At 35.5% G+C, this 57,671-nt stretch carries 52 protein-coding genes and 5 pseudogenes (1 of these 57 cut by a window edge); 16 read left to right on the plus strand and 41 right to left on the minus strand.

Annotation, left to right across the window (positions count from 1 at the left end; translation table 11 throughout):
* The 4 genes from RCG24_RS14550 to RCG24_RS14565 all read right to left on the minus strand — a co-directional run.
* Nucleotides 1–110 carry the 5' end (the start) of a DUF6398 domain-containing protein gene (locus RCG24_RS14550; protein ID WP_308077345.1) on the minus strand. The gene continues 733 nt to the left of window position 1, outside the view, so the window shows 110 of its 843 coding nt (coding positions 1–110); the start codon lies at nucleotides 108–110; its stop codon lies off the left edge, out of view.
* A 50-nt stretch (nucleotides 111–160) separates the two neighbouring features.
* Nucleotides 161–922 (minus strand): RQC-minor-1 family DNA-binding protein, encoded by a 762-nt coding sequence (locus RCG24_RS14555; RefSeq protein WP_308079193.1) that lies wholly within the window; start codon nucleotides 920–922, stop codon nucleotides 161–163.
* On the minus strand, nucleotides 916–1,224 hold the full coding sequence (locus RCG24_RS14560; RefSeq protein ID WP_308077346.1) for a hypothetical protein: 309 nt from the start codon (nucleotides 1,222–1,224) through the stop codon (nucleotides 916–918). The genes RCG24_RS14555 and RCG24_RS14560 overlap by 7 nt, the downstream gene beginning before the upstream one ends.
* Before the next feature lie 194 nt (nucleotides 1,225–1,418).
* Nucleotides 1,419–2,555 (minus strand): SEC-C metal-binding domain-containing protein, encoded by a 1,137-nt coding sequence (locus RCG24_RS14565; protein WP_308077347.1) that lies wholly within the window; start codon nucleotides 2,553–2,555, stop codon nucleotides 1,419–1,421.
* Between the two features lie 316 nt (nucleotides 2,556–2,871).
* Between RCG24_RS14565 and RCG24_RS21330 the strand changes: the two genes are divergently transcribed.
* A complete protein-coding gene (locus tag RCG24_RS21330; protein WP_374049163.1) occupies nucleotides 2,872–3,099 on the plus strand; it encodes a DUF3888 domain-containing protein in 228 nt (75 codons plus the stop codon).
* 76 nt (nucleotides 3,100–3,175) lie between these two features.
* Nucleotides 3,176–3,562 carry a tyrosine-type recombinase/integrase gene (locus RCG24_RS14570; RefSeq protein WP_308077348.1) on the plus strand — a complete coding sequence of 129 codons (387 nt, stop codon included), beginning with the start codon at nucleotides 3,176–3,178 and terminating at the stop codon, nucleotides 3,560–3,562.
* Nucleotides 3,563–3,678: 116 nt separating this feature from the next.
* Here RCG24_RS14570 and RCG24_RS14575 read toward each other — a convergent pair whose 3' ends face one another.
* The 5 genes from RCG24_RS14575 to RCG24_RS14595 all read right to left on the minus strand — a co-directional run bounded on the left by RCG24_RS14575 (nucleotide 3,679) and on the right by RCG24_RS14595 (nucleotide 8,529).
* On the minus strand, nucleotides 3,679–4,065 hold the full coding sequence (locus tag RCG24_RS14575; RefSeq protein WP_308077349.1) for a retropepsin-like aspartic protease: 387 nt from the start codon (nucleotides 4,063–4,065) through the stop codon (nucleotides 3,679–3,681).
* The gene (locus RCG24_RS14580) at nucleotides 4,062–4,319 is read right to left on the minus strand and encodes a hypothetical protein (protein WP_308077350.1); all 258 of its coding nucleotides are present in this window, start codon (nucleotides 4,317–4,319) and stop codon (nucleotides 4,062–4,064) included. The genes RCG24_RS14575 and RCG24_RS14580 overlap by 4 nt, the downstream gene beginning before the upstream one ends.
* Nucleotides 4,320–5,836: 1,517 nt before the next feature.
* Nucleotides 5,837–6,361: a tubby C-terminal domain-like protein gene (locus RCG24_RS14585; protein WP_308077351.1), complete on the minus strand. Its 525-nt coding sequence runs from the start codon at nucleotides 6,359–6,361 to the stop codon at nucleotides 5,837–5,839.
* A 513-nt stretch (nucleotides 6,362–6,874) separates the two neighbouring features.
* A complete protein-coding gene (locus RCG24_RS14590) occupies nucleotides 6,875–7,090 on the minus strand; it encodes a hypothetical protein (protein ID WP_308077352.1) in 216 nt (71 codons plus the stop codon).
* A 285-nt stretch (nucleotides 7,091–7,375) separates the two neighbouring features.
* Nucleotides 7,376–8,529 (minus strand): IS3 family transposase gene (locus tag RCG24_RS14595; RefSeq protein ID WP_308077353.1). Its coding sequence is split into 2 segments (ribosomal slippage): nucleotides 7,376–8,274 and nucleotides 8,274–8,529, totalling 1,155 coding nucleotides; the frame shifts between segments, so codons are not numbered across the junction.
* 74 nt (nucleotides 8,530–8,603) lie between these two features.
* Between RCG24_RS14595 and RCG24_RS14600 the strand changes: the two are divergent.
* Nucleotides 8,604–8,939: pseudogene (locus tag RCG24_RS14600) on the plus strand (transposase); the annotation flags it as partial.
* Here the strand turns inward: RCG24_RS14600 and RCG24_RS14605 are convergent.
* The 4 genes and pseudogenes from RCG24_RS14605 to RCG24_RS14620 all read right to left on the minus strand — a co-directional run.
* A pseudogene (locus RCG24_RS14605) lies at nucleotides 8,877–9,302 on the minus strand (FMN-binding negative transcriptional regulator); the annotation flags it as partial. The pseudogenes RCG24_RS14600 and RCG24_RS14605 overlap by 63 nt on opposite strands.
* A 146-nt stretch (nucleotides 9,303–9,448) precedes the next feature.
* Nucleotides 9,449–9,904, minus strand: coding sequence for a hypothetical protein (locus RCG24_RS14610; RefSeq protein ID WP_308077354.1), 456 nt, complete (start codon nucleotides 9,902–9,904; stop codon nucleotides 9,449–9,451).
* A 25-nt stretch (nucleotides 9,905–9,929) separates the two neighbouring features.
* The gene (locus RCG24_RS14615; RefSeq protein ID WP_308077355.1) at nucleotides 9,930–10,562 is read right to left on the minus strand and encodes a hypothetical protein; all 633 of its coding nucleotides are present in this window, start codon (nucleotides 10,560–10,562) and stop codon (nucleotides 9,930–9,932) included.
* Nucleotides 10,563–11,074: 512 nt separating this feature from the next.
* A complete protein-coding gene (locus tag RCG24_RS14620; RefSeq protein WP_308077039.1) occupies nucleotides 11,075–12,391 on the minus strand; it encodes an IS1380 family transposase in 1,317 nt (438 codons plus the stop codon).
* Nucleotides 12,392–12,682: 291 nt separating this feature from the next.
* Here RCG24_RS14620 and tnpA point away from each other — a divergent pair, with 291 nt between their 5' ends.
* Nucleotides 12,683–13,081 carry an IS200/IS605 family transposase gene (gene tnpA, locus RCG24_RS14625; protein WP_308077356.1) on the plus strand — a complete coding sequence of 133 codons (399 nt, stop codon included), beginning with the start codon at nucleotides 12,683–12,685 and terminating at the stop codon, nucleotides 13,079–13,081.
* Nucleotides 13,082–13,939: 858 nt separating this feature from the next.
* On the opposite strand, the pseudogene RCG24_RS21335 reads toward tnpA, so the two are convergent.
* The 7 genes and pseudogenes from RCG24_RS21335 to RCG24_RS14655 all read right to left on the minus strand — a co-directional run.
* Nucleotides 13,940–14,233, minus strand: a pseudogene (locus tag RCG24_RS21335) (DUF3658 domain-containing protein); the annotation flags it as partial.
* A 15-nt stretch (nucleotides 14,234–14,248) separates the two neighbouring features.
* Nucleotides 14,249–14,449: a hypothetical protein gene (locus tag RCG24_RS14630; RefSeq protein WP_308077357.1), complete on the minus strand. Its 201-nt coding sequence runs from the start codon at nucleotides 14,447–14,449 to the stop codon at nucleotides 14,249–14,251.
* Nucleotides 14,450–14,736: 287 nt separating this feature from the next.
* Nucleotides 14,737–16,092 (minus strand): transposase, encoded by a 1,356-nt coding sequence (locus RCG24_RS14635; RefSeq protein WP_308077358.1) that lies wholly within the window; start codon nucleotides 16,090–16,092, stop codon nucleotides 14,737–14,739.
* Nucleotides 16,093–16,374: 282 nt separating this feature from the next.
* Complete coding sequence (locus RCG24_RS14640; protein ID WP_308077359.1) at nucleotides 16,375–18,567, minus strand: YhgE/Pip family protein; 2,193 nt, start codon at nucleotides 18,565–18,567, stop codon at nucleotides 16,375–16,377.
* Nucleotides 18,568–19,071: an RrF2 family transcriptional regulator gene (locus RCG24_RS14645; RefSeq protein WP_308077360.1), complete on the minus strand. Its 504-nt coding sequence runs from the start codon at nucleotides 19,069–19,071 to the stop codon at nucleotides 18,568–18,570.
* A gap of 327 nt (nucleotides 19,072–19,398) precedes the next feature.
* A pseudogene (locus tag RCG24_RS14650) lies at nucleotides 19,399–20,514 on the minus strand (IS4 family transposase).
* 309 nt (nucleotides 20,515–20,823) lie between these two features.
* Nucleotides 20,824–21,225 (minus strand): annotated as a pseudogene (locus RCG24_RS14655) (amidohydrolase family protein); the annotation flags it as partial.
* A gap of 503 nt (nucleotides 21,226–21,728) precedes the next feature.
* On the opposite strand from RCG24_RS14655, the gene RCG24_RS14660 reads away from it, so the two are divergent.
* Nucleotides 21,729–21,962 carry a helix-turn-helix domain-containing protein gene (locus RCG24_RS14660; protein WP_308077361.1) on the plus strand — a complete coding sequence of 78 codons (234 nt, stop codon included), beginning with the start codon at nucleotides 21,729–21,731 and terminating at the stop codon, nucleotides 21,960–21,962.
* Between the two features lie 2 nt (nucleotides 21,963–21,964).
* Nucleotides 21,965–23,176 carry a site-specific integrase gene (locus tag RCG24_RS14665; RefSeq protein WP_308077362.1) on the plus strand — a complete coding sequence of 404 codons (1,212 nt, stop codon included), beginning with the start codon at nucleotides 21,965–21,967 and terminating at the stop codon, nucleotides 23,174–23,176.
* A 346-nt stretch (nucleotides 23,177–23,522) separates the two neighbouring features.
* On the opposite strand, the gene RCG24_RS14670 is transcribed toward RCG24_RS14665, so the two are convergent.
* Both RCG24_RS14670 and RCG24_RS14675 read right to left on the minus strand, forming a co-directional pair.
* A complete protein-coding gene (locus RCG24_RS14670) occupies nucleotides 23,523–25,364 on the minus strand; it encodes a DUF7017 domain-containing protein (protein ID WP_308077363.1) in 1,842 nt (613 codons plus the stop codon).
* 15 nt (nucleotides 25,365–25,379) lie between these two features.
* Nucleotides 25,380–27,899 carry a hypothetical protein gene (locus tag RCG24_RS14675; protein ID WP_308077364.1) on the minus strand — a complete coding sequence of 840 codons (2,520 nt, stop codon included), beginning with the start codon at nucleotides 27,897–27,899 and terminating at the stop codon, nucleotides 25,380–25,382.
* A 195-nt stretch (nucleotides 27,900–28,094) separates the two neighbouring features.
* Here RCG24_RS14675 and RCG24_RS14680 point away from each other — a divergent pair, with 195 nt between their 5' ends.
* Nucleotides 28,095–29,438 carry an ISLre2 family transposase gene (locus RCG24_RS14680; RefSeq protein ID WP_308077365.1) on the plus strand — a complete coding sequence of 448 codons (1,344 nt, stop codon included), beginning with the start codon at nucleotides 28,095–28,097 and terminating at the stop codon, nucleotides 29,436–29,438.
* Between the two features lie 30 nt (nucleotides 29,439–29,468).
* Here the strand turns inward: RCG24_RS14680 and RCG24_RS14685 are convergent, their stop codons facing one another.
* The 13 genes from RCG24_RS14685 to RCG24_RS14745 form a co-directional block, all read right to left on the minus strand.
* Nucleotides 29,469–29,870 carry a nuclease-related domain-containing protein gene (locus RCG24_RS14685; protein ID WP_308077366.1) on the minus strand — a complete coding sequence of 134 codons (402 nt, stop codon included), beginning with the start codon at nucleotides 29,868–29,870 and terminating at the stop codon, nucleotides 29,469–29,471.
* Between the two features lie 340 nt (nucleotides 29,871–30,210).
* Nucleotides 30,211–30,390 carry a hypothetical protein gene (locus RCG24_RS14690; RefSeq protein WP_308077367.1) on the minus strand — a complete coding sequence of 60 codons (180 nt, stop codon included), beginning with the start codon at nucleotides 30,388–30,390 and terminating at the stop codon, nucleotides 30,211–30,213.
* 57 nt (nucleotides 30,391–30,447) lie between these two features.
* Nucleotides 30,448–31,059, minus strand: a complete 612-nt coding sequence (locus RCG24_RS14695; RefSeq protein ID WP_308077368.1) for a hypothetical protein — start codon at nucleotides 31,057–31,059, stop codon at nucleotides 30,448–30,450.
* A gap of 177 nt (nucleotides 31,060–31,236) precedes the next feature.
* A complete protein-coding gene (locus RCG24_RS14700; protein WP_308077369.1) occupies nucleotides 31,237–33,207 on the minus strand; it encodes a RecQ family ATP-dependent DNA helicase in 1,971 nt (656 codons plus the stop codon).
* The gene (locus RCG24_RS14705) at nucleotides 33,207–34,193 is read right to left on the minus strand and encodes a hypothetical protein (protein WP_308077370.1); all 987 of its coding nucleotides are present in this window, start codon (nucleotides 34,191–34,193) and stop codon (nucleotides 33,207–33,209) included. Before RCG24_RS14705 ends, RCG24_RS14700 begins: the two co-directional genes overlap by 1 nt.
* Before the next feature lie 377 nt (nucleotides 34,194–34,570).
* Nucleotides 34,571–34,699 (minus strand): hypothetical protein, encoded by a 129-nt coding sequence (locus tag RCG24_RS14710; protein WP_308077371.1) that lies wholly within the window; start codon nucleotides 34,697–34,699, stop codon nucleotides 34,571–34,573.
* Between the two features lie 146 nt (nucleotides 34,700–34,845).
* Nucleotides 34,846–35,415, minus strand: coding sequence for a TIR domain-containing protein (locus tag RCG24_RS14715; RefSeq protein ID WP_308077372.1), 570 nt, complete (start codon nucleotides 35,413–35,415; stop codon nucleotides 34,846–34,848).
* Entirely contained in the window at nucleotides 35,405–35,755 is a 351-nt protein-coding gene (locus tag RCG24_RS14720) for a macro domain-containing protein (RefSeq protein WP_308077373.1), read from the minus strand. The genes RCG24_RS14715 and RCG24_RS14720 overlap by 11 nt, the downstream gene beginning before the upstream one ends.
* A 5-nt stretch (nucleotides 35,756–35,760) precedes the next feature.
* Nucleotides 35,761–36,294 (minus strand): macro domain-containing protein, encoded by a 534-nt coding sequence (locus tag RCG24_RS14725; protein ID WP_308077374.1) that lies wholly within the window; start codon nucleotides 36,292–36,294, stop codon nucleotides 35,761–35,763.
* Between the two features lie 103 nt (nucleotides 36,295–36,397).
* Nucleotides 36,398–39,544 (minus strand): type I restriction endonuclease subunit R, encoded by a 3,147-nt coding sequence (locus tag RCG24_RS14730; RefSeq protein ID WP_308077375.1) that lies wholly within the window; start codon nucleotides 39,542–39,544, stop codon nucleotides 36,398–36,400.
* A 2-nt stretch (nucleotides 39,545–39,546) separates the two neighbouring features.
* Nucleotides 39,547–40,056: a restriction endonuclease subunit S gene (locus RCG24_RS14735; protein ID WP_308077376.1), complete on the minus strand. Its 510-nt coding sequence runs from the start codon at nucleotides 40,054–40,056 to the stop codon at nucleotides 39,547–39,549.
* Between the two features lies 1 nt (nucleotide 40,057).
* Nucleotides 40,058–40,792, minus strand: coding sequence for a restriction endonuclease subunit S (locus tag RCG24_RS14740; protein WP_308077377.1), 735 nt, complete (start codon nucleotides 40,790–40,792; stop codon nucleotides 40,058–40,060).
* On the minus strand, nucleotides 40,776–42,347 hold the full coding sequence (locus RCG24_RS14745) for a type I restriction-modification system subunit M (protein ID WP_308077378.1): 1,572 nt from the start codon (nucleotides 42,345–42,347) through the stop codon (nucleotides 40,776–40,778). Before RCG24_RS14745 ends, RCG24_RS14740 begins: the two co-directional genes overlap by 17 nt.
* Nucleotides 42,348–42,799: 452 nt before the next feature.
* Between RCG24_RS14745 and RCG24_RS14750 the strand changes: the two genes are divergently transcribed.
* The 6 genes from RCG24_RS14750 (at nucleotide 42,800) to RCG24_RS14775 (ending at nucleotide 49,394) form a co-directional block, all read left to right on the plus strand.
* A complete protein-coding gene (locus RCG24_RS14750) occupies nucleotides 42,800–42,952 on the plus strand; it encodes a hypothetical protein (protein WP_308077379.1) in 153 nt (50 codons plus the stop codon).
* 236 nt (nucleotides 42,953–43,188) lie between these two features.
* Nucleotides 43,189–44,568 (plus strand): recombinase family protein, encoded by a 1,380-nt coding sequence (locus RCG24_RS14755; protein WP_308077380.1) that lies wholly within the window; start codon nucleotides 43,189–43,191, stop codon nucleotides 44,566–44,568.
* Complete coding sequence (locus tag RCG24_RS14760; protein ID WP_308077381.1) at nucleotides 44,565–46,085, plus strand: recombinase family protein; 1,521 nt, start codon at nucleotides 44,565–44,567, stop codon at nucleotides 46,083–46,085. Before RCG24_RS14755 ends, RCG24_RS14760 begins: the two co-directional genes overlap by 4 nt.
* Nucleotides 46,086–46,460: 375 nt before the next feature.
* Nucleotides 46,461–46,694, plus strand: a complete 234-nt coding sequence (locus tag RCG24_RS14765) for a helix-turn-helix domain-containing protein (protein WP_308077382.1) — start codon at nucleotides 46,461–46,463, stop codon at nucleotides 46,692–46,694.
* A gap of 2 nt (nucleotides 46,695–46,696) precedes the next feature.
* Nucleotides 46,697–47,908, plus strand: a complete 1,212-nt coding sequence (locus RCG24_RS14770) for a site-specific integrase (protein ID WP_308077383.1) — start codon at nucleotides 46,697–46,699, stop codon at nucleotides 47,906–47,908.
* 274 nt (nucleotides 47,909–48,182) lie between these two features.
* A complete protein-coding gene (locus tag RCG24_RS14775) occupies nucleotides 48,183–49,394 on the plus strand; it encodes a tyrosine-type recombinase/integrase (RefSeq protein ID WP_308077384.1) in 1,212 nt (403 codons plus the stop codon).
* An 82-nt stretch (nucleotides 49,395–49,476) separates the two neighbouring features.
* Here RCG24_RS14775 and groL read toward each other — a convergent pair whose 3' ends face one another.
* On the minus strand, nucleotides 49,477–51,102 hold the full coding sequence (gene groL / locus RCG24_RS14780; RefSeq protein ID WP_202654725.1) for a chaperonin GroEL: 1,626 nt from the start codon (nucleotides 51,100–51,102) through the stop codon (nucleotides 49,477–49,479).
* Between the two features lie 49 nt (nucleotides 51,103–51,151).
* Nucleotides 51,152–51,436 carry a co-chaperone GroES gene (groES, locus tag RCG24_RS14785; RefSeq protein ID WP_202654724.1) on the minus strand — a complete coding sequence of 95 codons (285 nt, stop codon included), beginning with the start codon at nucleotides 51,434–51,436 and terminating at the stop codon, nucleotides 51,152–51,154.
* A 361-nt stretch (nucleotides 51,437–51,797) separates the two neighbouring features.
* Here groES and RCG24_RS14790 point away from each other — a divergent pair, with 361 nt between their 5' ends.
* Both RCG24_RS14790 and RCG24_RS14795 read left to right on the plus strand, forming a co-directional pair.
* On the plus strand, nucleotides 51,798–52,517 hold the full coding sequence (locus RCG24_RS14790) for a CPBP family intramembrane glutamic endopeptidase (RefSeq protein WP_308077385.1): 720 nt from the start codon (nucleotides 51,798–51,800) through the stop codon (nucleotides 52,515–52,517).
* Nucleotides 52,514–52,714 carry a YdiK family protein gene (locus tag RCG24_RS14795; RefSeq protein WP_202654722.1) on the plus strand — a complete coding sequence of 67 codons (201 nt, stop codon included), beginning with the start codon at nucleotides 52,514–52,516 and terminating at the stop codon, nucleotides 52,712–52,714. Before RCG24_RS14790 ends, RCG24_RS14795 begins: the two co-directional genes overlap by 4 nt.
* A 129-nt stretch (nucleotides 52,715–52,843) precedes the next feature.
* Here RCG24_RS14795 and RCG24_RS14800 read toward each other — a convergent pair whose 3' ends face one another.
* The 4 genes from RCG24_RS14800 to moaC form a co-directional block, all read right to left on the minus strand.
* A complete protein-coding gene (locus RCG24_RS14800; protein ID WP_308077386.1) occupies nucleotides 52,844–53,422 on the minus strand; it encodes a cytoplasmic protein in 579 nt (192 codons plus the stop codon).
* 5 nt (nucleotides 53,423–53,427) lie between these two features.
* Complete coding sequence (locus RCG24_RS14805) at nucleotides 53,428–54,051, minus strand: YhbD family protein (RefSeq protein ID WP_202654720.1); 624 nt, start codon at nucleotides 54,049–54,051, stop codon at nucleotides 53,428–53,430.
* 293 nt (nucleotides 54,052–54,344) lie between these two features.
* Nucleotides 54,345–55,001 (minus strand): redox-sensing transcriptional repressor Rex, encoded by a 657-nt coding sequence (locus RCG24_RS14810; RefSeq protein WP_202654719.1) that lies wholly within the window; start codon nucleotides 54,999–55,001, stop codon nucleotides 54,345–54,347.
* 45 nt (nucleotides 55,002–55,046) lie between these two features.
* Entirely contained in the window at nucleotides 55,047–55,541 is a 495-nt protein-coding gene (gene moaC, locus RCG24_RS14815; protein WP_202654718.1) for a cyclic pyranopterin monophosphate synthase MoaC, read from the minus strand.
* 159 nt (nucleotides 55,542–55,700) lie between these two features.
* Here moaC and RCG24_RS14820 point away from each other — a divergent pair, with 159 nt between their 5' ends.
* Nucleotides 55,701–57,620, plus strand: coding sequence for an ABC-F family ATP-binding cassette domain-containing protein (locus RCG24_RS14820; protein ID WP_308077387.1), 1,920 nt, complete (start codon nucleotides 55,701–55,703; stop codon nucleotides 57,618–57,620).
* Nucleotides 57,621–57,671 lie beyond the last annotated feature (51 nt).

A 57,671-nucleotide genomic window follows, 5' to 3' on the forward strand; every position in this document is an offset into this window, starting at 1 on the left:
TTTTCAATTACTTCCTCATATTCTTCATTTAAAAATTGCTTGCTAAACTCAATTGTTAATTTCAGTAATTCTGCCTTCTTTTCCTCTACCTTTTCTTTTGGTTTAGTCATACTCCACAACCTCTAATCTATTAGTTTGCTCTTAAAGTAGATTTTCTTCATTAATAGAAGAATGCGTTATCCTTTTCGTTACGACATTTTTTGCATCTTTTCGGATAGGAAAAGCCTTTTTTCTTATAAAACTGCTGCTCCCCCGTTGTAAAAGTAAATCGTTCTCCACATACCCAGCATTTTAAAAGGAGGTCTTGCGGCTCTATACCTTTTAATGCTTCATCGATAGATTCTGTTCTTTCCTTTACAGCTGAATGATCAATTGGCTCTTTTCTATTTAATACATTTATAGTTGTTCGAATTGCATCTCTTACCTTTTTGTAATCAATTTTCTCCCATAATTCTAGATAAGGGATAAATGATTGATCTCCGGATTCTTTAATCTTCTCAAGCAGCAAAAGAATCATTTTCCTATTCCGATCCTTTAAATAGCTCATCTCAGGATTTTGCTTTCCCTGCTTAATCCATTCCTTCCATTCATTTAAAAGTTCATCTGCATATTGATCAGATTCTATTTGCCAACCTCGCTTTGTATAAATAATCATTGGCAGTTTTCCGTAATATTCAATATCTAGAAAATCATAATCAATCATCCAATCAATTTTTTGCATAATTTCATTTAGTTTCTCTGACTTAAAATAACCATAGACAGGACACTTGTCCAGCTCCAGTTGCAATACTTTCTTATCCCGTGATCCCTTTAAGATTTTGGCAAGAAGTGTCCTTCCTCCCTGGGCAATAATTTCATCAGCCGCTCTCAATATGACCTTTATTTCTTCCTCAGATAATCGATCCGTCTTTGCTTTTAAAATGGCAAGTCCTCCTCATCATCCCAGCGTTCGGAAACAATTGGTTTTTCTAGTACTTTGGGGTTTCTTTTTAATTCTTCACTGACAGTAGGCCTAACTGTTAGCACCCTATTGAATTTCTCCTCATATAAATCACGAATCCATACTTTTACAGGTGCTTTCCATTGCTGATTAGGCGTAGGGATATTTTTAATTAAACTCTTGGGTGTCATCCCCAACTCCTTGGCCATTTGTATATCAGCCTCATTCAAACGACATCGTTTTTTAGCCTCTGCCCAAGCTTGTGAATTTCTTTTTGATGCCATCTCCTTATCCTCCTTTTTAGACGATAATTGTGAAAGATATTCTGCGATATGAACTTTATATATACTATCCTTTCGTCCGCCCCACTAAGAAAATTTTCGAACAAAACATCTTTGATTTTGCATACATATTTTTGCTCTGCCACTTCTCAGCTTTCCAAAAGCAAAAACTTTTAGCATTTTTTACGTCTAGATTTTCAATTCCCACAACATTTCTTAAATTTTTTCCCGCTCCCACATGGACAAGGATCATTTCTGCCAACCTTTTGACCAGTTTGGAAACTAATGACTTCCCCTTGTTTATTGGGCAAAGGCAGTAATGCCTTTTTCTCCTGCTTGAATAGCTCTTCTGAAGTATATCCCTTTAAATACCATTCCCTCGTATTATTCATAAGAAGAACAAGAGCATCCATTAGTCTCTGCACAGCTTCTAAACTTTCGAATGTCAGTTGCGTCTGCAAATATTGAAGAAGCTGACTAGGCTGATGACCTAATTTCACGTGGATAACAAAGTCCCGGGCAAGCTCCGTCGCCTCTTGTTTTGGCATCCGATACTCCTGCGTAAACAGTGATACAAGTTGAGAATACCCCTTTGGATGCTCCACATAGTCCGTTTCACCCGCTTCAAGAAGCTGTTTCTTCGTGAATGGATAGTAGTCCAGGTTCTTTCTAGATGCCTGCTCCTCTAAAACAACTAAAGGGTCTAGCACTTCCCAGTAAGAATAGCCGTACCTGTCAATGTACATTTCCTGGTAGTATTCCATCGCATCAAAAATAACATGATTGAAGGCGAGGTAATCTGGGTGAATAGGCGTATATTTCTCAACCAAATCCACTAGCTTGTCATGCGGCACTGTTCCATAATAATAGAGTAATCCGCGGGTGATCTTAATCCATTCCGTATTCCTCAAAACATTCGCAAGTATCGTTTCGTCTTGAACGATCTCTCCTAGAGAAGGCAATAATTCCAAAGGAATCATGACAACTGGATTGCCGTTCCGAAAACCAGTAAACATAAAACCAGTTTTATGGAAATACTCCATCTCCTCGATTTCTACATTATTTGCACTAATCACTCCATTATTCGCTATGAGATTTTTTATTAAAAACAATCGTCGCTCATCAAATCCGCTGATAATAATTCTTAGAAGAAAAGGGATTGCCTCCGCCAAATATTCAATTAACTCCGCCTTTTTCAAGGAACTTATATTTTTGATTTGCTGTTTTTTTCGGATGTCTTGAAGATCTGCCATTTTTAATGTGGATAGTCCTTCCTTTAATGAAGCTATTCCTATGATTTTATTCGATTGATTTTTGTTTTTATTTACTACCATTTTATACTCCCTTCACACAGAGTCCACTACGACAACATCAAAAGCCACAGTAACTCCTTACTGGCCATCTTTTTCATTTCATATTTATTTTTTCCATTGTATCACGCAGACGCTTAAAATAAACACATGAAACTGGGTCAACTACTTTTTTCTAATTAGTCCAAATAAGGGGTCAGTCCCCCACTGCGGTAAATAAAAATGATATACAGTTGCGTGATGACTTGATTTTCGTTATGCTTTATCCCTTAATTCAACAGGAATTGGAGAAGCAATATGGGGCGAAATAAAACAAAATGAGTGTGGTTAAATTATTAAAATTGAAAAGCTGCCCATAGGCGCTTACTTATTTATTGTTACCGTGCAGGTAAGAACATTTGAAGGCGATCACGATCCTCCTAATGATTTAGTGACAATCACTTTTAGTAATGAAAAATCCCTAGAGTGGCATGCTATTGATTTCAACCTAAAAAGATTAAAGCCAAATGAAATAACTAAATGCAGCCAAATACAGGCATCCTTTTGTAAAAGGGTGCTTTTTCTTTGAGAATAATCTTCAATTAAATGGCCCGATTGCGGAAAACTGATTTTTATTACAACCGATCGAATTTTTTAAAACTATTATGATTTTATTAACCCCAATTATGTCACCGTTGGTAAATATTTATCCCCTCTATAAATATGGAATCTACTTAAAACCAAAGATAACCCCTAGTATACATGGGGCACTCCAAACTTTAAAATTAAAGACACTAATGAAATTTGTGCGAAATAGAATGGCTAGGTTATTAAAGCTTAGTGAGTTAAATCCAACACTTACTCCACACTCCTTTCGCCATACTCACACTTTTCTTCTTGCACAGGCAGGAATAGCTATAAATGAGATTATGGATCGGTTAGGCCATCAGGACGATTTAACAACTAGAAGAATTTATCTTCATGGAATAGAGTATAGAAGAAAAAATGCCTCTGACCAATTTAGCGCTTTAATTCGCAGCTACAGAAAGTAATAAACTTGAAAGCAATAATTGCTTTCAAGCACATAGACCCACAAAACGTCACTGTTGTGTAAACGAAATCCTTAAATGGAATAAGGACAAAATAAAATGTCCCCTAACAAGAGGACCTACTCTATAGATATGGTAAGTCTTTGCAAGTCAATAATAAGGCCGACTTCCTTCATGAAATCGTATCCGATAATACCATCGATCTCAAGACCGTAATCCATTGAACCCAATTCAACATTGAAGTTTTGGATTGCTATTTCATCATGAATAGAGATTTGATCTATATTTTTTATATAAACAAACTCAAGTCCACCGACTCCTTGAATGGTTTGTGTTACATCATTCGCTTCTGGTTTTACCCCTATTTCTTCAAGTTTATTCACATTAAAGATGGTTCCAGCAGAGCCAGTATCAAGTAAAACATTTTCTAATTTCAAGCTTTGCCCACGAAATGTTACAGTAGCCTCTATAAATGGTAACTCTGATAGTTCTTTTATCTTAATCATATTTTTCTAAGTCCTGTCCATTTCTTTTCGCGTATATCGAGGTCTTCTCTAGAAGTATGGAAAAAATAAAGTTCACGGTTTGGCTTTTGCTTGTGCAATTCATGATGCCGGCGAAATGCGTCCATTGAGTCATCAAAAGAATCTATTACAGCTATATCATCTACTATGCGAAAATTACTCTCCGAGTGCGCTGCAATTGCTTCAATGACAACCCATTTATCCGGGTAAGCTTTTCGAACTTGTTCCCATAACATTTCATACTCCCCCTTTACGAAGTAGTAACTTCTTATTTTCATTTTATCAAAAATTCTACTCATATACCTCAGGCAGGTGTCTCTCTCGAACAAATCATGGATCGTTTAGGTCATACTGACGATCAAATAACAAAAAATGTGTACCTCCATGTAACCCAAGAAATGAAAAAAGAAGCCTCTTAAAAGTTCGGTGAACTCATGAGAAGCCTCCGTTAATTTCCTCTATATTAGCAAACCACTCTTATCTTACCAACAAATCCTTATTTTTCAAGGGTTCGAGGGGCAGATTACATCATGCCGCCCATGTCAGGCATTGCAGGGCCTGCAGCTGGTGGTTCTGGCTTGTCAGCAACTACTGCTTCAGTGGTTAAGAACGAGAAGTAGTAGACTTGGCTAAATCATAGATATATCAAGGTTTTATCTCAATGGACTACTTCTTAATTTTAAACCTACAAATACATTCTAAAGCAGTGACAGAATTATGTAAAGATGTATACCGAAAGGTTCAAAAATATACCGGTTCCCGCATTAATATTCACATTTTCCCTATGATTTCTAAAAAACAGAATTTCATGATTTGGTTTGTATACTTGACCTGAACACACTTCTTCCTTTTTCAATTCTTTGTTTTTACAAACCTTCGGATTTTAATCTCCCTCAATCCTAAATCAGTCGACAATACAAAAACTTTTCGACAAAAACATGAATAGCGTTACACTGCACAAAACCCCTTATTCCAATCCTTTTTCTTCTTATTTATAATAGTGATTAGTTGGTATTCTTTTTCCTCGGTATTCGGTATGAGGTGAAACAATCGTATTCAATTGAGACGTTGCCAAATGGCTAGGCATATCAATTGACGAAATTACCTAGCTAGTTGATGTGGGCAAATTTGAATATACCCTAAAAACTTATGAAATCCCCATGTTCAATGAGGATACAGCCTTCACCACCTATTCCGATGAGAGACTTACACTAAAGGAACTCAAAACTTGTTATGAACAAGATCTTCTGGACAAGAAATGATTCCACAGGCACCGGCAATTAGAGGATTACAAGCAATCAACTCCCAATTTCGCGCAAAGTATGGCAGTGATGATGTGACGGTTTTTTGGAGCAAGAAATTCCTTCAATGCAGAAGAAACCAAAGATGCACATGAATGGAAACTGGCCTTATCAAAGCTGAAAGAAAAAACGGAATTCATGCAGATCTTGAAAGAAAATCTTGAAATGTATCACCAAACAATAATAGGCTTAAAGCAAAGATAAATTCTTCCACGATGAAGGAAGGAGGTAATCAAATGGAAAAGAAAAAGGAGTTCGTTCAACTTCTATTCTCGACCCCTTGGCCAACTGGTTGAAAACAGGACACTGTTCCGCAAAAAGGCGTATGCAGGTTGCATACGCTTTTTCACTATCTTTTAATAACTCAAATGATCATAATAAAGTTACATATGGGAATGTCACTGCTTTTCATATGAGGAGTGTACTGGATAACTTAAAATGATTTAAGTTTCTTAATCCCCAACATAAAAAATACATTGAAAAAGACAAATGAAGAATTCAGGTTCTTTTATGGGTGAATGTTCCTCTATTTCTAAATAAGTTTTAAAGAATTCAGTTGCTTTCATTTTCCACCTTGCTACTTCCTTACCCTCATAATAAAATTTTGCCCAATCCATTAAATCTTTCTTTACCGTAAATTCAAGGCCAGATGTGCATTTAATCAGAAATTCAGGAGATATTGTTTGCCAACTAATATATGACACCCAATACTCCTCTTGGTTATCAATATTCATTATTTTGTATTGTGTTTTTCCCCATCGTGGTTTCTTATTCCCCTGAAATTTCAGTTTTCCATTTTCCCCAAATACGTCAAATTGGACAAAAAAGTTATGACTGAAAAAGAAATCTGCAAGTCTCACTAACATATTTTTATAAGTTCGTTTAAAGGTACATACAGTTTTACCATTACTATCTGTAACATTAACCAACTTTGTTGAATTTTTAATATTTGGCGGATTATAAGTAAAACTTTGCATTTTTCCTCCTCAAATCTATTAATTGTATGTCTGGACTATTTTATATCAACTTTATTTTTGGCTCTGTTAAACTTTAATGTTGATTTTTATAAAAAAATTTAGGGAAAGCCCACATTTTAGCAGGTTTCCCCTGACATTTCGTGATTTATCGTAAAAAGTAATTGACAATGAGAGGTAAAATTAATAATAGTACAGAGATTGATTTTAGAAAGTTATTAAATTTTCGAGGTAGCTTTTCTTTTTCATTGTACCAACCTTTAAATTGCCATTTGTTCCTGTAAGTGAGAAATAATAATAACAAAATTACCAAAAAACCAAACCATTCATATTGGGTTACGCCCATTGATTTATAAAAAGCATTTAGAACGGCATAGAATAGCCCTCCTAAAAATCCAAATATCAAAATGATTCGTATTAATCCTAATGGCTACGTTAAACTTTAATGTTGATTTTTTTGATAAAATACTGGGAAACCCATCTTTAAGTTTTCCCGATTTTTATTGAAATTTCCCTTTAACCATTTAATACCTTTTTTAATTGTTCTAATTCCATTAATGCACCTGATGCAGAATAATATTTCATTTTATTTTCCAGTAATTCTCTTTCCTCTTCTTCACTTAACTTATCAAAGGTTATTTCCATATCCTTTAATAACCCAAATGTTTCAGATTTAAAAGATTTTAGTTCTTCAATTCTCTTATTAACGTACTCGGTCAAATTAACAGTCATTTCCCGTTCCCTCCTTTTTGAAAATTATACCATTAGAAGTTCCAAGAAGACTTGTCTTTTTGTTGAATCATTAGTTTTTTGAGTTGAATTATGAACTACACCTTAAATTTTGACAGACGTAAACTGTCATATGTGTCCGTCATTTCAAATACAAATGATGTTAGCAGAAGTTCTTTGATACTATGTCAAGAAAATAGACACAGATTTTTCTACCGCGCTTCGCTTGGTGGCCTTGATAAAAAAGTTTAAATAAAGAGCGATTTAAACTTTTTTATCAAGGTGAAATTAAGCCACTGATTTTCCATACATCTGCTCAAATTCGTTGGGTGTAAAGTAGCCCAAAGTTGAATGGATCCTCTTAGAATTGTAGAAGAATTCAATATACTCAAACAGCGCCTTCTTCGCGTCTTCCCTAGTTTTAAACTTCGTTTGATAAACAAGTTCACGCTTAAGAATACCGTGAAAGGATTCAATACAAGTATTGTCGTAACAGTTTCCTTTTCGGCTCATGCTGCCTACCATACTGTACTTGTTTAATAGTTTCTGATACTCCAGTGAGGCATACTGAACACCTCGGTCTGAGTGATGAATAACGCCTTTCCCTGGCCGCTGGCGCTTGTAAGCCATCTTTAATGCGGAGATGACCAATTCCTTTGTCATGGTCTTGTCCATGGCCCAACCTACTATTTTACGAGAATATAAGTCCATAACGCTCGCCAAATACAACCAGCCCTCATTGGTCGGAATATATGTGATGTCCGTTACCCAAAATTGGTTTGGTTTACTCGCTTTAAACTGCCGATCCAGGATGTTTTCACTTACCGGGTGTTGATGCTTGGAATTGGTCGTAGCCTTATATTTCTTGACAGTACAAGACTTCCACTGGTTCTTAGTCATAATGCGGGAAACCGTACGCCCGCTCACTTTCACGCCCCGTTTATTCAGAGTTTTAGTGATTTTCACACTGCCGTATCGTTGCTTAAATTCTATATGGGTTTGAAGAATCTTTTGTGTTAATTCCTCATGTTGTTTTTGCCGATCACTTTTTGGCCGGTTTAACCATTTGAAATAACCGCTTTTGGAAACTCCCAGTACTTTGCACATCTTCTCCACTCGGTATTGGGAGCAGTGTTCTTGGATGAACTCATATTTTACCGAGGGCTTTTCGCGAAGTAGTGCATCGCCTTTTTTAATATTTCATTTTCCTCCTTTAGATCACGGATTTCCTTCTGAAGGGCCCTTAGTTCGGCTGCCTCTGAAGAATAAGATTTTACAGCCTTTACCTCCGGCTGTTGACTATACTTCTTCACCCAGCCATGCAAAGTATTTACGTTAACGCCTACTTCTCTGGCCACTTGGGCTACAGACTTGTTGTTTGCGCTAAGGTACTTTACAGTTTCAATTTTAAACTCCTCTTCGAATTGTCTAGCTCTAGCCATACAGACACACCCCGTTATAGTTGATATATTTATTATAACAATCTGTGTCTACTATTTAGTCTAGCATCAAAAACTATGAAACGCTTAAATATACACGTCCAAAGGAATGTAAAGATTGTCCTTTGGCCAATGAAGGTATTTGCTAAAAGATTTATAAAGTGAAAATCACGACAGATCTTCGGAAATATACTGCACCAGCCCGAGGTTCAAAAGCTTGGAAAACCATCTTTAAACGTCGTACCGCAGTGGAACGTGTGAATACTTATCTCAAGTTATACTTTCAATTAGACAATGTCCGCTATCGTACCGGAAAACGTGCCAAGGTTCATTTTGACCTCGTAACCTTAAATTTTGAATGCTGTAATGCCTTTGCTCATTCCCTCAATAAAATTTGGGTCTACCTGATTTAAATCGTATAGACTATCAGATCCTTCATACTTTACCGTTAAATCATATAAAGAATCAAATATTTCTTTTTTATTCTTGAGGATTTCAATCCTTCCATATAAATGGATCGCCATGTAGTTCCAAGTAGGAACGGCCTTAGTAGTTTCATACCAAGAAGGTGAAATATAACAGTGAGGTCCATGAAAAACAACCAGAACCTCTTGGTATTCTATATCCTTCCATTGACCGTTTGGACGTGCAAAATGACCATATAAAGCAGTCTTATCCTTATTTAACATAAGCGGAAGATGAGTAGCGTACGGTTTTCCATTGTGTTGGGAAAATAAAATGACAAATCCGTGTTTTTCAATAAAGTCATGGATCATCGTTTCATCAGTGAATTCAAAATGTTTCGGTATATAAGGAAATTCAATGGACCTACAGGCAAAGCTTTTTAAAAAAGATAAGTGACTCTAATTAAAAAAGGTTGTCCAAGAAATTTATTGGAGCAACCTTCTTCTTCAGATTAATCTTAATCTAACCCTATAACATTAACATTATATTTAGTTGACTTTGCGTAATAAAGTGGAGCCTTGTCATATCCTGTAGGTTCCCCTTCATCATATACTACCAATCTATAATCACCCTTTCCAGCATTAACACTAAAAGTGAGTGGGGTTGTACTAGTTACACTTTTTGTAGCTTTTGTTGACCACCATAATCCGGTATCTTTTTCTAAAATAACATTAACTTTTTTTATATTTTTTGTTTTAATCCACTGATCTACTTTAAAAGTTACTTTTACCGTATCTTTTGATGAATAGAAATGATGATAATTTTTAGGAACGGTTGTAGTACTTTCTTTTGTAGTGTCAGTAAAAGTGGTAATTTGAACGCTAGCTGCTGAGGCTGAACTTGAGAAGATAGTAAATCCTGTAATTAGAATAAGTAGTAATGGAGCTAACTTAACAGATAAAAATCGGGCCACTTTTTTTATCACCTTTCATTTTAAATTAAGTATTAATTCTGGCATCTATAATTCGATACGATTCTGTTGGAGCATATATATCAATCACTATAGTTGTATGATATGTTACAAAGAATTTTAACGCTTTAAATGTCCCTTTACTAGTTACCCTTGCAACCTTTGCGTTTTTGCCTATTGTACCATCTAATCCCTCTTTAGTTGTAGTGGATGACTTATCATACATAAGCCCAGTTAAATCCGCAGAGGCAGAAACTGCAGTTAATAGATCACCGTTCCATGAAAAGACTCCACTTACAGCATGAGTAAAATTAAATCCAGCAGTATTTGTTACATAAGCTTGGTAGCTTTTAGAACCTATCTTGCTTGCAGCAGCTGCATTTAAAGAATTTAATTGAGATTTGTTTAGAGTAGATGGAACTTCTAAATCTTCCTCATTAAAAACCAATTTTAAATTTTCTGATGTTACTTCGATGTTTTTTTCACCATGAGCTAATCTCTCATTTGCTTCAATTACTAATTCTTGTAATTCTTGGTTTAAGGCTTCGATCTCTGATTTAGTAGGGAATTGGCTTGCTCTATTTTCAGCAGCACTTACTCCTCCGTTACTAGACAGAAAGAATAGTATGGCGAAAGTTAGTAAGAATAATCCTTTTTTCATAATCCCTTCCCTCTCTTCTTTTATAATCCACAGCTAAATCATGTTAATATATGTCTAAAAAGGTAAATATTGTAGGCCGGCCTTTGTTAATTATCCACTAATTTTTTTGATATTTCAATATATTTCCTGAATTATTCATACCTGCACATTAGTCAATAAAAAGAAATCTAGAAATTCAATTTGGTGCACAATTGCCATTAATTTATTTGTAAGTTACCTATTCATGAAAATCGCTAAGTGGCATGTCTTAAAGTGTTAGGTTTTTGAGCATACTACTCCCTTGGTCTTGAAAGTTGTTTTTAAATATTGGCTGCATTACATTTGTCTGTTGATTTCCGTTCCGGGCGCTTGCTTTCCGCAGGGAGGAAGTCGAGCCTCCTCGGCGTTCCGCCTGTGGGGTCTCGACTTTTCCTCTACATCCCGCAGGAGTCAAGCGCCCTCCACTTCAATCAACAGTGTGTAAAAATCAAAATCGCACATTAACACAGCCCAAATTAGATAGCAGATAAGTTTTATTCCAGCTTTAGCAGTTGAATTCTCTGTAATACTTTCCAAAAGAATTCTTGGTACACAAAACTGGAAGACAACTTAAAGTAAAGCGATCGTCCTGATTTCACTAATTTACTTGCGACCTTTATCAGTCTTGTTCGAATGGTTTCGATTTGTATGCTTTTTTGTCCCTCCGGAAAACAAAGCGTACGAAGCCAATTTGTTAGGTTATATGCCAACAAGCTCAACATCATCTTGGATTCATTTACTTGAAAAGAATGGCTGTTCATTTTATCCAAACCAAATCCATTCTTAGCTTCCTTGATATAGTTTTCCATTGTGCCTCTTTTTTTGTACGCATTCACGATATCCTTCGGGGAAAATGCGTCTATCAAGTTCGTTACAAAAAATGAATTCGTGAAAAACAATTCGCCCGCAGGGCGAACAGATTGGATGATCACTTTTCTAGGCTTAGACCATGATTTTGCTTGATATTCGGTTTCCTCATAATAAATCTCTGGTTTTGTTGTATCGGCTGGAATGGAGGCAGGATGTAGTTCATCAGCGAGACGTTGCAAATTGGCATTTGATTTTAAACGAATCACATAATAAACCGACTCTTCCTCACACAAATCATACAAAGCTGGAACAGCAAAGCCACTATCCCCTCGTAGGAATGGGACAATCGCTGGGAATTTCTCATTATAATGTTCGATAAGAGGCTTGACAAATTCCACGACACCGTTGGAAGTATAGACATTTCCCGGTCTTAGTTGGGCCTTTAAAAAATCACCAGTTATTCCATCAAAAGCAACCAATGGATGGAAACCAACTGTTCCGTAATGAGAATTGTAAGATGTGGATTCCTGTTTTCCATACGTATCGGCATGTGTAGAATCCAAGTCGATAATAAGTGCCTTAGACTCTCTAATTTGATTCACTTTGTCTAAAAGTTCTTGATTAGCTTGATTTAATTGCACAATAGATTCCTTATCAAACCGTGCAAAAAAGCGGGATAAGCTAGGTTGGGAAGCTAATGCTTCTGTTCCAATGATTTGCGTAAACACGGGATCCTTCGTTAATTGATCAGCTGCATCATCTTCGGAATATCCAGCAACGATTTGATAAATCTTTTGACGAAGCAAGTTTTCATTCGAATGAAAAAAGTAGAGTCTTTCGTCTTTTAGTTGTAGGTATTTAGTTAATGTCTCTGAAAACCCTATTTTCTCATCGAATTCTCTAAAAATGAATTCACCGGTATCAGAAGAAAGGGAACCTCCATCATTTGACAATTTAATTTGACGATTGAAATTTAGGGTTAATTGCGGTAAAGTAGCCATTATAAGAATCCTTTCTGTGGTTATTTCGTAGTTGTTTTAACCTTATCAGAAATGGATTCTTTTTTCATTTATTAAGTGCATTAAAAATCGACTGAAAAGCTGATTAAATAGGAGAAAGCAGCCTATTTCAAAAAAACTGTGAATAATTCAGGTATTTTTAAAAAAATTTCGAAATTTGATGTTAATTTTCTTGATTTAATTTACAAATGCGTGGTCTAACTCCACCGTCTTTAGACGGTATCAGCTTTTAGCATTATCCCAGCGTGTCCATACTAAGGATGAGGTGAAAGTATGGACGGATATAGAAAAAACAGCCATGCAGTATTTGATATAAAATATCACGTAATATGGGTAATAAAATACAGGTACCAGGTGTTTCATGGGCCGATAGCGATAAGAACGAGAGAACTTATAAGACAGGGCTGTGAAGCAAGAGGCATAACAATCTTGCAAGGTAGTGTAGGAAAAGATCACATTCACTTATTATTATCATATCCGCCAAGTCTAGCTCCAAGTAAAATATTGCAATATCTAAAAGGAAGATCATCAAGGCTATTACAAGATGAGTTTCCAGAGCTAAAGAAGAGATACTGGGGGCAGCATTTATGGGCTAGAGGCTATTTTTGTGCAACAGTTGGTACGGTGACAGAAGAAATAATAAGAAACTATATAGTAAACCAGTTCAAGTGATTGCCTAAAATTTGCACAATTTGGAATGTTACGGTAATATTAGGGTTATAACTACTCTAGTGAGGGTATTTTCATTTCGAGGAAAATATTCTATTTTTCTTAAGGGGAATTTTCATGCAATAAAGGTTAAAAAAGAGGGTGGAAATTTTGGGACTCGTTATGATTTTATTTGTTTTCATAATATTAATGGTAATTAGTTCAGTTTTAAATATACTTTTTAAATTGACGGGAAAAAAATATTGGGTTATATCTTTACTTTTAAGTATATTATTAACGATAATAATAGTTGCATTATTAGGAGTTGGCCCTTAAGGGAAACCCCCAAGTGGCTCAGACGCTTGAGCAGTTCGTGAAAGAACAGGTGAGCACGTTCAGCGGGGACATTATTAAATAAAGGGGGAGCGGGCGCTTACCCTTTTCCTTCGTAAGCGCAAAGCACCAGAAGAATATATAAGATTCACTCTCTTGTTTGTGAGTGACCCCAAAAAGAACGAATTCTTGCCGTACCCCCTATACGATTTTCGGGAGGATTCCCCAATTTTTAACAACGTTAAGAAAGTTTTTTAGTGGTCTTGAAGGGGTTCAGCCGAGATACGTGTAAAAATAGGTTATAGCATTACATTATTCACCAACAGCTGATTTAATCGCATAGTTCCATAACCTCCGTTTACAGTATTAGGATAGGCATCCCATAAAAACAATTAAAACTTATTGTTTTCCGGTTCCAAAACTCAGTACCAAAAACAATGAACTGTTACAAACTGTGCTATACGTTTATAGGGGTACTTAAATACGGCATTTGGAAATAAAAGTTAGCTTAGGACCTAAAATTACACGTATCTCGGTCGTACCCCAAAATTATTTTAATTTTACGCTGTAGAATCTCATTCCCTTTGGAATACCTTTAAACTCAAGAGTACCCTTATTCAACAATTGTCTTATTCTGTATTCTAAAAACCTGTCTACAATTTGATATTCTAAGATTCTTAAGACTTCACCAATTACTTTTAAAGCACTCACGAAGTCCTTACTTTTTTGGTCATTATGAATGTTTTGAATTACCTTTAAAATATGGTTATCATAAATATTCTCATTTACACTATAAAGTTTTCCCTTTCTCCAAATTCTCAAAACTTCTTGACTATCCGATAAGGTCTCCCATTCTCTTTAGAGTATATTTCGTTCCTCTATTGATAGAGTATTCTCCCTATTTTTATCATAGATTATTTTCAACGTCTTAGGTCCAATTTCACCTAAATCGCGTGGATTTCCAATTTTTGCATTTCCTGATATTTCTTGATTAGCTGTATTCTTATTAATTAGAATAATGTCATTCGGTTTATTTTTTAATAAATGAATCAATTTCATAAATCCCTATTTTAAAGAAACACAGACCTACAGAATATTGGTTGTAAAAAAATTTTTTTGTTTTACTTCATCAACATTGTGTTGATTTCCGTTCCAGGCGGACGCTTTCCGCGGGCGGGCCGTGAGCCTCCTCGTCACTTCGCTCCTGCGGGGTCGCAGGACACTGAATTACTTCTTGAACAGCCCACGCACGAAGGAAATGCCTTAGCATTTTCGAGGAGTCGCCGCCTTCCACTCCAATCAACCGCTTTGGAAATGATGAACGACTATTCTATACGGTCTGTATTTTAAGCAACTTGTTGTTGATTTAACGATGCATTGATACGATCCACAGCTAATTTTGAAGCATTATAAACTAAGGTTACGAGGTCAAAATGAACCTTGGCACGTTTTCCGGTACGATAGCGGACATTGTTTAATTGAAAGTATAACTTGAGATAAGCATTCACACGTTCCACTGCGGTACGACGTTTAAAGATGGCTTTCCAAGCTTTTGAACCTCGGGCTGGTGCAGTATATTTCCGAAGATCTGTCGTGATTTTCACTTTATAAATCTTTTGGCAAATACCTTCATTTGCCAAAGGACAATCTTTACATTCCTTTGGGCGTGTATATTTAAGCGTTTTATATTTTTGATCAAAACTATCATATCGGTATGAATGTTCACGGAAACAAGTCGGAGCGAAATGTTTATCAAACCCTTCGGGTTCAGGTTCATTACGCTTATTATAGGCAATAACCGACTGTTGACCCATACGATGTATCTGTTCATAAATCGGTTCATAGTCATAACCAGCATCCATCGTTTGATAACGTAGAGTTGGAAGTTGAACACGCTCATGGATCCCTTTTAATAAAGGAATCGCTGCCTTTCCATCATTCAAATTGCCAGAAGAAAAAAGAGATTGAAGAATGTACTGACTTTTGGTTCCAACAGCTAAATGCGCCTTATAGCTATACCAAAAAACGTTCTTTCCTTCGCTGTTTTTCTTCACACCCCACTCCGGATTTTGAGGAATTTCGGCACGAAGTTGCTCTAACGGAACGTTTAATTGGTTTTCTATTTTCTTTTCAAAAAGAGGTAGATTGGCTTCGCGTTCAGCTTTTTCAATCAACCACTGTTCTCTTTCTTCTTTTGATTTTCGCCCACGTTTTTTGGGTTCTGTTTTTGGTTTTTCCTCCTTTGGAGGTGCTTGATCCTTGGCTTCGAAGTGTGTGGCATCTATAGCCACAGTTTCATCGGTGATAAACCCTTCTGTTATGGCTTGATATAGAATTGTTTCTTTAACCTCTTCAAGAACATTAGATTCGCTAAGAATGGTCACCATTCTTGAATAAGCTGCCTCAGATGGGACAGTATCAGATACTAAAAAGCCGCAGTCTAGTCGAAATATCGTATCGTTTTTTAAACGCTTTACCAAATCTTTAATAAATGGAATCCGTTCCGTTAAACGGGCAACTAATGAGTAAATCATCGCTGCATAATTCAGATCGACAGGTCTGCCAAAACGAGATTTCTTCGTTACCATAGCGAGGATTAGTTCAATATCGATAGCAGAAAAAACAGCTTCAAAACGATGGGTAGGTTCTAAATCATATAATTCTTGTAGTCCAAACAGGCTTCCTTGCCTTATAATAGTCATAGGGAGTCTTCCTCCAGTCTTATAAGTTTGTGTCGTGCTTACTTATTTCGACATTTTGGGGAGGTACTCCTTTTTTAGTGTTTAAAAGCCTTGAGCCCGTAGGGCTCATAATTATGAAATTAATTCAGGAGATAAAAAAATTTGATTTCTCCACATTTTTACCGAGGAATTAGACTAATGGTCTGCAACAATTGCTCCCTATTGCTGAATAATTATGCACATAAAGATAGGTAGGTACGATTCCCGAAGAATTGTACCTACTTACATATTTATAGTGTGAGATTAACTTTCAGGAACTAATTTTACATCTCTTTTATTTTTGATATTTAGGAAAAGGAATAACAATAGGTTGAAAATTGTGATGCAACCAATGAGTATAGCCACACTCGTGATAAATATATCACTACCAATTGATGAAGTCATTGCTTCCCTTAAACCATAGATTACATAAGTCATTGGCATATAAGGATTGATCGCATTAAAGAAATCATTTTGTAAAGCTGCTGGGAACATTCCACCACTTGAAGCAAGTTGTAATACAAGGAGAATCATTGCGATAAATCTTCCCGGATTTCCTAATGGAATCACCAATAACATCATGAAAAACATATACGTGAGTGAGCCTAATATAGATATTAAAATAAATTGTCCCATATTTGCTACTTCTAATCCCATTCCGTACACGACACTTACACTAAGTACCAATGCGCCTACAACTGCGGGAACAAATCCCAGTGAAAATTTACTGAACCACCAAGATACACCTGACGATGGTCTTGTAGCTGTTTCACTCAACGGGAATATTAAATTAAATGCCAAAGCACCAATATATAGTCCTAGTGAAATAAACATAGGTGCCAGTGCGTGTCCGTAATTTGGAACTTCGTTGGTCTTTGCTTCTTTAACCGAGATTGGGGATGCCAGCACATCATAGTTTGCATCTGTTGTTTGGATACTTGCTACTGTTTCTGCACCTTCAGATAGTTTATTTGATAACTCATTTGTACCACCTTTAAGTGTTGCAATCCCTTCACCTAGTTGAGTTGAACCTTCAGCTAGCTGCCCAGCGCCCTCATTTAGTTGAGTGGCACCTTCAGAAAGTTTTGTCATACCATTTTCGAGTTCCGGTAATTTAATTGACAGTGTATCTGTTCCTTTTACAAGTGCAGCTGATCCCTCTTTCAAGTCTTGGGACTTCGAATCAAGCTGATTTATTGCACCTACTAGTTGTGGCATTTGTTTGTTTAAATTGGCAGTGGCTGTTGTTAATTCTCTACTTCCACTAACCGCATTATTCATTCCACCGGCAAGTTTCGCTGAACCTTGAATCAGTCCTTTTTCACCTTCAAATGCATTACGAATATTTGTATAACCATCTATAGCTCCTATGGCTTTAGGTTGTACCTGATTTACTTTTTCATTAAGGGCGTTAACCTGAGCTACCAACTCTGGAGATGCCCCAGATTGACTAACAGCTTTTTGCAATTGATTAACAGCTTGTTGTACACCTGTTAATCCTTGAGTAAGCTGATTGATTTCATCGTTTGATGGCAGTTGTTCATTCATTTGTACTAAACCGCTATTAAGGTTATGGCTACCCGCCGCTAAGTCATTTAACGCACCATTTAATGTTTCTTGACCAGTTGCAAGCTTAGGAACCCCTTTTTTCTCATCAGTTAAAAGTGCTGTTTTTTCTTTTAACTGACTTATACCATTAGTATATTGAATAATACCTTCATTTAAGCGAGTTGTCCCGGAATGAAGTTCATTTGCTCCAACTATGAAGTCTCCTACACCTACTTGAATGGTATCAACACCATTTTTAAAAGTTAAGCTGCTTGAAGCGAGTTTATTAAGATTTTTCGTTATCTCTTCGTTTCCTTCTTTTAATTGGTCAACCCCACCATTAATTTCAGAGGCTCCATCTGCAGCTTCAGCAAAACCGTCGCCAATTTCATTAATTTGTGAAAAGATTGCTCTTGTGTATTCTCTTGTCACACTATCTGAAATTTCTTGATTGATACGATTCATTGCCTGTTCACTTATCGTTACACTAAAATAATTTCGGCCGGGGTTTACTTCATAAGTTAGATTCATTTTTTCTGGGTTATCTTCTAGTACCGTAGAAGCTCTTTTCGAGAAATCTTCTGGTATCGTGATGACCATATAATAATTCCCATTATCAAAACCCTCTTGTGCTTCATCACGACTGACAAAATGCCAATCTAAATTGTCATTGTCTTTTAAATTATTGATAAGTTCATCCCCGATATTCAATGTTTTTCCTTCCAATTCAGACGGTTCATCCTGATTAACAACCGCTACGGGCAAATTAGATGTGTTTCCAAAAGGATCCCAATAAGCACTAAGAATAATACCAGAATAAATAATCGGAACCAATGGTATAACAATCATCATAAGTATTAACATTTTATTATTTAATACTTTCTTCCATTCGGCTTTAAACATATTCATTTACTCACCTCGTTCTTGTTGTTGTAAAAATTCAGTTAAAGAGGTTTTATTCCAGTTAAGCGTCGGGAGTTCTACTGTGCCAAAGACTTCTTTTAAGATATCGGCTATTGTCACTTTAGAAAAGTATTGAATGAGCAATTCATCTGCTTCATTAAAGACATTACGAAGCAGATCAGACCCTTTTTCTGCATATTTCCCGCCTTTAAATACTAAGTTGATTAACCCTGTATCGGGATTAATAGAAATTGGACCTTCCACTGCTTCAATCACATCCAATAAACTGATTTCCTCCAATTTTCTTTCTAGAGAAATGCCTCCTTTATTTCCCGAAACCGAAGTTATAATTTTGTTAATCACTAATTTCCGTGTGATTTTTTTCAAGTAGGATGGGGACACTTCTAAACGCCTGCTAATTTCATTTGTCGATAATGGTTCACCCGATTCCTGTGTAGCTAATAAAATTAATATACATGCAGCTTGTTCAGTTGCTTTTGTTAATTGCAATTATTTACACCTCTTTTAGTGTATTTGTGGATTAGTTCTATCCATTATGGATATTTATTATCCACAAATTTATTAAAAACTATTCCTCTTAAAAAATCAAGTACTTTAAAAGTAATTTATTGTACTATTTTATTTTCCAAAAAAACAAAAAAGTTCTATTTATATAAAACCACTAGTGTTGCATAAAAAGTATCGGAATTTTCAGTTAAAATATTTCACCCTTTTAGGGCCAAAAAGATAAATACCCATTTAAAGGTGGCTCTGTCCATTTGGAAATTTATTTACAGTTAAACCTGAAGACCTGTGGGACGACAACAAATTTGCTTATTAAGGAACAGCTTTTCCTTCAATCTTTCGAAGCCAAATATGCGCCGGTTTCCATAGTGCAGCCCTTAAATATCGGCTAATTTGTAGGATTTTTCGACTACTTTTTAATTCAATTTGCGCTAGAACATGTAGGCAAAAAACAATGAGTGCAATGAACACTTGATTCTGAATCGCCCATTCGCTTTGACCGTAAAACTTTTTTATGCTGAGGTGCTGTTTAATCCATTTGAAAAATAATTCAATGGCCTAGCGTGATTTGTACATCTCTGAAATTTCATCAGCTTCCAAATCGAAACGGTTGGTGATTAAATGGAGTTCATTTCCTTTTGAATCCAGAACTTTTATCAGTCGAAAATAATTTTCAGCACGATTTTGTGTGGTTCCAATCAACACCATTTGGTCCGATAAAACAGAAGAATTTTCCGGTAGTTTAAAGTTGTAAACTTCCCGTATAACAGCGTTCTTACGTAACCTTGAAAGAAAAAAGTAACCATCATCGGTCATGCGGTCAAAACGTTCGTAATCTAAGTAACCACGGTCGAACACATACATGCATTCTTTGTCATCTACCATGATTTCAAGCTGGCCACGATCATGTTCTTTTGCCGTAGTCATAACGGCTTTTTCCGGGTAAGAAGTGCCTTTTTCCATAAATACAAGCCACAAATGCAGTTTTACTCCAGCCTTTGTTTTGCGGAATTTTGCCCATTTATGATTCGTCAAATTGAGTGGCAAGGTACTTGAATCGATGATTTTTAATGGCATCACAAGTTTTGTGTAATGTGTTTTGACATGAATTTGGGACACCAAATCAAGAAAAAGCCTTTGGAATAGATCAGGATTCATCCCATTTAAACGGCGTGACAGCTGAGAAATACTAATAGAATCAAGGTCAATTTCCTTTTGAAGCTGATCATCGAAAAGGTAATCTCCAAGCGCATGAAGGCTTTCCACTTCTTGTAGCTGCGCAAAAAGAAGTAATTTTAGGAACGACTCCGTCGTTAATTTCTTTGTATAGTAATCTAATTTCATCGTTTTCACCTGTTCCTCAAATAATTGAAGATTTATTGGTGAAAACCATTGTCCAAATGAAGTTTTTCGTGTAATCTTGTCCATGAGCTAGTCCTTTTATATTGGATTTGGACGGATTACCACCTGACCTATCCATTATAAAGGACTTTTTCTTTGCAGAGAATAATAAAATTGAACATTTCGAGTATTCCTAATAGTGAAATTAAATTAATGCAACACTAGTGATATAAAACATAATTATTCAAGAATATGGCCCTTAAATGCAAATAGACACATTTCTTATTATTGAAATGCGCCCGATTCTTGAAGTTCGTTATTAAAAGAAAGCAACCTTTTTTAGTATATTCACTATCAAACTTTGCAACTTTCATTCTAAATCCAATTAATGCTGAATTACTTGAAATACCATTTTAAAGCATTCGTGTACAATATTTTATCAGTAGCCTGTTCATCAGATAGGCGCTGAATCAATTTACCATCTGCATACTCAAAAGGTCTTTTTACTCTTGTAGATGGCAAATCTGTACCAAACATAAGTGCATCAGGATTGGTCCCATACATGGATTTTAAAGCATTTTCAATGTTCAGTTCCACGCGCCCAAAACCTGTTGCTTTTACGTGTATACCTTTATCAACTAACTTTAATAAATGCGGTAATCCTTCTTCTGATAACCCGAAATGGTCAATAGAAATAGCGGGTAATTTTTCAATAGTCGATGCAATTTCAGGTAACTCTTTCGCATCAATATAAAGTTCGCTATGCCATCCCACTAAATCATAAACTCTTCTTGCAAAGCTCTGCACTTCTATTTTGCAATAAACAGTACATTGCGTTGGTTGTAATCAAAACCTCATAAAAGACCTTCAAACAATAAAAAACAGATTTTATACAATTTCAGATTTAACTAGAGAAATGAATCACTAAATTCCTTCACTTTAAAAAAGTGTTGGTGAAATCATATTTTTTTAAGAAAAGACTTCAAATATGAAATTTCGAAGATACAATGTATTACGGTTGATCAATCATAAATTCAAAAAGAATAAAAAAGGGAACGAAGAGCAATTCAACAGGACGAAAAATAAATTTAGGCATAATCCAAAAAATATTTTTAATAGCAAGAAAAACCCTTCGAATATGAAAATGCGAAGATAAAATATATTATGTGAGACTTAATCAAATATCGTAACCGAACAAGCGAAAACCGCAGACGTTACTTAGTCAATCAATTATTAGTGGGCTAAGTAAATCTACGGTTTCTTTGTTTTCAAACATAAATAACTACGGAGGTTTCTATAAAATGCAAACAACAAAGAAGTATACAACTTGGGATTCATTACCTGATACCCTTACAGCACAACATATTGCTGAGTTTCTCAGTATTTCGAGAAGAAGAGTTTATGAGTTATTTCAAACACAAATAGAACACGGCGGTATCCCTAACTTTTCGATTGGCACATCAAAAAGGGTGGAAAAATCAGACTTTAAACAATGGATTATGAGATTGAAAGAGAAAAGTGAGGTAAATCAATAAAGATGAAAGGTCATTTTACAAAAAGAGGGTGCAAATGCCCTCCTAACAATTGTACTTGTAATAAAAAGTGGTCCTTCGTTATTGACATTGGAAAGGATCCAAAAACAGGAGAACGGAGACAACACACAAAGGGGGGATTTAAAACGAAGCAAGAAGCTGAGGCAGTTGCCGCCTCTTTAATTACTGAAGTAAATCAGGGTACATTCATTAAAGAATCAGATATTTTATTTAAGGAGTGGGCTAATGAATGGTTACCGCTCTATATTGAAAGAATTGCACCGAAACCCGGAACCATTCGTCTAAGAGAATACAACATAAAAAAATTATTACCTTACTTTGTTCATTTAAAACTAAAAAACATCAATGAAGAGATGTATCAATCCGCATTGAATGATTTAAAAGATCAAGGTTTTGCTAGAACTACGATTGAAGGGGTTCATACTACAGCAAAAATGATATTTAAAATGGCTGTTAGTAAAAGAATACTTAAAATAGACCCCACAACAAATGCCTATATAAAAAAAGACGAGCAAATCATTATTGAATCAGATGAGGAAGAATTACCTGTATACTTCGAAAAAGAAGAACTTGCACTGTTCTTAAAAGCTGTTTACGAACATGGACTTTTTATGGATGTCCTTATTTTTATTACGTTATCCTATACGGGTATGCGAGTAGGGGAGCTAGTAGCACTCAAATGGAAGGATATAGATTTTAAAAAATATAGTATCCGTATCACAAAAACGTACTATAATCCAAAAAATAACACTAAAGAATACCTATTAGTTCCACCTAAGACAAAAAAATCCCGACGTAAAATCATGATAGATGACGTTGTTATTGAAGCATTTAGAAAACATAAAGAAGAACAAGAAACGATGATTACTCGATTCGGTAAATTCTACAATGACAATGGCTTTTTGTTTGCTAATCTTAATCGTCATCCGGGCTACCCAGTCTTAATAAAGTTTATTGAGAGTAGAATGGCTAGGATATTAAATAAAGTAGACTTAAATTCAGACCTTACCCCGCACTCTCTACGCCATACGCATACATCACTTCTTGCCGAGGCTAAAGTTGCTTTAGAACAGATTATGGATCGATTAGGACATTCCAATGATCAGATTACGAAAAATGTGTACCTACACGTCACACAAGAAATGAAAAAAGAAGCCTCTCAAAAGTTCGGTGAACTCATGAGAAGCCTCCGTTAATTTCCTTTATGTTAGCAAAATGTTAGCATTTCACTCTCACCTTACTTACAAACCCATTCGTATCAAGGGTTGGAGGCACTTATTACATCATGCCGCCCGTAAGATGAGAGTGTGTAATATCGTTAACGTGAGGTGCAAAAAGTGCGGTAAATCAACGTTTTGGATATTGTTGTCTGTAACATCTTTAACGGGGATTTACCGTTTTTCATGAGATTGCGTTAGCAAAATGTTAACAACTTAAAAAAGTAATTTGACAATTATTTATACGAAGATCCGTTTAAATGTCTTCGTCAGCGAAAAACGTCTCGAACAGCTTTTTTGCCTTGTCAGTATGTTGAAATAAATCCTAATACTCTTCATCCCAATACCCAGTTTGTTCGTTCTTCTCTACAGAAAGTATTTCTTCCACTGTCCAACCCCATGTGTTTCTTCTCTTGTTGAACCTTCTTTTTTTGATATACTCCACCTTGTCACAATTTTCAATCCTGTGTTCCTTAACCAGCTTAGGAGGAATATACACATCATTTACAAAAGCAAATGGATTCACGTCTTCTTTGTCAACATAACCGATTCCGGTTTGAATAAAATTAGATATAAATGTTTCATCCCCCGGTACAATCTCGTAAATTTTAAATAAATTCGTTCTCTTTTTATCTGCTAACATCCTTACTTTCAAAGCTTTATCTTTTTCCCATCTATGAGTCTCTTTAATAGAATCGATGTAGAAATATCCTTCTCTTAGAGTTGAAAGGGAACCACTACCTAAGTATGCAAAATTAATTACACCTTTATCTTTGTTAATATATGTAACAAAAATATTGGTAAAAGGAAGCGTTCGATATAGAATTTCTTCAGCTTTGTCAGCGTATCCCTTTAAAGCCTCTCTACTTTCAGCCGACTTCGATTCAATATACCAATTTTCTTTTTTCCATTCTTCGAGTTGCTGAGATATTTTCCCCCACTTCCTCATTCGAGTAGAAATTAATTCATCCAATTCAAATTTTGCATTTGAAAACATCCTTTTCCTCACAAGAATAGGTATGACCTTTTCCTGCAATCCAACAATCATATCTGGTTTTGACTTACAATGTAATCCTGCACATAAGCAATTGAATTTTTCATCATCATTCACAAGTTCACTAATTAAATCCCAAATCCAAAAATCCTTACTTTTAGTTCTAGCAAATGAGGTAATTGTTTCTAGTGCTTCCTCTTTTCTATTTGCTTTCATCAATAATTTTGCTTTATAATATGGAAGCCATTCAAAGGTAGGATTATTTTGTATTTTAGAATTTAATACATCAATAAATGAATTGATTCTTTGTTCCGTCACCATAGAATTATCCAATGACAACAGTTTTTTGGAATGAAAATTCAGTACATATTCCGCCAAAGGCTTAACTTCAATTTTCTCACCTTTATCATTAGTAAAATTCGACTTTTGAAAATCTCCTTTATCAAACCAATCGAATCCAATAGTATCCATAAATAAAAGATAATTAGTATCGTTTAATTTGCTTAGAAATTCTTTGATCAGTAATCGAGATGCTGAAGCTTCATTATTAACATTAATCCCTCTGTTCTCAATAAATTTGGCTCCATTCCTACAAAACCTCAGTAACTGTGGGAAAACTTTATTTGCAAACAGCTCTCCCTGCATCGCAACTCGTCGAATAGACCACAAGATTGAATTTATTAATGTTTTCTTGAAATCGTTAATAGTAAAATTACTGAAAGGATTGCTTTCAAAAGATAGAACTACATTATCATTAAAAATCGCTAAATTGTTGATATAGTTTTCAATGTTCCCTTCAGACATCTTCAAATAATCATACATAATCCAGCCGAAAGTAATTACTGCATCTTCATCGCCATTATTAACTTGAAGATACGGAAGAATTGCATTGTATGCCTCTTGTAGTTTTCCATTTTTCCTCAGTTGTTTTGCTTCTTCAATTGGGTCCGGGTCCAGTTTCCCACCGTTACTTCGGATTTTCTCAGATAGCTTATTCAACTCAGTTAATATTTTGGTTATTTCAGAATCCTCTTTATTATTAAGTTTTAATTGCTGAACAAAGCCACTTTGATTTATACGATGATATGAGTAGTCTTGCAACAATTTAAATTTCACATAGTATGTGGTGCAAATTCGATACAAATCATCATTATAATTTTTGATTGTATACATTTTTCACACCTCCCTTTAGTCAAGAACATAAACTTCTTTTATCAATCCAACAATTTCTGAGAAAAGCTCCTTACTTCCATCAATGTAACTGAATTTAGAAATCATTCCTTCGCCGTTATACCAAAGTTGTATATCTACATTATTTTTTTGATTGGCAAAACTCAATATCAAATTCCATTCATGATAGTCCAAAACTTTCATTTGAATGTCATAACTTTCTAAGATAGCAGTAAACTCTTCCAAATACGATTTCATAACTCCTATTTCACTCGGAACATCCTTTGAGGTCGGCTTCAATAACCGCAATATAATTTCAAAGTCCTCTCCTTCACCTGACTTCAATCTAGGAATCTTCATTTCTCCTTTTCCATTATAGTCGAAGAACAATTCAATTTTTCGGTCATTCATCTCCATAGTGGCAATCTCTAAATAATTTTTGGGTGCTATATTTGAGATGGTTGCCACACCTGACAGCTGGGTTTCCAAATAGTATTGAAGCTGTTCGGTAGCAGTTTGTTCTCCATTTGAAAGAGATAATATGATACTACCTTTATTTGTTTTTTTTACGGATGATGACTCTCTAAATTCCGTTTTCAAAAATGGAGAGATTGGTTTCCAATTAATTAGTTGTACATTATTTAATCCGCTCGATATTCCAGTATAAATCCATTTGAAATATTCCTTATTCGTTCTACCTCGATTTTCTTCTTGATTTGTATTAAAAAACACCGTTTCAAAAGAATAGGCCATTGCCTTATTTACTGTCATCGCCCAGCCATACTTCACTTTCGATGCATTTAAAATCTTAAAATATTCGCTTGTTGGTACTTTTAATTTTTTCAGCACTCGATCTCTATATTGTTTTTCAAAACGAGTCAACTTCCGTTTGTCTTTAGAGTCCCTGTAAAGTACTTTTCCATCTTTTTTGGTTACAGTATATTGGTCAGGGTGTTGTAACATTTCTTGATATTCCGAACTTCCTTCAAAAGGTTCGTTCTTAAAAATATCATTCTCATAGCTTGATAAAACAATTTGATACGCAATAATCTCATTTTTGTCCAGCTCACTCTTTGTAGCTTTCAAGTAATTATCGAATATAAGAGTTTCAATTATACTTTTATCTTGCAATTTTATTTGGCAGGGAATAAATCGCAATATTACTTTTTCGCCTTTTATTTCAACAACTTTTTCGATTATATTATCATTATCAACACTGATAACTTCGCCAAAATAACCGTTGTCCACTCTTTTAGGTTCAACAAAAGAAAAAGGTTGTTCTATATTATCAAATGGCGAGAAGTCATTTTCCACCAATGTTGGTCCATAAGCTTGAATTGTTGTATTAAAGACAACGTAATCTTTTGCTCCTATTTCTCTACCATTTTTAATTAGATGCTTTTTTATCCAAATATTCACCTGATTTGCTTGTTCATTGGAAAAAACAAGAATTTTACTGCTGCTTGGATTAAAATAAGCTTCCTTTAACACATTAGTTTGGTCATTCTTTTTGCAAAGTGTAATTTCTTCGCTAGAATATATAAATAACTCATTGTATCGGTCTTCCCGTATATTCTTTGCAATCTTATTACATACTTTAATAATTTCAGATTCCCCGTCATTATCTGGCAACTCTGTTTTTCTTATTTCTGAAGGAATACTTTTACTATCAAGAAGTGCTTTCAAGTATTCTGGATTAAGTGCGTTTTCAATTTTCGACCCATAACTAAGCTTATTTTTGTCTCCAATGAAAATAATCTTTCTCTCAGGATTTGACTCCAAATCGATATAATTTAAGACATCATCTAATAAATGCCCTGAACCAAATTGTAGTAAATCTGAATCGAAACTCGTATTAGTAATCAGCTGACTATCATCAATAATATACAAGGCTTTATCTTGATCGTGGATTTCATCATGTCCTTTTATAGGAATATTCCTTTTGTAAAATTCATTTATTATTTCACCCTTGAAATCAAATACCGAATTAAATAGTGAATCCACTTCTTCAAGTTCTGGATTGCTTCTCAGCATCTTCCTTCTCAACCGATTAGAGTACGCAAATACTGGGACATCAGTAAAATTTAAATCGAATGCTAGTTCTCTAATGTTAGGAATTAACGCAGTCTTGTCACTTCTCGTATTACCTGTTAAGGTCATAATTCTGCTATCAGATATTAGAAACTCCCGAATTTGCTGAAGACAATCGCTATTTTTAGTTCTTTCTTCAACTAGCGATTCGTTTAACTCCGGTTCAAATTGAATATCAAACTGGTATTCATCCGCAGCAAACAAAGTCTCTGTAAAAGTTTGTCTTCCGATTTCCGACAAATAATTTATATCCCCGTCAACCATGACATCAATGATGTCCACAATTTTGTTGAGATAGTTATTTGAATCAACAATCGAAAAACTGATTTGGAACTGTCTTGGAATTCGACCTACGACTTCTACTTTATCGTGAAAACATACTACAGTTGATATAGACTTACGTTCAAGATCGTATAAACGATATTTAAGTTCATCAATCAGCTTCATCCGCTGTTGTATGAGTAAAATTAATGTGGGCAAAATTTAACCCCTTCATTTGGTGAGGGATTGTCAGATCGCTCACCAAATGAAGGGGCCACCAAGCGAAAGCGCGGTAGTGTTCTAAGCTAAATACATGAAAAAGAGGGCTACTCCTTGGTAGAATCATAGTCGACCAAACCCAATCCAAAGGAGGAAGCCCTCATGCAAAAGAATAGCACAATATATCCCAATTTAAAACAGATTGAACAATTAGTTTGGAGGCAATTACAGGAAACCTTCTCAGGGGTTATGAAGACTCTTTTAGAGGACATGGACCAACAGATTGCCGAAGAGCGTAATAAAAAGCGTTATCGTCTACTCGATAAGCGTACCACCACGTTAGACAGCCTTTTTGGGGAAATCACGATTGAACGGAACTATTACCGTGATAGAGAGAAAAATGAATATGTCTATCTCCTTGATCGTTATTTGGAATTTGAAGGGGCAGGTACCTTCAGTCCCCTTATTGAGGAAGCCGCTCTAGAGCTTGCCATTACAGGGCCTTCTTACCGAAAGGCCGCAGAATCGCTTGAAACACTTTTAGGTTACCGTGTGATCAGTCACGAAGCTATACGTCAACATCTGTTACAGGTTGCCAGTATTCCAAAAGAGCGTCAGCCTATACACCGCTCAGTGTTATTTGTGGAGGTGGACGGTATATATGTGAAACGTCAGGGAAAAGGAAAAAGAGGAAAGGAAGAAAAAATAGCAGCGGTTCATCAAGGCTGGGAAATTAACGGAAAACGGGTAAGTTTAAAAGATAAACGGCATTTTATTCACCGTGGGAAACAGCCCTTTTGGGAGGCGTTTGAGGACTTTCTCATCGAGAATTTCGAGTATGACCCCACTGTCCACAAACTGGTGATAAACGGTGATGGTGCTAGTTGGATCACAGCCTGCCGTGAGCATTTCAAGGACAGGGCTTTCTTTTCGATTGACCGATTTCACGTGGCACGAGATATTCGCAGCCTGTTCCGTAACCACCCTCGCTATCGCCAAATGCAAAAGGCTCTCGCGTCCTATGACAGTCAGAAACTACTTACAGAATTAAATAGTGCCGTCGGAACTCTTGAAACGAGGGAACAAGAAGAACGGCTGGACCAGTTGCTTCGTCAGCTCGAAAAGTACCCCGAAGCCCTCAGGGATTATCGAGAATGGCTTAAAGAGCAGGGGATTGAGACATCTGGAATGAGACCAATGGGAAGTGCAGAGGGAACAATGAGAGTCTTCGCAAAAAGGCTCAAAAATGGGCGTAGTTGGGTGGAAAAAGGCGTAAGTGCCATGATCACCGGATTGGTGGCATTCCTCGATCATTTAGCTTTGAGAACACTATTCGGGCGAGTGGAAAGATGGACAGAAACCAAGGAAGAAAAGAACCCCCCGAGACATTATGTGGAAAAGGTGAAAAGCACGATTGGTGAAGCTACAAGGGATAATATCCTTTACCTAAAAGGCAAGGCGAATATTCCAGTGTACAAAGCATTAAAAGAGTTGGCCGGTTTTTAAAAAAGACAAATTTTCTATCAAGAGAGCACTCTAAATAAGTGAATCCGCTTTCACTTCTGTGGAGATAAAAAAACTGCCCACAAATACTTGACTCAAACTCCGCTGTTTGCCAAGTTGACTAAATGGATTCGGAGAGCTACCTCCTTTAACAGTTACATCACCATTTAAAGTCCATCTACCGAATCTAAAATTTTCCTCAGATGGTAGTTCTAGTGTCCCACTATAATCTTTAAAATCAATAATAATAATTTGATTTTCAGTAACCAACAAGCAGTCAATTTGCAAATCTTCTCGCGTAATACACTCTGGCATTCCAAGTAAAATACCATCCCAATGTCTTTGCTCAAAAACTTGTGACAATTCTACCGATACTTTTCTAAAAAACTCATTTTCGTACGATTTTGAAGATTTACCCTTGCGAACCTCTAACATATCATTTTACCTCCCCGTACAGTTTTATCTCTCAATATTATATCATTTCAGCTTAAACTCTCGTTCATTACACCTAATCTAAATATAAAAACCCCCGCAAATCCTAGACCCATGAGAGCATTATCCTTTTCTCTTGAAATTACCGAAATCCATACCTCATTGGAATCATGGATAGGTTTAGACATTTCAAGGATAAAATAACGAAAAATGTTTATCTCCACGTAACCTAAGAACTGAAAAAAGAAGCTTTCCAAAAGTTTGCTAAACTCATGAGAAGCCTCCCTTAAAATTAGAATTTTCACATTTTATTAACGACCCTCTTTTATATAACGTATTAATATTAATCTTTTTCAAATGTTTTAATTATATCTTTAACTTCTTTAATATTAATGGATAACCTTTTGGCTATCTCATTTGCTTCAAATCCTTTCAGATAGAGAGCTACAGCACTAGCTGTATTATTCTGAATATTAATAAGGACTTCCTCAAGGCCTGTTTTAGTTCTATTACTTTTATGCATAACACACCCACATTTATATGTTAAATTTCTAAATTCACCGTGAATTGAGCTGCTACTTTACTTTTCATTGCTACAAATAGGTTTGTCGAACACTAAATCAAAGGCTTCTTCAGCATTTTCTCTAATATATCGATTTGAACCTCTTAATCCATGATAAATTACATACCAGTTTGCTTTTTGGAGTTCTTCATCTCTATGTAGATTGATTCCTTCTTCTTTTTTATCAACTAATTTCATACACACTATATAATTATCATGTCTTACATTGCCATTTCTTATATCCCTGATACGCTCTTGCTCGTATAATTCATGAAACAAATGGCTTTTTAAGCGTAAGCGTACATCTGATGCTTGCCCTCTATATATCGCTTTAACGTTTTTTAAATTTTTTATTTTTAAGTTACAAGGATTCTCCACATAACCTTGTTTATAATCTGTCAGTATGACATAAAGGCCTGCTGAGGTACATGGAAACTCATTCAGATCATCAATAGTGTTAATTTTCTTTACAAAAATCTTAGGTGACTTTTCTTTAATTACTCCAAGACGATACTCATCTTTAATACTATTGAAGAAGGGGATGAACAAATCTTTTTTTAATGTTTCTCCCACCTGATTTAAAATATTTTTTGCCTCTATCATTGATATAGGGAAAATAGTATTACTCATTCATTTTACTCCTTAAATATTCCCGTTAACTGAATACAAATAATTTATTTATCTACTAAAAAGCGTTAATCACTTGATCAACGCTCAGTTATACCAAGAACACCCATATATTTAACAACTTATACAAATGTTTTACAGAAAAACAGACGGCACTGCCTACTACCTTAATAGATTAAGTTAACCATTATTTCCAGTGAGTTTCTTTATTAAAGTTAAAATATCAGTTGCTAAGTTTGGAGATTCATAAGTAATTAACAAGTTCTCTTTATAAAATTCATCGTATAACTTTCTTTTTTCTAACCATCGTTCCGAATACTGTTCATTATTCAACATTCCGATATGTTCTAAGAAATAAGTTTTCCCATTTAATTTAATTGTAAAGTCTGGAGACATTTGTTTGCCATTTGGTGCGAATAATGCTTGTTCATATTCATACGGTACATTTTTATTGTATAAAGTGTTTGCAATAATTACTTCTGATTTTGATCGAACCTTATCTCCTTTTTCTGTTGTATAAATTCTTTGTAAATCCCACTTACTCACGCCAAGAAATTGAGCTATTTCTTGATGCAACTCAATAGAATTGTCTGTACGATCAATTGTGTATACGAAATAATCAAGTTGGTCGTATTTAAACTTCTTCTTTTCCTCAATCATTTCATTTATTCGTTGTTCAAAAGGTTTTAGATCATCAACTAACACTTCAACTATCAAACATTTTGCTAAACTTCTTTTAACCGTACATTCTCCTTTTAACAAAGATTCAAAAACTAAATCAGAGAGTTCTTCTGGAGTGTAGTCTGTTTTTTTTAATGTAGTTATAAATGTTTTCGGCTTCGAAGCATCTAATGCTTTTTGGAGATCTGGATTTTTAATATCCTCTAAGATTTTCAATGAATGGATGGCTTTTGCACATATCTTAACTGCTCCAACATCCAGTAAATACGGTAGACATAATTGCAATATATCATCATCGTAATATTCAATATTTTTAAAGCCTTTTTTACCATTCCTAATTTCTTCAAATTTTTCTTCCATTTTCTCATATGATGGGAAACTTTTATTAATAAAGTGTGTTTTCTTAACTTGAATATTCTTGTCCGTATATAAAAGGTATGCATTCGATGCTTCTTTATTACGTGAAGCACGTCCGACCTCTTGATAATACTGTGCAATTGATTCAGGAATCATAAAATGAATAACTAACTTGATATCTGGGATATCGATTCCCATTCCAAACGCATTTGTTGCAAAGATTAAATCAATTTCATTATCTTTATATTTTCGAATTATATCCTGCTTTTCATTACTAGATAAATCTGCGTGGAAATAAACAGATTTAAGTCCTTTTTCTTTTGCTTTCTCTGCAAAATCTTCCACTCCACGTTTGCTATATTTTCTATATACATAAACTAATGTTTTTTCATTTTTATGTTGTTCTAATAAGTTCCAAAAAGTCTCTTCTTTTTCATTCTCATCATTAAAATGCTTACAAATTAAATTAATCTCAGTTCGCATTAGTTGAACATCTTTTATGACATTTTGATCATTAATATAAAAATTCTTTTTTATATCCTCAATTTCTAACACATTCAAAGTTGCAGAAAGCCCTAGAACAACTGGCCATTTATTAAACACTGTATTTAAAAAAGTAGGTATATGAGTATATAAAGGTCTAAAACTCTCGCCCCACTGTGAAATACAATGTATTTCATCAATTACTACTAATTTAATGTCATCCTTACGCTTCTTTAACGCCTTTTCCAACAATCCATCCATTGCTAAACGTTCTGGACTCACAAAGATGAAGCTAGGTGTATAGTCTCCACTATATAATTTGGACAATAATTCTATTTGTTCTTTCTGTTTAACATCTGCGTGTAATTTCAGAACTGATATATTTTGTTCACGCAATTTCTCTACTTGTTCGTCTATTAAAGCGATAAGAGGTGAAACAACTATCGTTATTCCGTTAAGTGCCATACCTGACACCCAATAAATTAACGACTTTCCTCCACCAGTTGGCAAAATAGCCAACGTGTTATTAACACCCAATACATTTTCAATTACTTTCTTTTGTATTTCTTTCAATGTTATTTCTTCTGCCATTTGAGGGAAATATTCTTTAAACACTTCTTCTACCTGCATTAAACCCATTCCTCTCGAATGTTTCTAGTTAATTCAGCAATTTCTCCTTCATGACATTTTGCTACAAATTTTAAAAAGTCATTAACAAATACATAACGATATTTTTCCGAAAAATTAACGCCTAATTCAATATACTTTTCTAACAATAAGCGATAAATTAAATAACTGTATATCCCAAATAATTGGTATGGATAGTAGAAATTTTGTTGAGTGATAACTTTATCAGTTAAAATCATTAAAAATTCAGAGTCCTGCTCGCAACCGAAATCCTTCTTATCGGTTAAATACCATAATGCCCAAATAGCTTCTCTTGACCGATGCGGAAAATACTCAGGTAATAATTTATGTGCTATATAACTTTTAATACCCCCACCTATTACTCCATCCACTCCATAGCCTGTTGTATCAAACGTCGATTGTTCCAATAGGTCATCTTCTATTAAATCTTCTATTTCATAATCACCATTGTAATCATATCCATCCCACTTTTCAGGATATTCATTAACATAAGTTGCAATGTTAGTCATTACTTCTAACAAATAATTTGCATTACAAATATTAAATTTTATTTTAAACTGATCTAAACTTTTGTCTTTACTATTCAATGTTTTTCTAATCATGGAGCAATCTCTTTTTAAATCATTCTTAAAGCCTGCAGGGTCTTCGGCATATTCTTCCAAAGTATCTAAATCAAATAATTCCTCATACTCTTCCACATCTTTATCAAATTCTTTAATAGCATTGTTTTTGATAGCTTCAAGATTTTGTTGGATTTTAGATTTGTCTATCGAAACCTTAATATTACTATTAACCTTCATTTTTTCTTTAAGAGATTCAATTGCCTCATTAGTGACTACTATTCCGCCTCGTGACAAAATATATTTATCAAAATAACTCACAAAATTCTTTTCTATTTCTTCAAAAACTTTCTTGATATGGTGAGCTTCATAACAAAAATCATCCAAATCTAAATTATAATCACGCATTCAATTCCCCTCCTTGTAAATCGAAACACTACCTATATTTTACCAAAAAACAATGAATAAAGTGTCCTATTTCAATTTTCTTAGTTAGACATACTAAAAGAAAACTAGCATTTAAAATTTAAATTAAGAACTTTAAGTCTGGCAGTATGAACCTACTTAAAGAATGAAAAGTCAAGATTGAAATGAAAGGGATTAATAGAGAAAAGGGAATGGGGGAGGGGAGGTCAGTTAAAAAAGCTTCTCTGTGGAGAACGGACCTATTTTATAAAATGGAATTAATTCATAAATACCAACCGAGAACAAAAGTTCAAAGTATTTTTCACATCAAAAAAAGCGAGGCTGCTGCCTTCGCTCTTATTCATGGGTTGAGGAATATACTATTCTTTTTTGATAAATGTTGGACAATTTCTTGGTATCGTAAAAGAAGTAAACTCTTTACCCATACCTTCTTCTGGCTGGTTAATGATAGCTTCTCTTAAACTTGGATTGCTAATACCAATAGGCATAGCACTATCTCCCTCATATATTGCATTAAGATTGTCTATGTATTGACCCTTTGTCTTTCCGCAACTACACTTTTTCATTTTTAAGTCTAGGCTAAAAATATCATTACACTCTAGACATAGTAATAGTTTCATTTAATCACCTATTATTAGCATTTATAAAAATATATATTGGCACTACATTTTGAATTTATCATAAAGTCAGTGTCATTTAATGCACTTTTTATCAGGTCTTTTTTAAAAGGTAAATGAAGTGTAGGAACCTCTGCCATAGAATCACGAAAGGCAGGTAGTTTACCCCATAAGGTCTTGATCTCATCCTTAATAGTATTTGTTTTACAATTAATAATATCACCTTTGTTTTTGTATTCAGGATAAACAACAATAACAGGTAATCCCTTCGTGCCTATTCCATAGTTTATTTCTTCACGCAATGCTCTACTATTTTTTGTAACCGAACTTAAAAACAATATTATGTTTTTTGAATTATTCAGTCTTTCACGCAAGCGCGGTTTTAGTGTCTTTTCCCAATCACTTCCGTCCCTCACATTATAGGTTTTATTATGTGAGTCATTAAAGGGAAAACTACTATCTGCCGCTTTCCATGCTCTTAACAAGTTATAAGATACAAAATCTCTTGTGGCCGATGCCCCTAGATTACTTTCACTAAAAGGTTCGCTAACATAAAATGCTGAATAATTACCATTCCTATATGCCATTTTTTTCAAACTCCTTTAATTTATAAAAATTAATTTTTTTATGATGGGATTCATGAAGAAGGATAGTAACTTTAGAAGGTTCTCTAAATTTAACTTTACTAATTTTAAAAGTCCAAAGCATAACTTCTAGTAATTGATGAGGTGTAGCAGTAAAATCCTTATGTCTTGTGATACCAGAACCTAGCAATGGAACAACGACCTCTTGTTGTGCGTAGAGACTATTTACTTCATTCCAAAAATTGATTAAGCAATTAGCATATTCATGCAGTTTTAAATTAGCTTCATTTTCATCATTGAACTTTGAAAATGCTACAAGAAAGAAATCCATATCTTTATACACAGAACCTAAACGGTAACGCGTTCTTTTTCCCCTAAAGGACGTTCTACATTTTCTTCAACTATTCTTAACTGCATTCGTGGGTCTTGAACGATCCTATTATCTAAATCTGATACATCAGAATAAAATTTGCTTATATACTGTCCATTTAAAGATGACCTAGATATTATTTTGTCATCTACTTTAGTATCAAAAAATTCATTAAAAGCTATTACCTTATAGATATTTCGAGGATAAGCGAAAATATCGCCCTTTTTAATTTCAATTTCAGATCCATCGATATCTAATTTGATTTCCTTTAATCGATAACTTTTAAATAAATTGAACAACATATAAATAATACTTATAATTACTAATCCAACTAAAATAATAAGTTTGTTGAAACCTTTATCGAATTCAATAAAAGTAAGCAATGTTGTTGCTATTCCAAACAACGCACCCGGAATTACCCATGAATTCTTCCAAAAATCCTTATCTTTAACAATCTCTTTTAATTTCCACATAGCATTCTCCTTCCTTATATCTTCAATTGTTTCTGTCAATAATATAACTAAGTTGTTAATGCAACTTGTATGTGTCAGACAGGGAAGAGATGCACAAGCATCTCTTCTTTTGATTTTGTAAATATAGTCGGTCTGTCTATGATTACGCCCTATACTTCTTAAAGTTCTCTGCCTGCTCAAATATCTCTTTAAAAATCTCGTCTTTAGGAACAGGAGGGTAATCGTTTTCAGCAAGCGTTAAAATAAGATCAACTTTTAGCTCTGCCTTAATATCATCTCGACTTGACCAGTCTGTATATCTAGCTTTATCTGCGATGATTGTCTTTATTTCTTGTGATAGTTTAATAAGTTTGTCGTGCGGGTATTCAAATTCATGTTTCTCAGAAATTGCTTTGAGAATATCGTAGAAGGCCTTTTCCTCATAATCAATTCCTAAATCCTTGAAAGAATCCCGCTCTTTCATTAGTTCTGCGAACAAATCAGCAAATTGTTCTGCAACATCATCCAAAACATCACTTTGCAAAGCTTGGAAGTCTTTTCTTTCATTATATTGCTCAACCAATTTTTTAAATCTCTTTGAAAAGTCGACACCCTGAATTTTATTGGTCTTCTTAAATTCCTCAATTGCTTTTGACAATAGTTTCTGTAAAAGCTTAATCTTAGTGTTTGGTAGTTTGATTTTATTGATCTTAGCCAAGTATTCATCACTAAATAAATCAGCATTATTTTTCGGGTCATTTTTATCAAGTTTGAATACTTCTTCCACGCCCTCGCTTATCAACGCTTCCTCCATCATCTGCCTTACTTTTTCATTCATTTGAGCAGTATCTGGAGCATCGCCTTTAGTTAGTTTATAAATGATAGATCTGATAGCTAGGTAATAGTGAATATAGTCTCTTTCTATTTGGCTTATATCTTCACTAGACACACATAAATTGTAGGCAGAGCGAAGTTTCTTCGTTATAGCCATAAAGCGTTTTTCTAATTGCTCGGTTTGCTGTACAAATTCTGCTGCTTGATTTAAGCACTCTAATTGCTGTAGCGGGGTTCCCTTAAAATATGCAGTATTATCAAATTTATAAAAGATTTTTGCTAATAAATCTAGCTGGTCCTTTACAATGACAACTGCCTTATCGATACCATCAAAATTTTCGCCCTCTACAACACCATATTTTTTCATCGCTACATTTAAATTGCTCTTTATTCCAAAATAATCGACAACTAATCCAGTTTCTTTACCTTCATAAACTCTGTTTACACGTGAAATAGTCTGAATCAGGGTATGCTGCTGAATTGGTTTATCAATATATATGGTATCAAGTGATGGTACATCAAATCCTGTTAGCCACATATCAACAACGATGGCTATTTTGAAGTTTGATTTTTCATTTTTAAATTGCCTATCAAGCTCCTTACGATATTCTTTCGTACCTAACAGGTCATACAGTTCTTTACTGTCATCTTTATTACGAGTCATGACCATTTTAATTTTTTCCATTGGTTTAATTTCTTTTTTTTCTTTATCAGAAAGCTCTACACCTTCGTCACAGATTCTAACTTCTGCCCACTCTGGTCGTAGTGCAATAATTTCCTTATACAAGTCATAGGCAATATGTCGGTTGGCAGCGACAAACATTGCCTTACCCTTTACCGTTGCGCCTTCTTCAATTCTCTTTTCATAATGCTCTACAAAATCTTCAGCCACTAATTTTAACCGTTTAGGATCACCAAGAATAACCTCCATTTGCGTTACTGCTCTTTTACTTTCATCAATCTGATATTCATTAGCCCCGGCGGTTTCACATACTTTATAGTACTCTTCGATTTCATGTAATTTTGAATCATTTAGATTTACTTTAGCAGCTCTTCCCTCATAAACAATCCGTACAGTTATTTCATCGTATACAGCTTCGATCATTGTGTAAGCATCTTCTACTTCCCCAAATACATCTATGGTTGCATCCACCGGTGTTCCGGTAAAACCAACATAAGTTGCATTAGGCAGAGAATTGTGTAAATGCTTGGCAAAACCATATTTTTTCTCGACACCATCTTTAGTAATTTTTATTTTTTGGTCAAGATTTGTTTGTGAACGATGTGCTTCGTCCGAAATACAAATAACATTGTTTCTATCAGTTAGCAAATCAACATCTTCATTAAACTTCTGAATAGTAGTTAAGAATACGCCACCACTTTTTCTATTTTGTAGGTAAGCCTTTAAATCTTCCCGACTTTCCACACTTATGACTTGATCATCACCAATAAAATACTTAGCATTTGTAAATTGTCCCGCAAGTTGATCATCTAAATCGGTTCTATCGGATATTAAGACAACAGTAGGGCTTTGTAGATCTTTATCCCTCATTAAAATTCTTGTAAGGTAAAGCATGGTATAACTTTTTCCAGAACCAGTCGCCCCAAAATATGTACCGCCTTTACCTGAACCTTGTGGCCGCATATTTCTTTTAATGCTTTTTAATAATTTTGTTGCCGCATAATATTGTGGATAACGAGGAACAATTTTTTCCTTTTTACTGCTTGTATCAGGGAAATAAATGAAGTGACGTACCACTTCTAGGAAACGTTTTTGATTAAATAGACCTCTCACCATTGAATAAAGTGAATCAATGCCATCTTTTTCAAACGATTCATTGCCTTCTATTTTTCGCCATGCATAAAAAAAATCGTAGGGAGCAAATAACGAACCTGCCTTATTATTTACTCCATCACTAATAACACAAAATGCATTATACTTAAAAAGCTCAGGGATATCCCTCTGGTAACGAACAGTAAGCTGAGTATAGGCATCCTTTATTGTCGTATTTTCTTTAACAGCACTCTTGAACTCTATTACTACTAAAGGTAAACCGTTTACATAAACAATCGCATCAGGAATACGTGGTTCATATCCCTGAATCATCAGCTGATTAACAATTTTGAATTGATTATTCTCTATATTCTCGAAGTCGATCAACTGAATATATAAGTCTTTTTTGCTACGGTCTTCACGTTTCAGAACAAAGCCATCAGAAATCATTTTGATAATAGCTTTATTGCTTTCGTACAAAGTTGATGTAGGTAGCACTTCCATTTGCCGAATAATACTGTCTATCTCATTCAGGGTAATATCATCGTTAGAATAACGATTGAATAAAAATGCCTTTAAATCATCACGAAGAAGTACATCACTTATCTCCTTATGAATAAGTGTTCCATTTTCATGTTGGTAGTTTTCATCTTTAAAAAGCTCAATTACAGCCTTTTCTAGAGATCCTTCTGTAAAATTCATAATTATCCTCCTACCGTTGTAACTTTTGTGAGGAATATTTCTTTAGACTTCTCTAATAAATCATTTTCTTTAAGCTTAATATTAATGTAATAATCACATGTTGAAAGGAGCTTCGATACGATATTTTGCTGTTTTAAATCCGGTATTACTATTGGTATAGATTCAACTTCCTCCCGTTTAGCAATGTTCACTTGAGCGCTTCCTCCTGCATCAGCAATTAACTTAGCGTTACCTTCTTTTGAGGTTATAAAGTACTTAAAGCAAATTGGAGCTAATTTATTTGGGTCTACTCTTAGTATTAATAATGCTTGGTTTATGATCCCGATAGGATCATCTTCTTTTATTACAGTAACTTTGCCTAATGTTCCTGAACATGAAATTACAAAATCGTCCTTTTTCACTGCAAATCTCTTTAAACTCTTATATTTTTCTTCAGTTATAAAATATCTAAACTCCCTATGATTATATATTGCATGTTGTTGCTCATAAACAGGTACTCCCAGCTCTACCATTTCATTCTTTTTTTAACGCTGAGCCAAATGGACCTCTTATATATCCTTTTGGGGTCAGAATTTCACCAATTGTTCCAACTCTCCACCCTTTTGGTATCTCCATATCTAATCCATCAATAAACTCCATCTCGCCACCACTAGATTTATATGGTTCCCCGTTCTCATTAGGGAATTCAAAGTCAACAAACCATTGCTTATAAATAGCATGTGCTGTTTCTTCTGTCTTTCGAATTATGATATTATTTTGATTTATTCTATCTTGTATTACATTATATTGATTCACAATTTCTTCTTGCATTTTAATCGATGGTATAGGTAACTTTATTTCACATAAATCTTCCCAACTAAAAATTTCACGAACACTACCATGAGAAATAAACCTTGCGTATCTATCAAATTCAGGCCGCCTAAACCACATCATTAAATATTCTGGTAATAATCTATCACTATCAGTAACTTCAAAAACTGTATATGCTTGTGATACTAATCCCTCTTCTTCTTTTTCAAGTAAAGCCACTGCTATTTTATCGCCTCTTCGTGAAGTGTCAGGGATATATGTGAATTGATTTTTCTTCACCACTTTATATTTTGTGAAATCTGTTCCTACAGTATTAGCAATCGATTTAATGAATTCTTTCGTTACAGATACACCAAGAAGATTATCTCTTTTATCATCTTTATTTCTTATATCAACTTGCCGAATATACGGACCTAAACGTTTATAATTTGATTTCATATCCTAACTCCTTAAATACGCTAAGTAAATCAACTTTAGATTGTTCTTCAGCTTTAAGTAATTCAGTAAACTCAGATTGTAGTACTGTCATTTTCTCATCAAAATCTAGATTCTCATCTCGGTTGATGAACTCTATATATTTACTTGGTACTAGGGAAAAGTCCTTCTTCTCTACTTCTTCTAGTGTTGCACTGTAGCATAATTCTCCGATATTTTGATAAGTATCTTCAAAATTAATTTGTTGCCAATTATGATAGATTGTTGCTACTTTTTTGATATCTTCATCAGAAAATTGAACATATTTTTTCTCGAATGGAATACCCATTTGTCTTAAATCCATAAATAGAATTTCATTGGAACGATTGCGATATTTTTTCAACCTACCATTTTGTTCAACTGTCCGAGCTTTTTTATTTTTATTTAGGATCCAAAGTGTAACACTTATATCAGTAGTATAAAAAAGGTTCCGAGGTAATACGACAATGGCTTCCACTAAATCATTTTCAATCATCTTCTTACGTATTTTATACTCGTCACCACCACCGCTCAACGCACCATTTGCTAATAAAAATCCAGCTACACCATTCTCAGATAGTTTAGAAACAATATTTAAAATCCAAGCATAGTTTGCGTTTCCTCTAGGTGGCACTTCGTATCCTGCCCAACGTGGGTCATCTGTTAACTCATTTTCAGCCCTCCATTGCTTCTGATTAAATGGAGGATTTGCCATAATGAAATCTGCCTTCAAATCCTTATGTTGGTCATTAAAGAAAGTGTCTGCAGCCGTTTCACCTAGATTAGCCGAAATTCCTCTTATAGCTAGGTTCATCTTTGCTAGTTTGTAGGTTGTAGTTGTATACTCCTGTCCGTAAATCGATATATCTTTCTTATTTCCCTGATGTGATTCAATAAACTTTACTGATTGAACAAACATACCCCCTGATCCACAAGCAGGGTCATAAATTTTACCTTTATATGGTTCGAGCATTTCTGCAATAAGATTTACAATACTTTTCGGAGTGTAGAATTCTCCTTTACCCTTTCCTTCTGCTAATGCGAATTTACTAAGGAAGTATTCATAAATCCGACCTACAATATCTTGTTGCTTGTCTTTAAGCGTATTGATGTTATTAATCGTATCTATTAAGGATGCTAATTTATTTACATCAAAATTTAAACGAGAGTAATAATTATCAGGTAAAGCACCTTTAAGCGATGGGTTATTTTTCTCAACTGTAAAAAGTGCTGTATCAATTTTTAATGCAATATCTTCTTGTTTTGCGTTCTCTACTAAGTAACTCCATCGTGAAATCTCAGGCAGATAGAATACATTTTTCATGGTGTAAAACTCAACCATATCTACATACTTTTCTTTACCCTCATTTATTAACTCCGCTTTACGTTCTTCAAATTTATCACTAGCAAATTTCAAAAAGATTAACCCTAAAACAACGTGTTTATATTCTGAAGCCTCAACGGATCCGCGTAATTTATTGGCGGAATCCCATAATGTTTCCTCCATACTCTTTTCTTTAACCTGTTTCTTTGTAGCCATAAAAATAAAGCCCCCTGTCTTCTACATCATCTTCAAATAAATTAATTATATGAATTAGGAAATACTCCCCAACTAACATTTCTATTTCCATGATATTTCCAATATTAATTATACATCAAAATAATCAAGAAAACTTTAATAACTAGATGGTAATCAGCACACCTGAGTTCCAATAGGCCAACTTAATCGTAATATCCTAACTAGTTTATCAATTTCTAAATAATTTTATCAAATAGTTCCTTTTACCTATAAGAATATTAATTTCTTAAAGTTAAGATGATTAACGCTTGAGGTCGATAGCATTTAATTCTAACCAGAAAGGAGGACTCCCTCAGTGGAGAACAAGAAAAACTCTAGTACAGATTGGTATAAACAATGTCTTGCCCACTGTGAAGATGTTGAAATCTCTAAAACTATTATTCTTTTGTTCTTCCACATACAGGAACTAAGGAATGAACAAAATCATAAAAAAGCTGCAAATTCCCGGATATGAAACCAAAGTGATTATTAAGCCAAGAAAGAATCAAAGAACCAAACGAACCGATGGTGTTCAGTTATCGCTTGGTATAGATATAGAACAAAGAAAATCAGCTAAAACCGAGTAACGTATAAATAATTCCCCTTCAGTCAAAGATGATTACAAAAAATAGACTGGAGGGGATAGTGTGAAAAAACCATGCAGAATTGTAAAAGTCAGTTACTCCGAAGAGCTAACATCAGAATCTGAACTATGGTTCAGACGATTTATTGAGAAAGCACTTCTTGATCATATTGCAAAAAATGATTATAGACTTCGTACTTTACTGATTAGTAGAAAATAATAATGAGAAAGGGAATTTTTATGAAGGAACAACAATTAATTGTGGTTTATAAACGTGTTAGTTCAGCTGCGCAAAGCCTTGAACTGCAAGATGCTGCAGCGAGAAGATATCTCGAATCACAAGATTTAGCTGGAAATGAAGATTTTATTATTTATTTATCTGATTATGACGTTTCAGCCACAAAACTAAAAATGAGCAAAAGACCAAAGTTAATGGAATTAATTCGTTTAATTCAAGAAGGCAAGGTTAAGACAGTAATTGGATATAAACGTGATCGGTTTGCTAGAAACTTTTATGAATTCGTAGATATAACAAAAATCTTTATTAAACATGATGTGGAAGTCATTTACACCGCTAGTAATGAACCACCATTTAGAAATAAACTGGCTCTAGAGGCGTTCTATGGAATGTTCGGACAAATTGAAGGAGAAAATATTCGTTCACGTACAGATGATGCACGAAAGCAATTTCCTTCTAGTATCTTTGGCTTCAAGCGAATCAAAGAAGAAGATAAAGTACGTTTCTTAATTGACGAAAACAGAAGAGACATAGTTGTTACATTGTTCAATGATTTTAGTAACGTTTCTGATGAAGAGCAATTTATTGAGTTTTTATTAATCCGTCGAAAGGGACTTACCAAGCCTGAAAAGCTACTTCGGTTATTAACTAATCCATTTTACTCTGCACATTATGAATCAAAAAATGGATATCAATTACTTCCTCATGTGGAGCCAATGATAAGCCTAGATCTTTTTCTTACTGTTAAGTCACAAATTGATAAGTTTATATCATACTATCAAGAAAAACTTCAAGAAGTTAACACTATATATTCAACCACTCCACTATGCGGTGAATGTAATAGTGTAATGAAGCATCGGAAAGAAAATCCTCTTGATGCCGGGTATTTTGTATGTAGTGATAATCATAGAAGAGTGGCTATTTCAGTTGAAGAATTTAATGACCTGTTAATTCAAACTATTCTGGATTATGTTCAATCTATCTCAATCTACCAAGCCGAAAAGATTATTTTTAAGCGAATAATTGCTGAAAATAAAAGGCTAGAGCGTGAGCAGAAAAAAGCAGTTTCTGAATATCTCGATGCCTCTCTTACAGTAAGCATGCTTGATAAAAAAAATAAACCATTGATCCCAAAATATTTGGATAAAATTAAGGAACTCAAAGAAAGACATAACTCAATAGGTCAGGACCTTTTAGCATTAAAAGATCTTAGTGATGATATAAAAAATGTTAAACAGTTAACACAGCTAAATTATGATATCTCACAACAAGAACTCCAAAAACTAATTGAATTACTTGTAGATATGGCTCTTGTATTTGAAACTCATGTACAAATTATTCTCTACCTTTCAGCATTCAGAAAGGATGTAAATGTATCATGAAAAAGATTAAAGCAATTGGATATAAACGCTACTCTGACAAAAAGCAAGATGGAAATCATTCATTAGAAATTCAAAAAAGCCAAATTCAACTTCTAGCTGAAAGAGAAAATCTTGAAATAATAGAATGGCGTGTAGACAAAGCAACAAGTGCCTTTCACAATAATGCGGGTAAACGCAAGGGCATACAAATGGTTCTTGATGACATTGCTAATGGAGCTGGAGCAATCTGTTTCTATGAAGAATCAAGAATTACTAGAAGCATTACTGACTTTTATAACGAGGTATATACACCTATTAAAAATCAATATCCTCAAACAAAGTTTTTTAGCACCCAATCCGATGGTGAATGGAATCCTAATGATCCTATTACTCAAGCCAAGCTTGTCTTTGCAGCTGAAGAATCTGAGATAAAATCCATCCGGGCTAAAGATGCCCACGTAAATATGTTGAATCAAGATTACCCTAAACGACCCGGATCTCGTATACCAATCGGTTATGATATGAAAGATGGTGTTCTATTTCCAAATGAAGATGCTAAAGTTGTTGAGCTTATCTTCTATCTAGCTAGTTTTGGGCATTCTCAGCAAACTATTGCTGAATATCTCAATAAATGTGAAATCAAGACTAAAAAGGTAAAATATTGGAACAGCAGTACGATTGGCTATGTCCTATCCAACCGAGTATACGTTGGAAATTTAGCTTGGAATGTTAGAACTAGTTATGAAATCAGTAAACCAAAAGCCGAAAAAGATATCGATTTATTTAAGAATGTTCACGAACCTATTATTAGTCCAACAATCTTCCATCTTGTAAAACAAATTAGTGAATTTAAAAGTGATTATGGGACGATGAGTACCCCTTATTACCTTCGAGGTATTATCATATGTAAAAGATGTGGTTCACAATTAGTTGCGAAAGATAATTCTCCAAAGGGCAAACGTGGCAAATATATGATTTATAGATGCCAAGATTGTAAAAAAACAGTACCAATTATACCTGTTCATGAAACTGTTTTAAATGACTTACAAAAGAAGTGGGCTACACAGTTTTCCACATTTGCTATTACGTCTAAAGAGCAACTTAAAAGCTGGTCTAACAAACTTAAAAAAGCAAAACACAATCTGAAACAACTTCTAGAAAAATCACTTTATAACCAAAATATGTTAGCAACTGATATAGCAAACACCCCTCTTTTAGAGGAAGCATTCATGGTTGCACAGGAAGAGTTAAAAAATGAAATAGCCTATGTAAGTATGACAATGGATGAAATCGATAAGTTACTTGACGACAATTACCTTGAATTATTCTTAAAAGAAATGTTACAGCAAAGCTTTTTAAACTTTACAGATAGTGAGTTACGCGTCTTCTTCCTAATGTATTTTGATGAAGTAAATATTGACTTTGAAGCAAATAACGACATCCAAATTAGTTATCGGCTCTCTCCGTTTGTTTTACTAGAAAATTTAACTGGTCATATAACCGAACAAATTGAGAAATTTGAAGATATGACTGGTTAAGAAACCGAAGAGTATAGTACTCAAATTGATTTCCAAATACGCAAACTCTCAAAAACCCTTGTAATCAAGGCTTTTTGGGAGTATTTATTCGGTTAGCTGACCATCGAAGAATTCTTCGATGGTTATAATACCGAACGTTTTATTTCCATTATGGTCAATAAACCGAAACATTAAACTAAAATAAAATATTATTTTTTAAGAAAAACCCTTCGAATATGAAAATACGAAGATAAAATATATTATGTAAGACTTAATCAAATATCGTAACCGAACAAGCGAAAACCGCAGAAGTAACGTAACCAATTAACTATTAGTTGGCTATGTACATCTGCGGTTTCTTTATTTTCAATCAAATAAAATCTGGAGGTATTCAAAATGCAAACCACAAAAAAATATACAACTTGGGAATCACTACCTGACACTCTTACTGCACAGCATATTGCAGAATTTCTTGGTATTTCAAGAAGAAGAGTTTATGAGTTATTTCAAAGACAAGTAGAACACGGTGGTATTCCCCACTTTTCAATTGGGACATCAAAAAGAGTAGAAAAATCCGACTTTATGAAATGGATTGTGAGATTAAAAGAGAAAAGTGAGGTTAATCAATAATTATGAAAGGTCATTTTAGAAAAAGAGGCTGTAAATGTAAACCGAACAATTGCACTTGTGGAAGGAAGTGGTCCTTTATAATAGATGTGGGGAAGGATCCAAAGACAGGTAATAGAAAACAGGAATCTAGAAGCGGTTTTAATACAAGACAAGAAGCCGAAGCTGCGGCAGCGGCTCTGATTACTGAAATAAACCAAAATACATTCATTAAAGAAACAGATATATTATTTAAAGATTGGGCTAATGAGTGGTTGCCGCTTTATATTGAAAGAAATGGACCGAAACCCGGAACTATTCGTCTAAGGCAGTACAGCATCAAAAAGTTATTACCTTACTTTGCCCATTTAAAACTTAAAAATATTACAAAAGAAATGTATCAATCTGCATTGAATGATTTAAAAGATCAAGGTTTTGCTAGAACTACAATTGAAGGGGTTCATACTACAGGGAAAATGATTTTTAATATGGCTGTTGATAAAAGAATGATCAAAATAGATCCCACTACAAATGCTTATATAAAAAAAGACGAGCAAATCATTATTGAATCTGATGAAGAAGAAATACCTTTATACTTTGAAAAAGAAGAACTTGCACTTTTCTTAAAAAGAGTTAAAGAAAATGGACTTTTTATGGATGAAGCCATTTTTATTACATTATCTTACACAGGTATACGTGTTGGAGAATTGGTTGTTCTAAAATGGAAAGATATAGATTTCGATAAACACACGATTTATATTACAAAAACATATTACAACCCAGATAATAACACTGTTAAGTATCAGTTGGTTCCTCCAAAAACAAAAAAATCTAGACGCAAAATTGCTGTAGATACTGCAGTTATTGAGGCTTTAAAGAAACTTAAAGAAGAACAAGAAAAAATTATTCAACATCTAGGTGTCTCTTACAATGATAACGGTTATGTATTTGCTAATGTGTACCGTCATCCGGGCTATCCAGTATTAATTAAATTTGTTGAAAGCAGAATGGCTCGAATATTAAAACGGACTGAATTAAATTCAAGTCTTACTCCACATTCCCTTCGCCATACACATACGTCTCTTTTAGCAGAAGCTGGCGTTGGTTTGGAGGAAATTATGGAACGTTTAGGTCACCACGATGATGAAGTAACACGAAAGGTATATTTGCATGTTACAAATGAAATGAAACGAGAGGCATCTGATAAATTTAGTAATTTAATGAGTGGCCTTGTTTGAAAGCAAAATGGAGGCATTTTGCTTTCAAATACATAAAAGGTTTTCTAGATTTGCTTAAATTATAAAACTATCTCATCATTAATCACTTTTTATAGCACCTCGATGCGAATCCCCAGAACTAATCCACCTATTCTACGTAATAATATTGCTTTCCGCTTAACTTTCATGAAATGATTTGCTCGCCTAATAAAAGCATTCAAATGAATTAACTATTATAAAGTTGTCAATAATTAGCATTTGTAAGAAATAATAAACAAGGAGGTTTTTCAATGTAATGAAAGGTCATTTTTATAGACGTGGCTGCAAGTGCAAAAAGAAAAAATGTACTTGTGGTTCTACTTGGGCCTTTATGGTTGATGTCGGAATTGACCCATTAACTGGTAAACGTAAACAAAAAGGGAAAGGTGGTTTTACAACACGACAAGAAGCTGAGGAAGCTGCAGCCGCTCTAATTCATGAGATAAATCAAGGAACATATATTGAAGAAACAGACCAAACATTTTGTGAATTTGCAAATGAGTGGCTCAAAATCTATAGTGATTTAAAAAATGTAAAACCGGGAACAATTCGTGTCAGGATTCATGAAATAGGCAAGTTGATGCCCTACTTTGCTCGCCTAAAACTAAAAGACATTACAAGAAAGATCTATCAGGATGCATTAAACGATTTAAAAGAACTAGGATATTCAGATAGCACAATGAGCGGTATTAATCGGACTGGGAGGATGATCTTCCGAAAAGCGTTAGAATTAGAACTGATTAAAAAAGATCCAACTGAATTTGCTTACCTCAAAAAAGATAAGAAGACCATTGAACAGCTAGAGGAAGAAGAAATTCCTAAATACCTTGAAAAAGAAGAACTTGCTCTGTTTCTAAGGACTGCTAGGGAACAGGGACTTGAGTTAGACTATTTGATGTTCCTAGTCTTGTCATACACCGGCATTAGAGTTGGAGAACTAGTTGCTCTTAAATGGAAAGATGTTGATTTCAAAAATCAAACAATTAGTATTACTAAAACGTATTACAACCCCAATAATAATACGTTAGAGTATCAGCTAGTTACACCTAAAACGCGAAAATCTAGACGAAAAATCATTGTAGATGAAGATGTTATAAAAACTCTAATGAAACATAAAGAAGTTCAAATTGAAGTCGTCAAACAGATAGGCGATGCTTATCATAATAAAGACTTTATATTTGCCAAAATGGAACGGCAATTTGGTTATCCTATTGTCATTAAAACCGTTCAAAACAGAATGGCTAGGCTACTTAGGATTGCAGACCTTAACCAAGAGTTAACACCGCATTCTTTACGACATACACATACTTCACTTCTAGCGGAGGCAGGTGTTTCACTCGAACAGATTATGGATAGACTAGGCCATTCCGATGATCAGATCACGAAAAATGTTTATCTCCACGTTACGCAAGAAATGAAAAAAGAAGCCTCTCAAAAGTTCGGTGAACTCATGAGAAGCCTCCGTTAATTTCCTTTATGTTAGCAAAATGTTAGCATTTCACTCTCACCTTACTTACAAACCCATTCGTATCAAGGGTTGGAGGCACTTATTACATCATGCCGCCCATGCCGCCCATGTCAGGCATTGCAGGGCCTGCAGCTGGTGGTTCTGGCTTGTCAGCAACTACTGCTTCAGTGGTTAAGAACATAGCAGCAACTGATGCAGCGTTTTGCAGTGCAGAACGGGTAACCTTAGTTGGGTCAACGATACCGGCATCGATCATGTTTACCCATTCGCCAGTAGCTGCGTTGAAGCCTACGCCAACTTCTTCATGCTTTAAGCGCTCAACGATGACGGAACCTTCAAGGCCAGCGTTTTGTGCAATTGTGCGGATTGGTTCTTCCATTGCACGAAGAACGATCTTGATACCAGTAGCTTCGTCACCATCTGCTTCGAGTTCAGCCACTTTGCTGTATACATTTAGAAGAGCAACGCCACCACCGGATACGATACCTTCTTCAACAGCAGCGCGAGTAGCGTTTAGAGCGTCTTCGATGCGAAGTTTGCGTTCTTTTAATTCTGTTTCAGTGGCAGCACCAACTTTGATAACGGCTACACCGCCAGCTAATTTAGCTAAGCGCTCTTGTAATTTTTCCTTGTCAAATTCAGAAGTAGTTTCTTCTAATTGAACGCGGATTTGGTTGACACGAGCTTGGATGTCTTCAGTAGAACCTGCACCTTCAACGATCGTTGTGTTTTCTTTTGTAACCACAACTTTAGAAGCACGACCTAGAGCATCAATTGTTGTTGATTTAAGGTCACGGCCAAGCTCTTCGGTAATCACTTGACCACCAGTTAATGCAGCAATATCTTCAAGCATTGCTTTACGACGATCGCCAAAGCCAGGAGCCTTAACAGCAACAGCATTGAATGTTCCGCGAAGTTTGTTTACGACTAGCGTAGCAAGTGCTTCACCTTCTACATCCTCAGCAATCAACAATAATGGCTTGCCTTGTTGGACCACTTGCTCAAGTACAGGCAGGATTTCTTGAATGCTGGAAATCTTCTTATCTGTAATTAAGATGTATGGATTTTCTAATTCAGCTTCCATTTTGTCAGTATTTGTTACCATGTATGGGGAAGCGTAGCCACGGTCAAATTGCATACCTTCTACAACATCCAATTCAGTTGTGAAGCCTTTAGATTCTTCAATCGTGATAACACCGTCGTTACCAACGCGCTCCATGGCTTCCGCGATTAATTCACCAACTTCTTTGTCATCAGAAGAAATTGCAGCAACTTGGGCAATGGATTCTTTGCCTTCGATTTGTTTTGAAATAGCTTTTAATTCTGTAACCGCAGTGGCAACTGCTTTTTCGATCCCTTTACGGATGCCCATTGGGTTTGCACCGGCAGTTACGTTCTTTAAGCCTTCGCGAATCATTGCTTGTGCAAGAACGGTTGCAGTAGTTGTACCGTCACCGGCAACATCATTTGTTTTGCTGGCTACTTCGGCAACAAGCTTTGCACCCATGTTTTCGAATGCATCTTCAAGTTCAATTTCTTTCGCGATTGTTACACCGTCGTTAGTGATAAGCGGTGAACCGAATTTTTTCTCAAGAACCACGTTGCGTCCTTTAGGTCCAAGAGTTACTTTTACTGCATCTGCAAGTGTATCAACACCGCGTAGCATCGCGCGGCGAGCGTCTTCACTAAATTTAATCTCTTTAGCCATTGTTCAAAAACCTCCTCATATGTTTAAAAAGTTTACTGATTTTTTCTTATTAGTCGATGATAGCCAAGATGTCACTTTCACGTAAAATTAAGTATTCAGTACCTTCGTACTTGACTTCAGTACCGGCGTATTTTGAGAAGATAATCCGATCGCCCTCAGAAACTTCAAGTGCTACGCGTTCTCCATTGTCAAGAACACGGCCAGTACCTACAGCTACCACTTTTCCTTCCTGCGGCTTTTCTTTTGCTGAATCCGGTAATACGATACCGCTGGCAGTTTTTTCTTCAGTTTCGACTTGTTGGATGATAATGCGATCACCTAATGGTTTTAACACTTAAAACAACCTCCTCAAATATGTGTTTTCAATCAATTATTAGCACTCGACATCAATGAGTGCTAACACAATTATTATAATAATGAATCTAAAAGTCTTTTGCAAGTCTGATGCACAAAATTTTAAAGAAAAATATGAGTGTTTTTTCGTGAACCGTATTTTAATTGATGAACTATACAGCCCCAAAAATCTAACCAATCAAATCCTTTTTTCCACCTTATAAAGTATGGTAAATTCCTCCTTTTCTATACATAAAAATTATCCAAGAGTTCTCAAAATTGAATGGGATGATTTTTAAAGGTAAAATAGTACAGAGTGATGCAAAAAACGTGATTTAGGAATAATAAAGGAGACTATATTTTTGAAGAAGGAATATTGGATTATCTTAATTGTATATATCGCGATGCAGTTTTCGGGCATCATTGGAATGCCTTTGCTTGTCAGGGGATTGAAGATCGACCGGGTTATGGCGCTGCCTATTTGGCTCATCATCAGCTTTACCCTTGCGCTGATCATTATTTTATTTATTTTAAGAAAAGACAGCCATGCTCGTGGTCCAAAGGGGACAGGCCAAGGCAGTTCTATTGGTCACTCGATAATATGGGCGGTTTCTGGCTTTTTCCTGGCACTGTTTTCGCAATATGCCGCTGCGATTATTGAGCAACTGCTGGGGATTCATATGGGGTCCGAAAATACGCAGCAAATCCTGAACATCATCGATATTTTTCCACAGGCAATGATTGTAACAAGCATCATTGGCCCGATTTTAGAGGAAATTGTCTTTCGCAAAATTATCTTTGGCAGTCTTTATCGGCGTTTTAATTTTATTATTTCAGCACTTATCAGCTCGGTTATCTTTGCTTTGGCGCATATGGAGCCTGAGCATATTATCCTTTATTCGGCAATGGGCCTGACGTTTGCGTTCCTATATGTTAAAACCAATCGGATTATCGTGCCAATCTTTGCACATGTAATGATGAACACTTTGGTTGTATTAGTCCAAACTGTTTATCGCGATGATATTGAAAGATTGCAGCGTGATCTTGAGTCCATTCAAAACTTTATCGGAGGATTTTTATGAGACGTTCACCTTTGTTTTCCGGCCTGATTTATTTTTTATTAGGCGCCCTTTTCACCTACTTTGCCATTACGGAAGTACAGACCAACGGCTGGGGCTTTTTCAGCTATCTATTAGTCATTTTGGCTACCTTCGATATTGGGTCAGGATTAAAAATGATCACCTTTCACTTCAAATTCAGGGATCAATTGAAAAAATAAGTATCATGTCAAGCACCAAGAAATGTGGAAGCAACCGTTAAGCAGCGTATCACCAAGGGCCGCTCCTTAACGCAGGTAGAAGCGGGTCGGCCATTTGTTGCTCGACGCTCGAGCTGGACATATGAAAAATTACTTGGTGCCTGACACCGTTTTGACTGTTGAGTCAGGGTCTTGTTGAAAGTCCGTCCTGTATTCAACCGTTCCAATGATACAGCCTGGGCCAATTTTTATTTTATTGCCTCTGACAATGTCCGCTGTTGTATTTTCCAGGTAAATGTCATCGCCTTCGATTACTTTGGTCTGTAGTGATCCAGTCTCTTTTCCGAACGGGAACAACGAGTTTTTCTTCCGTTTCACAGTAATTTTCCCGCCGCCGATTTCTTCAGCCTTACTGCTTCCGAACCTTAAGACAATATTAATAGTTTCAGCGGTTAATAGGCCTTTAATCTCAAAGCCGCCGCTTGAATGGAATGACTCATATTTGACCTTAATCGTTTGGCAGCCAATTTCCTTAGCTGTACACTCACCATAAATTTGAATCTCAATATGCTCTGCGTTTAACAAACCACCAATGATAAATTGTGATTCTGCTTTAAAAATTTCCGTTTCACAGTCCTTGGCCACCTTCAAGATGCCCTTGACCCTTACTTCTTCAGCTTTTACTCTGCCGCCAATCGCCGCATGACCCGATATTTCCAGTTTTTTCACGACATTTAAAATAATTTTGCCTTTAGTTCCTCTATGCAGGTTAACAGCGAGAGCTTGGCAACTACCTTTGTCCCAGACTCAAAATGAAAACTTTCAGCATTAATCAGCAGCAAACAGGAGGACACCCCCAGCTTTCTCGTGATGACGATTTCCCCATGTTTTTGTTCAATTAGCGGGCGGTTTAGCTTTAAAAGCTGAAGCAGCATTTTTCCTTCGTCTAAATTGATCTCCCCTGATTGCAGCAGTTTTTCCAATACATTTGCCTCAAGAATCCTCGAAAAATCAAACTGAAAATGGCCACTCTCACTTTCTTGGTAAATATTCATAACCGTCTCTGAAACAATGTTACGTTTTATAAGTTCATCCTTTGTTAAAATAATTTCCGTTACATTTGGTGATAACAGATCTGCCAATTCATCCAGCGACAAATTCTCCTTCATTGTTTGAATTTTTTCAATCCGTTCCAATATCCTTTCCTTGGGAAAAAAGGTTTCTTGACCTGTAAATGTTGATTTACGGATAAACCATTCCTCTGGTATAAGATCCTTCCGTTTCCAGCGGTATAACTGCCCATACGAAATTCCGGTTAAACTCAATAAGTCCTTTTTGGAAATTAACTCCTCGCTCATTTTCGATAACCCCTTTCTATTTTACAGTGTAACATAACATTGTTATGCTGTAAAATTTTATTTTCTGTTTTTTGGAAAATAGGGCTGATTGCCAATTATCCCGCACAGCTATCACCAAATCATCGTCCCCTTCCGGACAGCTTCAAACTACGATCCTCCCTTTTTGTCTTTTCTGCTATCCCATCAATAAATAAACGCATGGCCTCATGTACCTGTTGCAGTGCCTGACACCATGCTTTCACTTAGACAATTAAAAAAAGCTTCCCTGATCATCATCAGAAAAGCTTTTTCTCCTATTCTTCGGTTTCGTCGACATTCGGATAATGCTTCAAAAAGTACACCAGTGATTGCAGTTCAACTGCGAGGTCAATGTGATGTACGCGAATCGATTTGGCGACATTTAATCTTGCCGGGGTAAAGTTCAGGATCCCCTTTACATTCGTGTTGCCAAGACGGTCCGTAATCAATTGGGCAACCTGAGCCGGTACTGTTAAAATAACCACCGAAATCTCTTCTTCGTTTAAATGTTTTTCTAAATCATCCATCGCAAAAACTGGAACATCACCAATTAATGTTCCAACCTTTCCAGGGTCAACATCGAAGGCGCAGGTGATTTTGGTATTATTATTTTTCATAAAATTATAATTTAAAAAGGCAGTTCCTAAATTACCCACACCAATTAGGGCTACTTTCGTTAATTCATCCTGGTCCAGAGTTTTCCGAAAAAAGGATAATAAATAATTTACATTATAGCCATATCCTTTTTTCCCGAGGGCACCAAAATAGGAAAAATCCCTGCGAATTGTAGCTGAATCAACCTTCACTGCTTCACTTAACTCTGCTGACGACACCCTTTGTTTACCAGAAGAATGCAGATTTTTTAAAAACCGATAATATAACGGTAGCCGCTTTGCTGTTGCCTGTGGAATCTTCGTCGTTTCATTCGACATTCTCTCCTTCACCCCGCTTCAAGTATTAGCTCCATTGCTGCATGTTCAAATCAGGTCGGTTCTTTTATAGTCACCACTTTTACCGCCGGTTTTTTCCACTAAATAAGTTGGTCCGATTACCATACCCTTATCCACTGCTTTACACATGTCATAGACCGTTAAAGCACACGCAGAGGCTGCTGTTAACGCTTCCATCTCAACTCCCGTGCTACCGATTGTTTTCACAGATACGGCAATATGTAACTGGTATTGTTTTAATTGAATTTGCTCCCAGGAAAAACTAATATTTATCCCTGTTAACGGAATAGGGTGGCACATCGGAATGATCTCCCAGGTTTTCTTGGCCGCCATTACCGCAGCAACTTGAGCAACTGCCAAGACATCGCCTTTTTTCATTTCATGATGCGTTATTTTTTGGTAAATTTCTTCACTTACGGTAATGCTGGAATGAGCAAAAGCAGTGCGGACTGTTTTCGGCTTATTGCTGACGTCCACCATCTTTGCTCTTCCTTCTTCATTAAAATGAGTAAACTCAGCCATTATAAATACCTCCTCCCAAATGATACTATATTTTTTTGTCGATGTGTGTGAAACTTTGAACTAACGGTATATTTTTTTATCCAATTACGGCTTTTTTGCTCGTATTGCCGCCCTTTCGGGAATAAGGTACACTATTTGTAAGTATAGAGGTGAATGAACATGATTTTACTGCAAGTTAATCAATTACAAAAATATTATGGTGCTGACCTTATTTTATCGAATATAAAGCTAGAATTACAAACTCGGGACCGCGTCGCCCTCGTCGGCCGGAACGGGGCAGGTAAATCGACATTATTGAAAATTATTGCTGGACATCTGTCTTATGATGGCGGCGAGATCATCAAGCCGAAAGAGGTAACAATCGGCTATTTAGCCCAGAATACCGGTTTGGAATCCAATTTTTCCATCTGGGAGGAAATGTTGAGTGTCTTCGAAGCACTTCGAAAGATGGAAAAATCTTTACGCAAGCTTGAGGAGCAAATGGCTGATCCTGATATTTTTAACCATCAGGCAAAGTACGAACGAATTATTCATGAATATGACCATTTACAGGTCCAGTTTAAAGAACTTGGCGGCTATCAATTTGAAGCGGATATTCGCTCCGTGCTGCATGGACTCAATTTTCATGACCATTCATTGATGATCTCAAGCCTCAGTGGCGGTCAAAAAACACGGCTTGCGTTAGGTAAGTTACTGCTGACGAAACCGGACATTTTAATATTGGACGAGCCCACCAACCATCTGGATATCGAAACGCTCTCCTGGCTTGAACAATATTTACAAGGGTATGATGGGGCCATTTTAATTGTTTCGCACGACCGCTATTTCTTGGACAAAGTGGTCACTCAGGTGTACGAATTATCGCGCAACCGCATCCAACGGTTTAGCGGCAATTATAGTGCTTATTTAGAACAGAAGGCAGCCAATTTTGAACGTGACATGAAGCTATATGAAAAACAGCAGCAAGAAATCGCTGCCCTGCAAGATTTTATCCAGCGCAATATCGCCCGGGCGACAACGACGAAACGGGCGCAAAGCCGGAGGAAAAGGCTAGAGAAAATGGAAGTTATCGACCGTCCGTTAGGTGATGAAAAGTCTGCCAATTTTTCATTTGACATTGAAAAGCAAAGCGGCAACGATGTATTAGCGGTAAATTCCCTTGCAGTCGGTTATGATGGCGAGAAAGTATCGGAGAACATTTCTTTCCGCGTATTTAGGGGTGACAGCATTGCTTTGGTCGGCCCAAACGGCATCGGTAAGTCCACTCTGCTTAAGACGATTATTAAAAAGCTAAAACCGCTTGGCGGAGAAATTTTATATGGGTCCAATTTATTGATTGGTTATTATGACCAGGAGCAGGCAAACTTGACTTCCAACAAACGGGTCTTAAACGAACTTTGGGATGAATACCCACTTAAACCAGAAAAGGAAATCCGCACTGTGCTTGGAAATTTTCTTTTTTCTGGTGATGATGTATTAAAAACTGTCTCATCGCTGAGCGGTGGTGAAAAAGCACGGCTGGCCTTAGCAAAGCTGATGATGGAAAAAGCCAATCTGCTAATCTTGGATGAACCAACAAACCATCTTGATCTTGATAGCAAAGAAGTCCTTGAAAATGCCTTAATCGACTATCCAGGGACACTTTTATTTGTTTCCCATGACAGATATTTTATCAATCGGATTGCAACGAAGGTGATTGAGCTGAGCCGCGAGGGGAGCACTGAGTTTCTTGGAGATTATGATTATTACGTCGAGAAGAAATTGGAACAGGAAGAACTCGCTGCTATTGAGCTTGCCTCTCTCGAGAAAAAGGCTGCCGCTGCTGACCGTTCAGAAAAAGTAAGTTATCAACAAGATAAGGAAAGTAAGAAGCTGGAACGTCAGCGGAAACGCAAGCTGGAAGAAATTGAACAGCGAATTGAAGAATTGGAAGCGCAAATTCAAGAGTATGAACAGCTTTTATGCGATCCTAAGATTTTTCAGGATCATCAAAAGGTAATGGAGATTACCCAAAGCAATGAAAAGACAAAGGCCCAGCTTGATCAGTTAATGGATGAATGGGCTGAGCTGGCGGAATAACTTATCTATTTGACGGCTGCCGAACCCGCCTTTTCTGGTATGGCAGCTTTT

Source organism: Neobacillus sp. OS1-32 (assembly GCF_030915425.1).
Classification (GTDB): domain Bacteria; phylum Bacillota; class Bacilli; order Bacillales; family Cytobacillaceae; genus Neobacillus; species Neobacillus paridis.

Bases quoted from the DNA above. Each gene is read 5' to 3' on its own strand.
- RCG24_RS14560 (WP_308077346.1), bottom strand. From the start codon at position 1,224: ATGGCATCAAAAAGAAATTCACAAGCTTGGGCAGAGGCTAAAAAACGA.
- RCG24_RS14565 (WP_308077347.1), bottom strand. From the start codon at position 2,555: ATGGTAGTAAATAAAAACAAAAATCAATCGAATAAAATCATAGGAATA.
- RCG24_RS14570 (WP_308077348.1), top strand. From the start codon at position 3,176: ATGATTTTATTAACCCCAATTATGTCACCGTTGGTAAATATTTATCCC.
- RCG24_RS14575 (WP_308077349.1), bottom strand. From the start codon at position 4,065: ATGATTAAGATAAAAGAACTATCAGAGTTACCATTTATAGAGGCTACT.
- RCG24_RS14580 (WP_308077350.1), bottom strand. From the start codon at position 4,319: ATGTTATGGGAACAAGTTCGAAAAGCTTACCCGGATAAATGGGTTGTC.
- RCG24_RS14585 (WP_308077351.1), bottom strand. From the start codon at position 6,361: ATGCAAAGTTTTACTTATAATCCGCCAAATATTAAAAATTCAACAAAG.
- RCG24_RS14590 (WP_308077352.1), bottom strand. From the start codon at position 7,090: ATGACTGTTAATTTGACCGAGTACGTTAATAAGAGAATTGAAGAACTA.
- RCG24_RS14615 (WP_308077355.1), bottom strand. From the start codon at position 10,562: ATGAAAAAAGGATTATTCTTACTAACTTTCGCCATACTATTCTTTCTG.
- RCG24_RS14620 (WP_308077039.1), bottom strand. From the start codon at position 12,391: ATGGCTACTTTACCGCAATTAACCCTAAATTTCAATCGTCAAATTAAA.
- tnpA (WP_308077356.1), top strand. From the start codon at position 12,683: ATGGACGGATATAGAAAAAACAGCCATGCAGTATTTGATATAAAATAT.
- RCG24_RS14630 (WP_308077357.1), bottom strand. From the start codon at position 14,449: ATGAAATTGATTCATTTATTAAAAAATAAACCGAATGACATTATTCTA.
- RCG24_RS14635 (WP_308077358.1), bottom strand. From the start codon at position 16,092: ATGACTATTATAAGGCAAGGAAGCCTGTTTGGACTACAAGAATTATAT.
- RCG24_RS14640 (WP_308077359.1), bottom strand. From the start codon at position 18,567: ATGAATATGTTTAAAGCCGAATGGAAGAAAGTATTAAATAATAAAATG.
- RCG24_RS14660 (WP_308077361.1), top strand. From the start codon at position 21,729: ATGCAAACAACAAAGAAGTATACAACTTGGGATTCATTACCTGATACC.
- RCG24_RS14665 (WP_308077362.1), top strand. From the start codon at position 21,965: ATGAAAGGTCATTTTACAAAAAGAGGGTGCAAATGCCCTCCTAACAAT.
- RCG24_RS14670 (WP_308077363.1), bottom strand. From the start codon at position 25,364: ATGTATACAATCAAAAATTATAATGATGATTTGTATCGAATTTGCACC.
- RCG24_RS14675 (WP_308077364.1), bottom strand. From the start codon at position 27,899: ATGAAGCTGATTGATGAACTTAAATATCGTTTATACGATCTTGAACGT.
- RCG24_RS14680 (WP_308077365.1), top strand. From the start codon at position 28,095: ATGCAAAAGAATAGCACAATATATCCCAATTTAAAACAGATTGAACAA.
- RCG24_RS14685 (WP_308077366.1), bottom strand. From the start codon at position 29,870: ATGTTAGAGGTTCGCAAGGGTAAATCTTCAAAATCGTACGAAAATGAG.
- RCG24_RS14690 (WP_308077367.1), bottom strand. From the start codon at position 30,390: ATGCATAAAAGTAATAGAACTAAAACAGGCCTTGAGGAAGTCCTTATT.
- RCG24_RS14695 (WP_308077368.1), bottom strand. From the start codon at position 31,059: ATGAGTAATACTATTTTCCCTATATCAATGATAGAGGCAAAAAATATT.
- RCG24_RS14700 (WP_308077369.1), bottom strand. From the start codon at position 33,207: ATGCAGGTAGAAGAAGTGTTTAAAGAATATTTCCCTCAAATGGCAGAA.
- RCG24_RS14705 (WP_308077370.1), bottom strand. From the start codon at position 34,193: ATGCGTGATTATAATTTAGATTTGGATGATTTTTGTTATGAAGCTCAC.
- RCG24_RS14710 (WP_308077371.1), bottom strand. From the start codon at position 34,699: ATGCCTATTGGTATTAGCAATCCAAGTTTAAGAGAAGCTATCATTAAC.
- RCG24_RS14715 (WP_308077372.1), bottom strand. From the start codon at position 35,415: ATGGCATATAGGAATGGTAATTATTCAGCATTTTATGTTAGCGAACCT.
- RCG24_RS14730 (WP_308077375.1), bottom strand. From the start codon at position 39,544: ATGAATTTTACAGAAGGATCTCTAGAAAAGGCTGTAATTGAGCTTTTT.
- RCG24_RS14735 (WP_308077376.1), bottom strand. From the start codon at position 40,056: ATGGTAGAGCTGGGAGTACCTGTTTATGAGCAACAACATGCAATATAT.
- RCG24_RS14740 (WP_308077377.1), bottom strand. From the start codon at position 40,792: ATGAAATCAAATTATAAACGTTTAGGTCCGTATATTCGGCAAGTTGAT.
- RCG24_RS14745 (WP_308077378.1), bottom strand. From the start codon at position 42,347: ATGGCTACAAAGAAACAGGTTAAAGAAAAGAGTATGGAGGAAACATTA.
- RCG24_RS14750 (WP_308077379.1), top strand. From the start codon at position 42,800: ATGAACAAAATCATAAAAAAGCTGCAAATTCCCGGATATGAAACCAAA.
- RCG24_RS14755 (WP_308077380.1), top strand. From the start codon at position 43,189: ATGAAGGAACAACAATTAATTGTGGTTTATAAACGTGTTAGTTCAGCT.
- RCG24_RS14760 (WP_308077381.1), top strand. From the start codon at position 44,565: ATGAAAAAGATTAAAGCAATTGGATATAAACGCTACTCTGACAAAAAG.
- RCG24_RS14765 (WP_308077382.1), top strand. From the start codon at position 46,461: ATGCAAACCACAAAAAAATATACAACTTGGGAATCACTACCTGACACT.
- RCG24_RS14770 (WP_308077383.1), top strand. From the start codon at position 46,697: ATGAAAGGTCATTTTAGAAAAAGAGGCTGTAAATGTAAACCGAACAAT.
- RCG24_RS14775 (WP_308077384.1), top strand. From the start codon at position 48,183: ATGAAAGGTCATTTTTATAGACGTGGCTGCAAGTGCAAAAAGAAAAAA.
- groL (WP_202654725.1), bottom strand. From the start codon at position 51,102: ATGGCTAAAGAGATTAAATTTAGTGAAGACGCTCGCCGCGCGATGCTA.
- RCG24_RS14795 (WP_202654722.1), top strand. From the start codon at position 52,514: ATGAGACGTTCACCTTTGTTTTCCGGCCTGATTTATTTTTTATTAGGC.
- RCG24_RS14805 (WP_202654720.1), bottom strand. From the start codon at position 54,051: ATGAGCGAGGAGTTAATTTCCAAAAAGGACTTATTGAGTTTAACCGGA.
- RCG24_RS14810 (WP_202654719.1), bottom strand. From the start codon at position 55,001: ATGTCGAATGAAACGACGAAGATTCCACAGGCAACAGCAAAGCGGCTA.
- moaC (WP_202654718.1), bottom strand. From the start codon at position 55,541: ATGGCTGAGTTTACTCATTTTAATGAAGAAGGAAGAGCAAAGATGGTG.
- RCG24_RS14820 (WP_308077387.1), top strand. From the start codon at position 55,701: ATGATTTTACTGCAAGTTAATCAATTACAAAAATATTATGGTGCTGAC.